The 57,671-nt window shown below is 44.4% G+C and carries 42 protein-coding genes and 3 pseudogenes (1 of these 45 cut by a window edge); 28 read left to right on the forward strand and 17 right to left on the reverse strand.

Annotated features, from left to right (window positions below):
• Together QUA07_RS02335 and QUA07_RS02340 are read right to left on the reverse strand one after the other, a co-directional pair.
• A partial coding sequence (locus tag QUA07_RS02335) for a leucine-rich repeat domain-containing protein (RefSeq protein ID WP_333322269.1) occupies positions 1–1,198 on the reverse strand: 1,198 nt, incomplete at its 3' end.
• 407 nt (positions 1,199–1,605) lie between these two features.
• Entirely contained in the window at positions 1,606–3,285 is a 1,680-nt protein-coding gene (locus QUA07_RS02340; RefSeq protein WP_333322272.1) for a M10 family metallopeptidase, read from the reverse strand.
• Positions 3,286–4,021: 736 nt separating this feature from the next.
• Here QUA07_RS02340 and QUA07_RS02345 point away from each other — a divergent pair.
• The 10 genes from QUA07_RS02345 (at position 4,022) to QUA07_RS02390 (ending at position 24,697) form a co-directional block, all read left to right on the forward strand.
• On the forward strand, positions 4,022–8,581 hold the full coding sequence (locus QUA07_RS02345; RefSeq protein ID WP_333322274.1) for a two-partner secretion domain-containing protein: 4,560 nt from the start codon (positions 4,022–4,024) through the stop codon (positions 8,579–8,581).
• Between the two features lie 15 nt (positions 8,582–8,596).
• Positions 8,597–10,330, forward strand: coding sequence for a ShlB/FhaC/HecB family hemolysin secretion/activation protein (locus QUA07_RS02350; protein WP_333322277.1), 1,734 nt, complete (start codon positions 8,597–8,599; stop codon positions 10,328–10,330).
• 439 nt (positions 10,331–10,769) lie between these two features.
• On the forward strand, positions 10,770–11,441 hold the full coding sequence (locus QUA07_RS02355; RefSeq protein ID WP_333322281.1) for a response regulator transcription factor: 672 nt from the start codon (positions 10,770–10,772) through the stop codon (positions 11,439–11,441).
• Between the two features lie 24 nt (positions 11,442–11,465).
• On the forward strand, positions 11,466–13,415 hold the full coding sequence (locus QUA07_RS02360) for a CHASE2 domain-containing protein (protein ID WP_333322284.1): 1,950 nt from the start codon (positions 11,466–11,468) through the stop codon (positions 13,413–13,415).
• Positions 13,416–13,927: 512 nt separating this feature from the next.
• Positions 13,928–14,710 carry a DUF928 domain-containing protein gene (locus QUA07_RS02365; protein WP_333322287.1) on the forward strand — a complete coding sequence of 261 codons (783 nt, stop codon included), beginning with the start codon at positions 13,928–13,930 and terminating at the stop codon, positions 14,708–14,710.
• 802 nt (positions 14,711–15,512) lie between these two features.
• Entirely contained in the window at positions 15,513–16,418 is a 906-nt protein-coding gene (locus QUA07_RS02370) for a glycoside hydrolase family protein (RefSeq protein ID WP_333322290.1), read from the forward strand.
• A gap of 41 nt (positions 16,419–16,459) precedes the next feature.
• Positions 16,460–17,362: a peptidoglycan-binding protein gene (locus tag QUA07_RS02375; protein WP_333322292.1), complete on the forward strand. Its 903-nt coding sequence runs from the start codon at positions 16,460–16,462 to the stop codon at positions 17,360–17,362.
• 1,064 nt (positions 17,363–18,426) lie between these two features.
• Positions 18,427–20,520, forward strand: a complete 2,094-nt coding sequence (locus QUA07_RS02380; RefSeq protein ID WP_333322294.1) for a caspase family protein — start codon at positions 18,427–18,429, stop codon at positions 20,518–20,520.
• 94 nt (positions 20,521–20,614) lie between these two features.
• Complete coding sequence (locus tag QUA07_RS02385; RefSeq protein ID WP_333322297.1) at positions 20,615–23,161, forward strand: NACHT domain-containing protein; 2,547 nt, start codon at positions 20,615–20,617, stop codon at positions 23,159–23,161.
• Positions 23,162–23,245: 84 nt separating this feature from the next.
• On the forward strand, positions 23,246–24,697 hold the full coding sequence (locus tag QUA07_RS02390) for a lipase/acyltransferase domain-containing protein (protein ID WP_333322299.1): 1,452 nt from the start codon (positions 23,246–23,248) through the stop codon (positions 24,695–24,697).
• Between the two features lie 39 nt (positions 24,698–24,736).
• Here QUA07_RS02390 and QUA07_RS02395 read toward each other — a convergent pair whose 3' ends face one another.
• The gene (locus QUA07_RS02395; protein WP_333322303.1) at positions 24,737–25,009 is read right to left on the reverse strand and encodes a hypothetical protein; all 273 of its coding nucleotides are present in this window, start codon (positions 25,007–25,009) and stop codon (positions 24,737–24,739) included.
• Positions 25,010–25,023: 14 nt separating this feature from the next.
• Here QUA07_RS02395 and QUA07_RS02400 point away from each other — a divergent pair, with 14 nt between their 5' ends.
• The 5 genes and pseudogenes from QUA07_RS02400 to QUA07_RS02420 all read left to right on the forward strand — a co-directional run bounded on the left by QUA07_RS02400 (position 25,024) and on the right by QUA07_RS02420 (position 31,146).
• Positions 25,024–26,238: a leucine-rich repeat domain-containing protein gene (locus tag QUA07_RS02400; RefSeq protein WP_333322306.1), complete on the forward strand. Its 1,215-nt coding sequence runs from the start codon at positions 25,024–25,026 to the stop codon at positions 26,236–26,238.
• Positions 26,239–27,420: 1,182 nt separating this feature from the next.
• Positions 27,421–27,528, forward strand: a pseudogene (locus QUA07_RS02405) (IS1 family transposase); the annotation flags it as partial.
• Between the two features lie 1,078 nt (positions 27,529–28,606).
• On the forward strand, positions 28,607–29,947 hold the full coding sequence (locus tag QUA07_RS02410) for a leucine-rich repeat domain-containing protein (RefSeq protein WP_333322311.1): 1,341 nt from the start codon (positions 28,607–28,609) through the stop codon (positions 29,945–29,947).
• 220 nt (positions 29,948–30,167) lie between these two features.
• On the forward strand, positions 30,168–30,914 hold the full coding sequence (locus QUA07_RS02415; RefSeq protein WP_190663999.1) for a leucine-rich repeat domain-containing protein: 747 nt from the start codon (positions 30,168–30,170) through the stop codon (positions 30,912–30,914).
• A 55-nt stretch (positions 30,915–30,969) separates the two neighbouring features.
• Positions 30,970–31,146 (forward strand): hypothetical protein, encoded by a 177-nt coding sequence (locus QUA07_RS02420; RefSeq protein WP_333322314.1) that lies wholly within the window; start codon positions 30,970–30,972, stop codon positions 31,144–31,146.
• Here the strand turns inward: QUA07_RS02420 and QUA07_RS02425 are convergent.
• Both QUA07_RS02425 and QUA07_RS02430 read right to left on the reverse strand, forming a co-directional pair.
• Complete coding sequence (locus tag QUA07_RS02425) at positions 31,129–31,845, reverse strand: hypothetical protein (protein WP_333322316.1); 717 nt, start codon at positions 31,843–31,845, stop codon at positions 31,129–31,131. The genes QUA07_RS02420 and QUA07_RS02425 overlap by 18 nt on opposite strands.
• Positions 31,846–32,165: 320 nt before the next feature.
• Positions 32,166–32,696 (reverse strand): annotated as a pseudogene (locus tag QUA07_RS02430) (IS701 family transposase); the annotation flags it as partial.
• A gap of 120 nt (positions 32,697–32,816) precedes the next feature.
• On the opposite strand from QUA07_RS02430, the gene QUA07_RS02435 reads away from it, so the two are divergent.
• From QUA07_RS02435 to QUA07_RS02445, 4 genes are all read left to right on the forward strand, one after another.
• Positions 32,817–33,170 (forward strand): IS630 transposase-related protein, encoded by a 354-nt coding sequence (locus QUA07_RS02435; protein ID WP_190664000.1) that lies wholly within the window; start codon positions 32,817–32,819, stop codon positions 33,168–33,170.
• 96 nt (positions 33,171–33,266) lie between these two features.
• Complete coding sequence (locus QUA07_RS02440; protein WP_190664001.1) at positions 33,267–33,497, forward strand: hypothetical protein; 231 nt, start codon at positions 33,267–33,269, stop codon at positions 33,495–33,497.
• A 61-nt stretch (positions 33,498–33,558) separates the two neighbouring features.
• Positions 33,559–33,765 (forward strand): transposase, encoded by a 207-nt coding sequence (locus QUA07_RS29945; protein ID WP_190664002.1) that lies wholly within the window; start codon positions 33,559–33,561, stop codon positions 33,763–33,765.
• A gap of 9 nt (positions 33,766–33,774) precedes the next feature.
• On the forward strand, positions 33,775–34,080 hold the full coding sequence (locus QUA07_RS02445; RefSeq protein WP_333322319.1) for an ISAs1 family transposase: 306 nt from the start codon (positions 33,775–33,777) through the stop codon (positions 34,078–34,080).
• Between the two features lie 154 nt (positions 34,081–34,234).
• Here the strand turns inward: QUA07_RS02445 and QUA07_RS02450 are convergent, their stop codons facing one another.
• Positions 34,235–35,908 carry an ATP-binding protein gene (locus QUA07_RS02450; RefSeq protein WP_333322322.1) on the reverse strand — a complete coding sequence of 558 codons (1,674 nt, stop codon included), beginning with the start codon at positions 35,906–35,908 and terminating at the stop codon, positions 34,235–34,237.
• Between the two features lie 141 nt (positions 35,909–36,049).
• Here QUA07_RS02450 and QUA07_RS02455 point away from each other — a divergent pair, with 141 nt between their 5' ends.
• The 3 genes from QUA07_RS02455 (at position 36,050) to QUA07_RS02465 (ending at position 38,150) form a co-directional block, all read left to right on the forward strand.
• The gene (locus tag QUA07_RS02455) at positions 36,050–36,802 is read left to right on the forward strand and encodes a hypothetical protein (RefSeq protein WP_333322324.1); all 753 of its coding nucleotides are present in this window, start codon (positions 36,050–36,052) and stop codon (positions 36,800–36,802) included.
• Positions 36,803–37,083: 281 nt separating this feature from the next.
• Positions 37,084–37,443 (forward strand): hypothetical protein, encoded by a 360-nt coding sequence (locus tag QUA07_RS02460; protein WP_194060967.1) that lies wholly within the window; start codon positions 37,084–37,086, stop codon positions 37,441–37,443.
• A gap of 185 nt (positions 37,444–37,628) precedes the next feature.
• Entirely contained in the window at positions 37,629–38,150 is a 522-nt protein-coding gene (locus QUA07_RS02465; protein WP_333322327.1) for a hypothetical protein, read from the forward strand.
• 247 nt (positions 38,151–38,397) lie between these two features.
• On the opposite strand, the gene QUA07_RS02470 is transcribed toward QUA07_RS02465, so the two are convergent.
• Together QUA07_RS02470 and QUA07_RS02475 are read right to left on the reverse strand one after the other, a co-directional pair.
• Positions 38,398–39,018, reverse strand: a complete 621-nt coding sequence (locus QUA07_RS02470; RefSeq protein ID WP_333322329.1) for a Uma2 family endonuclease — start codon at positions 39,016–39,018, stop codon at positions 38,398–38,400.
• A gap of 39 nt (positions 39,019–39,057) precedes the next feature.
• Positions 39,058–39,333 carry a hypothetical protein gene (locus QUA07_RS02475; protein WP_015179741.1) on the reverse strand — a complete coding sequence of 92 codons (276 nt, stop codon included), beginning with the start codon at positions 39,331–39,333 and terminating at the stop codon, positions 39,058–39,060.
• Positions 39,334–39,504: 171 nt separating this feature from the next.
• Between QUA07_RS02475 and QUA07_RS02480 the strand changes: the two genes are divergently transcribed.
• The gene (locus tag QUA07_RS02480; RefSeq protein WP_333322331.1) at positions 39,505–40,593 is read left to right on the forward strand and encodes a hypothetical protein; all 1,089 of its coding nucleotides are present in this window, start codon (positions 39,505–39,507) and stop codon (positions 40,591–40,593) included.
• On the opposite strand, the gene QUA07_RS02485 is transcribed toward QUA07_RS02480, so the two are convergent.
• The 6 genes from QUA07_RS02485 to QUA07_RS02510 all read right to left on the reverse strand — a co-directional run bounded on the left by QUA07_RS02485 (position 40,535) and on the right by QUA07_RS02510 (position 45,967).
• Positions 40,535–40,957 (reverse strand): hypothetical protein, encoded by a 423-nt coding sequence (locus tag QUA07_RS02485; protein WP_333322333.1) that lies wholly within the window; start codon positions 40,955–40,957, stop codon positions 40,535–40,537. The genes QUA07_RS02480 and QUA07_RS02485 overlap by 59 nt on opposite strands.
• 58 nt (positions 40,958–41,015) lie before the next feature.
• The gene (locus QUA07_RS02490; RefSeq protein WP_333322335.1) at positions 41,016–42,137 is read right to left on the reverse strand and encodes a DUF6753 family protein; all 1,122 of its coding nucleotides are present in this window, start codon (positions 42,135–42,137) and stop codon (positions 41,016–41,018) included.
• A gap of 108 nt (positions 42,138–42,245) precedes the next feature.
• Positions 42,246–43,040 carry a mobilization protein MobD-like protein gene (locus QUA07_RS02495; protein ID WP_333322337.1) on the reverse strand — a complete coding sequence of 265 codons (795 nt, stop codon included), beginning with the start codon at positions 43,038–43,040 and terminating at the stop codon, positions 42,246–42,248.
• Between the two features lie 49 nt (positions 43,041–43,089).
• Positions 43,090–43,602 (reverse strand): hypothetical protein, encoded by a 513-nt coding sequence (locus tag QUA07_RS02500; RefSeq protein ID WP_333322339.1) that lies wholly within the window; start codon positions 43,600–43,602, stop codon positions 43,090–43,092.
• Positions 43,595–45,259 (reverse strand): hypothetical protein, encoded by a 1,665-nt coding sequence (locus tag QUA07_RS02505; RefSeq protein WP_333322341.1) that lies wholly within the window; start codon positions 45,257–45,259, stop codon positions 43,595–43,597. The genes QUA07_RS02500 and QUA07_RS02505 overlap by 8 nt, the downstream gene beginning before the upstream one ends.
• Positions 45,260–45,604: 345 nt before the next feature.
• Positions 45,605–45,967, reverse strand: coding sequence for an HNH endonuclease (locus QUA07_RS02510; RefSeq protein ID WP_333322343.1), 363 nt, complete (start codon positions 45,965–45,967; stop codon positions 45,605–45,607).
• Between the two features lie 319 nt (positions 45,968–46,286).
• On the opposite strand from QUA07_RS02510, the pseudogene QUA07_RS29950 reads away from it, so the two are divergent.
• Together QUA07_RS29950 and QUA07_RS02520 are read left to right on the forward strand one after the other, a co-directional pair.
• Positions 46,287–46,460, forward strand: a pseudogene (locus tag QUA07_RS29950) (hypothetical protein); the annotation flags it as partial.
• Positions 46,461–46,643: 183 nt separating this feature from the next.
• Positions 46,644–49,601 (forward strand): NACHT domain-containing protein, encoded by a 2,958-nt coding sequence (locus QUA07_RS02520; RefSeq protein ID WP_333322347.1) that lies wholly within the window; start codon positions 46,644–46,646, stop codon positions 49,599–49,601.
• A 20-nt stretch (positions 49,602–49,621) separates the two neighbouring features.
• On the opposite strand, the gene QUA07_RS02525 is transcribed toward QUA07_RS02520, so the two are convergent.
• The 3 genes from QUA07_RS02525 to QUA07_RS02535 all read right to left on the reverse strand — a co-directional run bounded on the left by QUA07_RS02525 (position 49,622) and on the right by QUA07_RS02535 (position 52,318).
• On the reverse strand, positions 49,622–49,978 hold the full coding sequence (locus QUA07_RS02525) for an NACHT C-terminal helical domain 2-containing protein (protein WP_333322350.1): 357 nt from the start codon (positions 49,976–49,978) through the stop codon (positions 49,622–49,624).
• Entirely contained in the window at positions 49,908–50,138 is a 231-nt protein-coding gene (locus QUA07_RS02530; RefSeq protein ID WP_333322352.1) for a hypothetical protein, read from the reverse strand. Before QUA07_RS02530 ends, QUA07_RS02525 begins: the two co-directional genes overlap by 71 nt.
• A 101-nt stretch (positions 50,139–50,239) precedes the next feature.
• Positions 50,240–52,318 (reverse strand): NB-ARC domain-containing protein, encoded by a 2,079-nt coding sequence (locus QUA07_RS02535; protein WP_333322354.1) that lies wholly within the window; start codon positions 52,316–52,318, stop codon positions 50,240–50,242.
• A gap of 250 nt (positions 52,319–52,568) precedes the next feature.
• Between QUA07_RS02535 and QUA07_RS02540 the strand changes: the two genes are divergently transcribed.
• From QUA07_RS02540 to QUA07_RS02550, 3 genes are all read left to right on the forward strand, one after another.
• On the forward strand, positions 52,569–53,717 hold the full coding sequence (locus tag QUA07_RS02540; protein ID WP_333322356.1) for a hypothetical protein: 1,149 nt from the start codon (positions 52,569–52,571) through the stop codon (positions 53,715–53,717).
• 11 nt (positions 53,718–53,728) lie between these two features.
• Entirely contained in the window at positions 53,729–55,450 is a 1,722-nt protein-coding gene (locus QUA07_RS02545) for a CHAT domain-containing protein (protein ID WP_333322358.1), read from the forward strand.
• 70 nt (positions 55,451–55,520) lie between these two features.
• A protein-coding gene (locus QUA07_RS02550) for a GUN4 domain-containing protein (RefSeq protein ID WP_333322360.1) crosses the window boundary here: on the forward strand, positions 55,521–57,671 show its 5' portion. 24 nt of this gene lie beyond the right edge of the window; the window shows 2,151 of its 2,175 coding nt (coding positions 1–2,151); it begins with the start codon at positions 55,521–55,523; the stop codon falls past the right edge of the window.

Below are 57,671 nucleotides of genomic sequence, written 5' to 3' on the forward strand. Positions count from 1 at the left end.
TGATTTGATTTTTGTAGAGGTTGAGCGAAGCCAGTTTAGTCAAGGATGCGAGCGGTTTGATGTCGCTGATTTGATTTTTGTAGAGGTTGAGCGAAGCCAGTTTAGTCAAGGATGCGAGCGGTTTGATGTCGCTGATTTGATTTCCGCTGAGGTTGAGCGAAGCCAGTTTAGTCAAGAATGCTAGCGGTTTGATGTCGCTGATTTGATTTTCGTAGAGGTTGAGCGAAGCCAGTTTAGTCAAGGATGCTAGCGGTTTGATGTCACTGATTTTATTGTTGTTAAGGTTGAGCTTAGTCAGGTTAGTCAAATATGCGAGCGGTTTGATGTCGCTAATTTGATTTTCGCTGAGGTTGAGTGAAGCCAGTTTAGTCAAGGATGCTAGCGGTTTGATGTCACTGATTTTATTGTTGTTAAGGTTGAGCCAATCCAGGTTAGTCAAGGATTCTAGCGGTTTGATGTCACTGATTTTATTGTTGTCGAGGGTGAGCTCAGTCAGGTTAGTCAAGGATTCTAGCGGTTTAATGCCCCCGATCTGATTGCTGTTGAGGAAGAGGGAATTCAGTTTAGTCAAGGATGCTAGCGGTTTGATATCCCCGATCTGATTGCTGTCGAGGGAGAGGTAATTCAGTTTAGTTAAGGATGCTAGCGGTTTGATGTCGCTGATTTTATTTTTGCTAAGGAAGAGAAAAGTCAGGTTAGTCAAGGATGCTAGCGGTTTGATGTCCCCGATCTGATTGCTGTCGAGGGAGAGCGTAGTCAGGTTAGTCAAGGATGCTAGCGGTTTGATGTCCCCGATTTGATTGCTGTGGAGGTAGAGTGAACGTAAGTTAGTTAAGGATGCTAGCGGTTTAATGTCCCCAATCTGGTTGCTGTCGAGGGTGAGCGAACGTAAGTTAGTTAAGGATGCTAGCGGTTTGATGTCTCCAATCTGATTGCTGTCGAGGGTGAGTTCGAGTTCCGTAAGACTTGAAAGTTGTCGCTCGGCTGCCTTGCACTCAGTAGTTCCCGCTTTCTTCAACAACACCTCAACAGTATGTTTAGTTTCAGGACTCAAAGAAGCTTTTTCGCGACACCAATCAGCAAATGTCCGTCCACTATCGCCCCGTTGTTTCTGAACGACCCATGAGGAAGGTTCATTTCCACTATTTTGCGACTGACTCGATACCACTAACAGGAAAACCAATATTAATAAGATCATGGGGAATAACCTCTGTAGATTTTTATATATTTCCCCCATCTAGGGCTTGAAAGTGCAGAGGGCCTGTCAGGAAATTCTCATTTTCTGACCCCGAGCTTGGAACCGCCAAGGTCATCCAATAGTCTCAAGCGCGTGACACATGGTTTTTGATGTCCTCAGCCGGACGGGCAGGTGGCTATTTTTCCGACAGTCTTCTAAGTTTTTTCACTCTGGCAAACATTTAATAGCCCGTCGAAAAAATCCCGCTAGACGTTTAAGCGAGGATAACCCCACTTTTTCTATTTACTCCAAAACCTTGTTGTAGGCGGGGAAAGGAACATATTCTGACCTAGGGCTTGAATCACCACAGCTCACGTCGATCCATCCCAGCAAATGTCTTCAGGGAAAGTTAGCATGATTAACCACCTCTAAACAATTGAAACAGAGCCAAGCGTATAATTCTTGAGGAAAATGAGGGAGTCATTTGCAGAATTGAATCCAGCCACTGCGTCATTGAAAGCGATGAAGGTTCCAGCTAGATCGGAAACTGTAAATGCTTCAGCACTGTTGGCTGTAAACACACCACTGCTTAGTACAGTAGAGATAGCTGCTTCACTCAAACTAGCTGCATTACCAACAGGGGTAGTGAGTGTTGCTGCAACTATATAACTAGGAGCATCAATTTGGTCACCAATAGAGTAGTCAGTAATCACATCATAGTTGGTTAACAAGGATTGATTGAGATCCGTGTAGGTAAATCGATCGCTCCCACTCCCACCAGTTAAGATATCTTTGTCATTGCCACCCACGAGAGAGTCATTGCCCTTGCCACCGATTAAAGAGTCATTGCTAGCCCCACCATTAAGGGCGTCATTACCAGACTCGCCGATTAAAGAGTCATTGCCAGCCCCACCGTTGAGAATGTTATTGAACTCATTGCCAGTAATCAGATCGGCAAAAGCAGAACCATCGGCATTCTCAATTATTGCACCATTCGCAATAGTAAATCCGCCAAAAATGCCCTCGGCAGAAGAGATATAACCACCAGCACCTGCCCCATCTACAGGGTTGAGCGAGGCATCATTGAGATCGATCGAGACACCCGATAGTGCCCCCACACCACTAATAGTATCAATTCCGCCAGCATCCCAAATACAGGAATAATAGGTACCTGATTGGTTGGCAGTGGGCAGGAAATATGTGTCGTTACCAGTTTTGTAGCTGTTGTTTGCCCCATAAAGATACTGAATAGCAGCAATATCAAACGCCATAGGTGTGCCTTGATAGCCGTAGTCCCGTGTACCTGGAGCGCCACCACTGTAAACTAGCCCATCATTGTAGGACATGGTGGTGTAAACGCCCTGGTTCAAGCCATAGTCCCCTGTATCACCAAAGGCGGCGGTAACTCCTGGATAAATTGATGAACCGCCTTGATTGCTATGGGGGTGATCCAGCCCTAATCCATGTCCTAGTTCATGAATTAAAGTGGTGAAGTTAAAGTTACCTTGCACTATTCCATTAGTATTCCAACCCTCTCCTTCCCAGTTGAAATAGCCAATTCCCTGTCCATCTGTTCCAGGAGGACAGAACATTCCTAAGTTATCATCCGCATCGGCATTATCCACGTTATAGAAGCCAAGGGTAGCTGATTCATTATTGTCCCCAGCATTCACAAATTGAATATTGGCAACCGCTGACCAACTGTTTAAAGCGTTTACCATAGAAGCTTTTTCCCCTGAAAACCAGTCATAGGGGTTTTGGGCGATGTCGTCGTAGTAGGCGTCATCAAAACTGGCAGTTTGGGAATTCCAGAAAGAGTAATCAATCGTTGTTGTTGACGATGAACCTGATTTCCAATAATTCCCACCCCAGAGAATGCCATCAATGTAGACATTGCCTGTGAAATCCTTATTGCCAACAGGCAACTTAGCAATTTCTGAAATCTGGGATAGTGTGCCTCCACGAGCATCTGCAAAACCTTTGCTATTAAGGTCTGCCTGGAATGCAATATCAGTTGGGATGGTCGCGATGGGTTTGACCTCCAACTCATTTTCAATGTAGGGATTTGTAGAAGAAATTGTTTTTCCAAAAGTTATTTCAGAAGGCATAGTTGGTTGCTCCTAATAATTTCATCTGCGTGATTTATAGGATAGGAGGTTAAATAGAAAGAACGCATTAACCTTCTGTGCCAACTTAATGACATAACCCAACTAATAAAAATACAGACTTGTGCAGGCAAGTTTGCATAAGCGTGCAATGTTAGCGGGACATTATCGCGCTGATACTCTGAAGGAATCAACGACAGTAAGGTGTAGGCTCGCTTGCTGGGCATGGGCAAGAATTGTTTGCATTTTTCTTGCTTTTTTTACTGCATTTTTCGCCCTTTTATCTCATATTTTTGGTTGTCAATGGAATCGCAGAGAATTCGTATATGGAGTGCTGAGTCTCCCAGAATTGCCTTATTTATATGGCTAGGAAACTTCTGGTTTTAGACGATTTATTATTTATAATTAAAAATGGGTTATACCAATTTTATATAAGGCCCCGTAGAATCTGATCCCCCCTAACCCCCCTTAATAAGGGGGGGACAAGAGCTTGGTCAAAGTCCCCCTTATTAAGGGGGATTTAGGGGGATCTAAATATATGCAACTTCACATTAAATTGGTATTAGAGACCCCCACTTCTTAAGCAGCTTACGTTTAGGTGGGGTTTAAAAGCGAACTTAAGCTTTCAGCCCGAAATTTATTTGGAGGCTATTTATCGGGTATGTGCAAGATGTGAGTTAAGGCCGCTCAAAAAGAAACTCTAGTGATAGATTTATCAATATGTTTTAGAAACCAACCTATGATTGCTAAAAGCTGGTTCGATCGGTGTTGGCAGTGGCAGATTGGGGGTTCCCTCGCCATATTTGGGACACTCCTCGTAGGAGGGGGCGAGATCGCTAACGCTCAAATCGTGCCTGACAATACGCTAGGTGCTGAAAGTTCTGTCGTTACACCCAAGGTCAATATACGGGGTATTCCTAGTGATCGCATTGATGGTGGCGCAATACGAGGCGCTAATCTCTTCCACAGTTTTGAACAATTGAGTGTTTTACAAGGAAGAGGCGCTTATTTCACCAATCCAGCAGGAATTGAAAACATTCTCTCGCGCGTAACCGGGGCGAACCGTTCGGATATTTTGGGACGGTTGGGGGTTTTAGGCCCTGCCAATTTGTTTTTGATCAATCCAAACGGCATTGTGTTCGGGCCATCTGCCAGTTTGGACGTGCAGGGTTCATTTTTGGCAACGACAGCGAATGCCGTTAAGTTAGGGGATACCGGACTATTTAGCGCTTCACAACCGAGTTCGAGTAATTTACTTAGCGTCAGTCCCTCAGCTTTGTGGTTTAATGCCGTTGCTGCTCAACCCATTGTTAATAGATCGCAAGCACCAAGCTTAATCGATCAGCTTAACTCAGGAGATCTTCCCCCAGGGCTACAGGTGCAACCGGGCCGAACTTTAGCGTTAGTTGGTGGAGATGTACTCCTAGATTCCGGGAGACTGACAGCAGCCGGAGGACGCATTGAACTCGGCAGTGTGGCCCGAGTGGGAGAAGTAAGTTTGAGTTCTAGTGGGAACAACTTTGTCCTAGGGTATGACTCGATTAATAATTTTGGCAATATCACATTATCAAACGGGGCGTTTGTGAATGCCAGTGGGGAAGGGGGCGGTGATGTTCAGATTCGCGGTGGGCGGTTTTCGATGACACAAAGCTCGAATATTTGGGCTAACACCTTTGGGGCAGAAAATGGCAAAGAGGTACTGGTACGCGCAACAGAGGTTGAGCTGAGTGAGGATTCATACCTGAGGGCTAATGTGACTGACACAGGAACGGGAACTGGAGGAGACATAAGAATTGACACGGGGCGCTTGCTGGTGCGCGATGGGGCATACATATCAACCGATACTTTCGGTTCAGGCAACGGTGGCAGCTTGCAGATTTCGGCTGCTGATTCAGTTGAGGTGATTGGTACCTCAGCCCGTGGTCAGTTTATAGGTGGCTTGTTTGCTGGCAGTCAAGGGAGTGGGGATGCAGGGAATTTGAGCATTAACACGGGTCGCTTGCTGGTGCGCGGTGGGGCACAGGTATCAACCGGTCCTTTCGGTCCGGGCAAGGGTGGCAGCTTGCAGATTACGGCAACGGATTCGGTTGAGGCGATCGGGACCTCAGCCAATGGTCAGTCTCCCAGTGGCTTGTTTACTAACAGTCAAGGGAGTGGGGATGCAGGGAATTTGAGGATTAACACGGGTCGTTTGCTGGTGCGCGATGGGGCGGTGGTATCAGCCGCTACTTTCGGTTCAGGCAAGGGTGGCAGCTTGCAGATTTCGGCTGCTGATTCAGTTGAGGTGGTTAGGACCTCAGCCAGCGGTCAGTCTACCACTGGCTTGTTTACTTCTAGTGTAGGGAGTGGGGATGCAGGGGACTTGAGGATTGACACGGGTCGTTTGCTGGTGCGCGATGGGACACAGGTATCAACCACTACTTACGGTTCAGGCAAGGGTGGCAGCTTGCAGATTATGGCTGCTGATTCAGTTGAGGTGATTGGTACCTCGACCAATGGTCAGTTTGTCAGTGGCTTGTCTACGGAGAGTCAAGGGAGTGGGGATGCAGGGGACATAAGAATTGACGCGGGGCGCTTGCTGGTGCGCGATGGGGCACGGGTATCAGCCGGTACTTTCGGTTCGGGCAAGGGTGGCAGCTTGCAGATTAAAGCTTCTGATTCGGTTGAGGTGATTGGGACCTCAGCCAATGGTCAGTCTCCCAGTGGCTTGTCGGCTCAGAGTAACGATAACGGGAGTGGGGATGCAGGGGACTTGAGGATTGACACGCGGCGCTTGCTGGTGCGCGATGGGGCACAGGTATCAACCGGTACTTTCGCTCCGGGCAAGGGTGGCAGCTTGCAGATTACGGCAACGGATTCGGTTGAGGTGATTGGGACCTCAGCCAGTGATTCGGGGGGCAGTCGCTTGTCTACTTCTAGTGAAGGGAGTGCGGGTCCAGGGGATTTGAGCATTAACACGCGGCGCTTGCTGGTGAGCGATGGGGCGGTGGTATCAGCTAGTTCTTTCAGTTCGGGCAAGGGTGGCAGCTTGCAGATTACGGCAACGGATTCGGTTGAGGTGATTGGTAGGTCAGCCAGTGATTCGGGGGGCAGTCGCTTGTCTGCTTCTAGTTTTTTTGGGAGTGCGGGTCCAGGGGATTTGAGCATTAACACGCGGCGCTTGCTGGTGAGCGATGGGGGAGAGGTAGCAGTCGATACTTTCGCTCCGGGCAAGGGTGGCAGCTTGCAGATTACGGCAACAGATTCGGTTGAGGCGACCGGTAGGTCAGCCGATGGTCAGTTTCCCAGTGGCTTGTTTGCTCGGAATACTAATTCTGCGAGTGGGGATGGAGGGGATGTGAGGATTAACACGCGGCGCTTGCTGGTGAGCGATGGGGCAGAGTTATCAGTCGATGCTTTCGGTTCAGGCAGCGGCGGCAGCTTGCAGATTACGGCAACAGATTCGGTCGAAGTGATTCGAGGAGAATCAACAGCCAATGGTTTCAATAGCAGTGGCTTGTTTGCTCGGAATTCTAATTATTCTGGGAGTGGGGATGCAGGGATTTTGAGGATTGACACGGGGCGCTTGCTGGTGCGCGATGGGGGGCAGGTATCAGCCATTACTAGAGGTTCAGGCAAGGGCGGCAGCTTGCAGATTAACGCTTCTGAACGAGTCGAGGTGATTGGTACATCAGCCAATGGTCAGTCTCCCAGTGGCTTGTTGGCTCAGAGTTATGGGAGTGGGGATGCAGGGGATTTGAGCATTAACACACGGCGCTTGCTGGTGCGCGATGGGGCAGAGGTATCAGCCGCTACTAGAAGAGGTTCAGGCAAAGGCGGCAGCTTGCAGATTACAGCTTCTGATTGGGTTGCGCTGATTGGTAGATCGGTCGATGGTCAGTTGGCCAGTGGCTTGTTTACTGATAGCCAAGGGAGTGGGGATGCAGGGAATTTGAGCATTAACACGGGGCGCTTGCTGGTGCGCGATGGGGCACAGGTACAATCCGGTACTGTCAGTGAGGGCAACGGTGGCAGCTTGCAGATTGCGGCAACAGATTCGGTTGAGGTGAGTGGTAGATCAGCCGATGGTCGGTTTGGCAGTCGCTTGTTGGCTGATAGTCAAGGGAGTGGGAATGCAGGGGACTTGAGCATTAACACGGGGCGCTTGCTGGTGCGCGATGGGGCACGGGTATCAACCGCTACTTCTGGTCAAGGCAAGGGCGGCAGCTTGCAGATTAACGCTTCTGATTGGGTTGCGCTGATCGGTAGCTCAGCCAATGGTCGGGGTGTCAGTCGATTGTCTGCTTCTAGTGAAGGGAGTGGGGATGCAGGGGACTTGAGGATTGACACGGGGCGCTTGCTGGTGCGCGATGGGGCACAAGTATCAGCCGGTACTAGAAATTCAGGCAACGGCGGCAACTTGCAAATTACGGCTGCTGATTCGGTTGAGGTGAGTGGTAGATCAGCCGATGGTAGTCTTCCCAGTGGCTTGTTTACCCCTAGTGAAGGGAGTGGGGATGCAGGGGACTTGAGGATTGACACGGGGCGCTTGCTGGTGCGCGATGGGGCACAGGTATCCAGCTATAGTACGCGAGAAGGAACAGCAGGCAATATCAACATTACAGCCCGCGATACCCTACAAGCTAACAATGGCAGGATCTCAACCACCTCCGCTCGATCTTCCGGGGGGAGTATTGACATCAAAGCTTCTAATATTCGCCTATCGGGCAACAGTGACATCACCAGCAGCGTTAACTCTGGTGCAGGCGGTGGTGGCAACATAGACATAAAAGCTGACTCCATCCTCGCTTTCGACGACAGCGATATCCTCGCTTTTGCCCGTAATGGCAGAGGTGGAAATATCACCCTCGATACTCCTGTCTTCTTCGGCGAAAGCTACCATCCAGCACCTCGCAACACCAATCCTGCTACTCTCGATCGCAATAATCGAGTCGATATTAACGCCACTGGTAATCTTGCTTCGGGAAATATTGCCCTACCCAATACCACCTCGATCCAAAACAGTCTCACCGAGTTACCGGAAAATCGGATTGACACCGACAGACTTCTGGCCTCTAGCTGTATTGTCCGGCGTTCACGACCAACGAGGGGAAGTTTTACCGTCACAGGTACGGGTGGCTTACCGCAGCGCCCCGGAGATGTCCAAATGTCCGACTTTCCCACAGTAGATGTGGAAACTTTACCCAGCGACGCCACATCCTCAAATCGTTCTTGGCAAAAAGGCGACCCAATTGTAGAACCCCAAGGTGTGTATCGACTACCGAATGGGAAACTTGTTATGAGTCGAGAATGTTATTAATTCACTAACAAAAATATGTACCCAATCTTCAGGTGGGTTGCCATTTCAGGTTCAAGCATCGCGACATCAACTTGTTTTACCCTCAGTGCGATCGCCCAATCCGCACCGCCACCAGGTGTCACCATTCCCCCTAACGCACCAGACGCGATCGAGCAAACAATTCCCAATCCCTCTCAAACACCCCGCCCTCTCCCCGATGAAACGCCTTCACCACCACCGGAACCCGAACTGCAAACTCCCCCAATTCAAGAGTCACCTGAAGTTACTCCCCCGTCGGGCGATCGCTTTTTTATCCAAAAAGTAGAAGTGCTGGGAAACACTGTCTTACAGGACGAAATTGCCAAATTAATTCAGCCTTACGAGAACCGTTCAGTCACGTTTGAAGAGTTACTCGAACTGCGATCGGCGATTATTCAACTCTATATTAAAAACCGCTACATTACCTCTGGAGCCTTCCTACCCAACAATCAAGACCTCAGCAGCGGTACAGTCAAAATTCAAGTCGTAGAGGGCGAACTCGAACAGATTGAAATCGGTGGGTTAAATCGGTTGCGAGAAGGATACGTGCGATCGCGCCTAGAACTTGCCACCTCTACCCCCTTAAACCAGCAACGCTTAGAAGAAGCTTTGCAACTGTTGCAACTCGATCCGCTGATCGAGAGGGTAAATGCCGAGTTAACCGCAGGTAGCACTCCAGGCCGCAATATCTTGCGAATCAATCTCAAAGAAGCCCCTGCTTTTCACAGTGCGATTGGCGTAGACAACAACCAATCACCCAGCATTGGTTCCGTCCAAGGCAGCGTAGAAGTCAGCCATGATAATGTCTTGGGATTTGGCGATCGCGCTTCAGTCCAATACGGTCGTACTGAAGGACTCGATCTCTACGACCTCAATTATACTATCCCCGTGAATGCTCGTAACGGTGCCCTTAACTTCCGCTATAACACTGGCGATAGCCGAATTATTGAACGAGAGTTCCGGGATATCGGTATTAGAAGCGAGACTCAAACCTATTCGCTCAATTTCCGCCAGCCAATTACCAGAACACCAACCAGTGAATTTGCATTAAGCTTAGGTTTAGATCGCCGTCGCAGCCAAACGTATATCCTCGACGATCGACCCTTTTCCTTCACAGAAGGTCCTGAAAAAGGCGAGTCTAAAGTTACAGTAATTCGGTTTTCTCAAGATTGGGTCGATCGCGGCACGAGACGAGTCTTAGCCGCCCGCTCTCAATTCAGTCTAGGGGTAGATGCCTTTGATGCAACTGTCAACAATACGGGAACTGACGGGCGATTCTTTTCCTGGTTGGGGCAATTTCAATTGGTGCAGCAGTTATCATCCAGAAATGTGCTAGTAGCGCGAATTGATGCTCAGCTAACTCCTAATTCTTTGCTACCTTTAGAACGCTTCAGTATTGGTGGAGTCGATACAGTTCGCGGCTACCGACAAAACCAACTCGTTGCCGACAATGGCATTCTGGGTTCAGTTGAAGTTCGCATTCCCCTCACGTCAGATACCAGTACACTGCAGTTAGCGCCTTCTTTTGAAATCGGAACTGTCTGGAATAACCAAGATCTTGACCCCGACCCAGCTACAATTGCCAGTTTAGGACTGGGTTTGCGCTGGCAGATGGCCCCCGATTTATCGTTGCGCTTAGACTACGGTCTCCCCTTAATTTCAGTTGGCGATCGGGGAAACTCGCTGCAAGATAAGGGTATCTACTTTTCAGTACGCTATCAGCCGTTTTGAAGTAGGCTGTAGTAGTTTACCAGCTCAGTTGCAGGTTTGTGCGATCGAGTTTGCACAATTGTGCAATATATTTTCTAGCTGATTTTTATATTATATAGAAGGAAACCAATTTCATCAATTAAATCGACAATTTGTCTGACTCAGATGATGTCCAGCCAATCCCCTCCGCTTCGCTTAGCCCATTATATGTTCGTAGTAAGGACTTTAGTCCTTATCCTTAATCCTTGAAAGGACTGAAGTCTTTACTACAAACTGTTGTTATTACAGGCACTTGACCGAACATCATAATATCATTAAATGAACAAAAATCTTAAATTAACCAGAAAGGGGCTGTTTCTTAGTTATTGTGATAATAAGAACCTACTTGCCCCACTCCGATCGAACTAAATGCTTACTGGGTAAGAAATTACCAATTACCAATTACCAATTACCAATTATAATGAGCCAAGATTTACCAGAACCAGAGACACTCAAAATACTTGTAGTAGATGACCACGAACTAATCTTAAGCGGCACGATTGACTTGCTGAAACGCCAGTACCTACAAGCCGAAATCCTTACCGCTAAAACAACCCAGAATGCTCTCGAACAGGTCGAATCATTTATGCCAGACTTAGTTATTATGGATCTTTCCCTACCAGAAACCTTCGGCCACACTGCCGAAATCAATCGAGGCATAAAAAGCCTGGGAACTTTAATGAAAAACTATCCCACCCTAAATTTGGTTGTGCAAAGCAGTTATGTCAAAGCACTGGTGCGGATTAAACCAGATATCGACGCTCATGAAGGAGGGTTTACCGTAGCTGACAAAGGACTTTCCAGCGAGGAGATGTTGAAGCGGATTGACTTGGCACTCAAAGGAGTTACCCATACCAAAGATTTGAAAATGCCACCAGGGGAAGTCAAGCCAGAGTGGCTTGAGGTACTCAATCTCGCTTTTGAAGAAGAATTGGAAGATAAAGCGATCGCCGATCGCATGAACCTATCCCTCAGAACAGTACGCCACTACTGGACAAAAGTTCAAGACGTTTTAGGCGTTTACCCGGAAGATGGCAAAAGTCTCCGCATTCAAACGGAAAAACGAGCTAGAGAAGAGGGATTTATTGATTGATCTGTTTTGTTAAGGAAGAAATTGTTGTTACCCACTATTTTGAGCAAAATTAGAAAAGAACTTACCATCTGTTCTGTAGGAACACTGCCAGGAATTGTTGCTATAGTGCTGATTATACTCGTTCGTTTGAGTGGAGCGCTGCAATTGATAGAATGGGTAACTTTCGACTCGTTTCTGAGGCTGCGACCATCTGAATCTATCGACGAACGAATTGTGATTGTGGGAATTGATGAAGCCGATATCCAACGTATCAGAAATTACCCTATACCCGATCGCGAAATTGCCAAACTGTTAAGAAAGTTGCAGAAGTACCAGCCCAGAGTTATCGGTCTTGATATTGTTAAAGATCTACCCGTTGAACCCGGTAATGCCGAACTGGTTGCAACTTTTAAAGATATCAAAAATTTGATTGTAGTGGAAAAAATTCTACCCGATTTTATTAAGCCGCCCCCCGACTTACCCTCAGAAAAAATCGGTTTTATAGATTACCTTTCCGATGATGACGGCAAGGTCAGGCGTGCAATACTAGGAATAAAGAGACCTGAAAACGATAAAAAATACGCCTTTTCCCTGCCTTTGCGACTGGCAGAAACCTATCTCAAAGCTGAAGGCATTGAAGTGAGCAATGGCATTCGCGATCGCGAGGCGATGCGGTTTGGTTCGACCGAACTTCCTCGCTTTTTACCCTATTCTGGAGGCTACGCGGGCGCTGATGATTTTGGCGTTCAGCTACTCCTCAATTATCGCAACGGTCGGAAACGATTTCGCACGCTATCCCTTCAAAATATTAACGATATTGAAGCCGACAAAGGTAATCCTAATGGGCTGCGCGATACCTTTGGCGATCGCATTGTTCTAATTGGGATAACGGCTCCTAGTATTAAAGATTTTGTCAATACTTCTGCGATCTCTAATTTAGAACCGCCTGGGAAAATTTATGGCGTAGAATTTCATGCTCATGTTGCCAGCCAAATCGTCAGTGCAGTTCTCGATGGACGACCCGTTTTAAAAACCTGGTCGCAGGGTTGGGAATATCTTTGGATTGTCGCTTGGGGCGTTTTAGCTATTTATCTCGGTCGGCTGACTCAATCTCCATTAAAAAACCTCGTATATGTTGCCGCTGCCAGTCTTGGGTTAGTTGGAATTAGTTATGCTTTCATCGTCGGGGGATGGTGGATTCCCGCAGCACCAGCTTTATTAGTTTTGGTGATTAATGGTGCCATCTTGAACACTTTCTATCAATACGATCGATTTTTAAGGTTTCAGATTGAGCTCCGCCAACACACCATTGAACGGACATTTGTTATAATTCATAATGGCCCTTTGCAAACACTAGCCAATATTTTGAGGCACGTTCAAGACCAGGATTTAGAACCAAATCAATTGCTCGAAGAACTGAAAAATCTGAACTGGGAAATCAGAGAAGTCGGCGAATACCTGAAACTCGAAGCTCTCGATCGAAATGAAAGCCTCCGTCTCGGCAGCGGTCTAATCCTAGACTTAAAGCTACCGATTCGCGACCTTCTCTATGAAGTCTACAGCCATACGCTACAGCGAAATTTTCCTTCTTTTAAAACGCTCAAAGTTAAAGCTTATTCGTTCGAGCCAATTGAAGAGCAATACTTAAGCCTGGAACAAAAGCGAGAACTCTGCCAATTTCTGGAAGAAGCACTGTGCAATGTCGGAAAACACGCTAAAAATTTGACCCGTCTCAGTGCTATTGGCAAGCAAAACAAAGGCTGGTACAGCCTAAGTATTAAAGATAATGGATCTAGCATTTGCTCTTCCTATGAAGGTCGAGGAACAAAGCAGTGTCTAAATCTCGCAAAAAAATTAAAAGGAAAATTTAAGCGAACCTGTCTCGGAGAGAAAGGGACTTTGTGTGAGTTAACTTGGCCCATTACGGAGACAAACTGGAATTTTGCTAGTATAAAACGTAACTTCACAACCAAGATTTTGAAAGGCAGGAGCTAGACCCCTCGTTATTGTGAACCTCACTTAAACGAGAATTGCTATATCCAAAACAGCCTCACCGAGTTACCCGAAAATTAGATTAATACAGAGGGTCAATAAGATTGCCGAGTTGTGCAATTATAACTACCTTAAAAAGCGACAGGAAATACAAACTCAAGCAATTAACTTGGCACAAGCTACTCTAGTTGGATCTAATCTATTTATTTATTATAGGACTAATACTCACACAGACGCCCTAAAAAACAAGGAGAAAAACAAAAAGGGTTGACCAACTGGTTGGTTACTTTGGCAATGAGCACAATACCCCAATAGAGGATCTAAGGTATGAGAAAAAACGCACAAAATCAAACAAGCCATGAATATTGTGAGATTAGGTGACTATGATTTAGAAGTTGAACAACTTCCTAATCAATTAAGGCATCGGCAATTTGATGTTACCATAGTTAACAATCAGTTAGGACAAAAAACTAAATTAGCTATTAAATAATTAAAAAAGGAAAAAGGGCTAAGTTATGATGTCAATTCAATGGTTCTTTAACAAACGCCTCAACATCAAAATACTCACCAGTTGTGCCTTGAGTTTAACGCTGATTGTAACTCCGGCAGTTCTGGCTGGTTATGCACCTGGCAATCAAAAGCCTCCCCCTTCAGAAAGAAGCTCGGATGGAGGAACGACTAGAGGGTGTTCTGGAGGAGATATGCCACTAACCGTTCTCGCCCCTGTGAACTACATAGGACGAACGATTTCTCGATACCCTACGTTCGCTTGGTTTGTGCCTAATGATTCTGCCTCCAAGCCAATAAAACTCACGATTTACGAGTGGGTTCCAGGTGCTAAACCCCAACAACTTCGCGAGATATCCTTGCAGAGTTCACCGGGAATTATGAAATTATCTCCGTTCTCGAATAACGAACAAGGACTGCAACAGGAGAAACAATATCTTTGGCAAGTTGTTATCAATTGCGACCCAGATAACCCATCAGGCGATCTAGTAAGCGAGGCAACTATTGAGGTTGTAGCAATGCCTGCTGCCGTGCAAAGTAAACTCAACAAAGCAGTAAATAGCGTTGAGAAAGCTAATATCTATGCTGAGGCAGGTTTATGGTACAACGCGCTAGATGAAGCGCTCAAACTCGCCCAAGAGTCGAAACTGGGAGAAATAGGTTCAACTTTGTTAAAAGATTTGGCTGTGTCGGAAGCACCAAAAACCACTTCAGAATTGTCGCCAAAAGAACACTCCGCTCGCGCGAAACAAATTGAAACCTTGAAGCAGATTGCAGATAGCGCGCGCTAACTAACCTCTAAGCAGTAATGAAAAACAACACTTCACGTCGTGCAGTTTTACAAGGTTTGATGGCTAAGCTGTTGTGCATTTAAAATGCGTGTTTCAGAGGTTGAAACCCTTTATTGGCTTAGATAGCCTCGAAAATTTAAATGATGAACAGCTTAGTGCAATTGTTATCGGGTTTGATCTAGCCAATCGTTCTTGGGTGACATCTGCCAGTGCCATATCTTTGTTTGAAACTTTGCCACCTCTTTCTGGAGTTCTTTACTTCAGGGGGCGACAACGAGTCTAAAGAGGTTGCTCCATCAACTTTATAGCTCTTAATTCCCTCTGATAAAATGCTCGCCCCTTAGGAAATAAACTCATCATGGACTCTACCCACTCCTGACAGGAGTCCAAGACAATCAACCAATTTTCGCCATATAAACCAATCCAAAACTTACTATGTCTTCTTCTATTTCTCCCTGGCTCTTTGAGACGGCTGTACAGTGCCTAATTAAATAACAGCGAGACAACTTTGTGTCGCTGAGCAAAACCTTCCCTCTTACAGGATTACAGAGAAAGTTTGCGAGCGCGTTCTAGCATTTGACGATCAGCATTAGCAAGCTAGATTGAGCCAAAAAAGCAAGCCAGATTTAGCGAAAGCCTCTTTAACGGCACTCATATGTCTCCACGTCAAATAAAAAGTCACTGTACAGTTGATATCGTTTCCGGTTGGATGGGAATGATAAAGTCAAGGTCAATAATTCCTCCTTCCCCCGCTCCCCACTCCCCACTCCCCATCATTCCGGTGTAACCGGAAAGGAAAAAAATGCTAAGATCACTTGAAATTTTCAGCGATGGTCGCATCTACGAAATAAAAGACGACCTAGCCGTTAAAGTCACGGAGACAAATGGACAAGTAAAAGCATTAATTGATGCTTTAAAGTTTAGCGTGGCTAAAACATACAACATTCATCCTCCAGACGAACAACCGCCTGATGTGACAGAACGCCGAGGTTCAAAGCATATCAATGAAGAAGGCTTTAAGCTTCTGACTGCGTTTGAAGGATGTGAGCTGACTGCTTATGATGATGGCGGTGGAGTTTGGACAATTGGTTACGGACACACTGGTGAGGATGTTTATGAAGGACTGACGATTAGCCAAACACAGGCAGAAGAATTGCTGAAGATAGATTTAGAAAAATTTGAATCCTTTGTTGAAGACACCGTGGAAGCTCAGCTCAATGACAATCAGTTTTCTGCACTGGTTTGCTTCTGCTTCAACGTCGGCCCAGGAACAGACGGTTTTGGAGGTTCAACTCTTCTCGATCGTTTGAACCAGGGAAATTATCAAGGAGCAGCTAATCAGTTTCCTGTGTGGAATAAGGTAAATGGTCAACCCTGGCTAGGGCTGACACGCCGACGATTGGCTGAACGAGCACTGTTTTTGGGAAAACCCTGGCCGTCATTCTTAACCTATGAAGGAACAGGCGAAGAAGTAACAGGGGAAACAATCGCAGAAGCACCTCGCACTTTGAAACTCACCGAACCCATGCTCCAAGGTGAGGATGTTCGTCAAGTACAAAAAGCTTTGAAAGCCGCAGGAATCAATCTTGAACCTGATGGATTCTTTGGCAACGGTACTGACAAGGCAGTGAGGCAGTTTCAGCAGCAGAAAGGGCTAGCGGCGGATGGTGTTGTAGGTGCCGAAACTCGAAAAGAATTGGGACTCTAACATACATTGTGTAACCAAATTCAAACAGATTGGAGAAAACCATGACAGACTCAAGCGATCTTTTATTTGATCAACCTGTAATTGTCGAAGCCTGTGAAGAATTTGTCCAACGGGATCGATTGGAAGTTAGAGGCAGTTTCCCCGGATTGCTCAAAGATGCACCGATGTCTTCGACTGTGGTGGTCAATGGCTTATCCCAGCAGTTGATATCTCAACTGCAATTGATTGTGCCAGATACCTTTGTCAGTTTTGATGACCTCAATGTAGACTTGCTGGATGCAGCCTTTCCCTATGTACAATGCCCAGCAAAACAAGCACTCCAGAAAGCGATTCAAGATCGAGGTCAAACGATGCAGGTCAATTCAGCCTACCGCACTATTGCTCAGCAAATGCTGCTGTATAACGATCGCTTCAACAACTCTAATCCTGTAGCTGCGCCGGGAGCCAGCAACCACCAAACTGGATTAGCGATCGACATTGAAGATGCAACAGGCTGGGAAGTTTATTTGATGCGGTATGGTTGGAATCCATTACCAGGCGATCCACCTCACTTTGACTACCAAGGCGACGGCACGATCGATCTTCGCAGTCAATCAATACTCGCATTTCAGCAACTTTGGAATCAAAACAATCCTCATGCCAAGATTAGCGAAGATGGCGACTTTGGCACTCAAACCGAGGATGCACTTAATCGATCTCCTGCTCCAGGGTTTTCTAAAGCACCGTGGGATGACAAACCCAGAACGTTGCGATTGGCCGTGCCCAGAATGGAAGGCTCGGATGTACTCCTGCTCCAGGAAAGTTTGAAAAAAGCTGGCATTGTAGTTGGAGCTGATGGTGAATTTGGACCGGGGACAGACAAAGCTGTCAAGGAATTTCAGCAAAAAAAAGGGTTGAAACCAGATGGAATAGTCGGTCTCAAAACCCGTGAACAAATGGCTTAAGGTGTTCGCAATATAGTCAACAGAATTTTGAACTGAAAGATACGTCACTGAAAGGGTAGAGTTTTGTTAAAAGTTGGAACTAGCCGCTCCAAAACTCTGCTTAGGCAATAATATTCTTGTACAGTGCCTAATTAAATGACATCGAGACAATTTTGGGTCGCTGAGCAAAACCTTCCCTCTTACAGGATTACAGAGAAAGTTTCCTCAGCGTTCTAGCATTTGGCGATCAGCATTGGCAAGCTAGATTGAGCCAAAAAAGCAAGCCAGATTTAGCTTTGCATCTTTAACGGCACTCATATGTCTCCACGTCAAATAAAAAGTCACTGTACAACGATCCTAACAATTTGCTAACTCCTGGTCAGGGTATTTTTTAGCGACTGATTGGCGTTCTCACTTTGGTATTCCAGATGAAGATAATTTTTGGACTTGACTGAGCTTGACAAATTACTTGGTTTTTGGTTTTAACCGAACCATATTGACCCCACCCTACAGCCAGTTACCGATGAGGATAAAGGGTACTCGTTTTTGCAAATATATTCACCAGCTTAGCTCGGTTATTAATGTCAAAATAGTCGCTTGATTCAATCTATTTCAGCGTTGTTAGTTTACACAACATCAATTCACTTCTTAGAGTAAGAGTAGTTTCAAATTACCCCTTGCACAATTGTGCAATGATAACTACATTAAAAAGCAACACCAAATACAGACTTAAGCACTAAACTTGGCACAAATTACTCTAGTTTTATCCAATATACTTATTTATCGTATTACTACTACCAACCACACGCTCACCAGAAAAACCAAGGAGAAAAACAAAAATGGCTTACAAACTGGTTACTTTGGCAACTGTACACAATATTGTCACTAAAAGAACGGGAGGCTCGCGCAAAACAAATTGAAACCTTGAAGCAGATTGCAGATAGCGCAAGCTAGTTAACCAAATCTTGAATTTAAAGATGCGTTACTGAACTGGCAGAGCTTTCTCAAAGGCTGGAACTTGTGGCTTTAGAATACTACTGCGGCAGCAACACTTTTAAAAAGAGACACTAAGCAAGGGAAGTAAAATGGCTGACCAACCTAAGCAAAGACCTAACATTCATGCTCTCCTAATTGGGATTAACTACTACAAACCCAACCGCTTGTATCCAAACCTTAAAGGGTGCGTGCGTGACATTAACTTAGTAGATGACTACCTCAGACGAACGTTACAGATTCCAGCAGAACGAATTTGCAAGCTTACTTCTCCAGATCGAGAAGACTCAACTCTTTCAGAAGTTAGAGCTGGAAACGAACCAGATGTTTTGCCAACCTACGAAAACATCGTCAATGCGTTTAAACAAATTACTGAGAAAGCTCAACCGCAAGAAATAGTTTATATTCACTACTCCGGTCATGGTGGGCGTGCAACCACCATTTACTCAGAGGTGAAGGGGGATAGACAGCATGACGAGGGAATTGTCCCAATGGATATTGGCGAACAACATGGGAGATACCTGCGGGATATCGAGCTAGCTACATTGCTAAAACGCATGACGGATAAAGGATTGCGTGTCACTGTTGTTCTGGATAGCTGCCACTCCGGTGGTGCAACTCGCGGTGATTGCGCTATTCGCGGCTCGCAGGAGAAAGATACAGCAACTCGTCCCCAAGATAGTCTGGTAGCTTCTCGTCAAGAATTGATCGACAACTGGCGATCGCTAGTTGAAGGATCGAACTGCCCTACCTTGGTTCCAGAGTCCGAAAAGTACGTAGTGCTGGCAGCTTGTCGTCCAACCGAATATGCGTTTGAGTATGCGGTGAATGGAAAAGAGCGGCATGGTGCTTTAACCTACTGGATGATTGACACCTTGACTACCATTCCTGGCACGCTGACCTATAAAACCCTGCACGATCGCGTTAGTGCCAAAATTCAGAGCGAGTTTCGCGACCAGCTCCCAATGTTGTTGGGAGAAGGCGATCTTTCAGTGTTTGGTAGTAATCTGATTGCTAATCAATACACTGTTGTCGTCATTGAGGTTGATGCGAGTCAAAAGCAAGTGAAGCTGAACGCAGGATTGGCAAACGGCTTAAGCAACGGGACACGATTTGCCATCTATTCACTGAACACCTCATCCTCTGAGCTGACTGATAAACAGAAACAAGTTGCGATCGTTGAGGTTACGAAGGTTGAAGCATCTAGCGCGGTTGCTAGGGTTTTGGAGGAAGCGGATGGTGGTATTGGAGTTAAGGGGCAGATCGAGCAAGGTGTGCCTGCCGTTATGTTATCTGCACCAGTGGATCTAGTTCGTCGAGTTCGCCTGTTCGAGCGAAAAAAACTTGGGGATGCAGAAGAAGAGTTGCCGACTCAGGAGCTGGTGGATCGACAAAAAGATGCTCTAGATAAGATTCGGCAAGCTTTAGCAGACAATGGTTGGGTGGTTGAAGTCCAGGGAGAGGAAGAAGCCCATTATCAGGTGGCGATCGGTCGGCAGGGTGAATATGAAATTTGCCGTGGGATGCCGATTAAAAACTTAAATCCCGCTCTCTCGATTGGCGATTCTGAAGCACCGAAAGAGCTTGTAAAGCGGCTGGTGCATTTGGCTAAGTATCAGGCAGTTCAAGGATTAGACAACCCAGGCTCTGAGTTGAACGATTATCTTGAACTCGTGTTACTAGACCAAGACAAAAAACCTTTACCTAATCAGAGCAATATTACATTGAAGCCGGGTACGACGGTGTTTCTGCGAGTCAAAAATAACTTTACCCAAGCGCTTAACATAGCTGTGCTTGACCTTGAACCAACCTGGCAAATCTCACAAGTTCCCATCCAAGGAAACGCTGCTTCCTTATATCAATTAGAACCTGGTAAACCAATAGACACTAGATTAGGCTTCCAAGGGGCTCCGAGCAAAGGGTATGAGCGAGCTAAGGAAACCCTCAAACTATTTGCCACTCGTGGACCTGCTGACTTCCGTTGGTTAAGACTACCGTCCTTAGATCGGGAGATCGAAGTACATCACGAAGCGCATCGTGGCAGTCAGAGTGCATTTGGCAAACTACTGGAGGCAATTGGTGAAGATCCCAATGTTTCACCATCCTTAACTCGTGCTTTTGTGTATGAACCCGATCCCAATGGTGAATGGGTAACCAAACAAATTCAAGTTACTGTCGAACCGTAACACTTTAAATCATGGCGTGCGAAACCTCCTGCCATTTTTTAATTCATCAATTTCACGTTAATAAGATTGACCAGCTAATTAGAGGGTAGTAAAAATGAGCAAAATTTTGATTTTAGCCTCCAATCCTAGGAAAGATCTCGACCTTAATCGCGAAATCTATTTCTTACGGAGTATTATCGAGAGTTCTAGATATGATTCTCAATTTGATGTTGTCATTGGAGATGCTGTGCGTCCAGGACAGTTGCAGCAACTTTTTCTGGAGCATCGTCCGAGGATTGTCCACTTCAGTGGACATGGTGAAGGTGCAAAAGGATTGGTTATGGAAGATGAGGTAGGTGAGCCATGCGTTGTTAGTACTCAGGCTCTATCAAATCTATTCAAAAATTTCGCAGGCACGATTGAGTGTGTCTTACTCAATGCGTGTTACAGCGAAGTTCAGGCAAATGCGATTACTGAACATATCAATTATGTGATTGGTATGAATCAGGCGATTCAGGATAAAGCCGCGATTGACTTTACCAGAGGGTTTTATCAAGCGATGGGGAACGGAGAGTCTATTGAGCAGTCTTATAAGTTAGGTTGCAATGAGATTGAACTGCAAAATAACAATGCATCGACTGCTCGCTCAGAGACTGCTACACCAGAGCGTAAATTTATCCCCCTAGATGTAAGTAAAGCGGTGTTTTGGCAAGAACACCAGAAACCAGTTCTTAAGAAGAAACCTAACCTGACTGCTGTCCCTGTGCAGCAGACAGTATCTCAAAATGAACGTGCTGAACAGCGATACCAAGCGGATGTACAAAACGATTTCAACTTGGGACAAGCTAGCCCTAGAAGGCCATCTCTGACTCAACAGGAATATCGTCAGCGACAGAGCTTGCTGAGCCACGTCAAGAGTTCTTGGATCGAAGGTGTTTTAGAGACATCTCTCCATAATAGAAAACTACTAAAGCTTGACCTGGAAAGAAGAGCTGATGCAGTACAGCGTTCCTTTCATAGTGCAGATGAATTGCCAATTGCCCGCGATCGAGCTCTTGAATGGCTAAGGGCAACCGATATCTTTGAACAGATGGGAACGGGTAGGACGCTATTGATTTTGGGAGAGCCAGGAGCGGGCAAAACGATCGAGCTATTAAATTTGGCAAAGCGCTTAATCGAACGCACAGAAAACGATCTGAGCCGTCCCATTCCAGTGGTGTTTAACCTATCATCTTGGACATTGAAGCGGCAAAGCATTGCGGACTGGTTAGTTGAGGACCTCAAAGACCAATATCGTGCTTCTAAATCTTTAGGTAAAAAGTGGGTTGAACAAGAAGAGCTTCTCTTGTTGCTTGATGGCTTAGATGAAGTTCGGGCAGAGCATCGCAATGATTGTGTACGTGCATTGAATCAATTTCTAGAAGACCATAGCACCACTGAAATGGTCGTGTGTAGCCGTTTGAAAGACTATGAAAAGCTCTCTGAGCGTTTAAAGTTACGAAGTGCAATTTATATTCGCCCGATTACCCCAGAATATATTGATTGGTACTTAGAGGATGTTGGTAAGCCCCTTGCTGGTCTAAAAACGGTACTTAAGCAAGATAAAGAACTGGAGGAATTTGCCCAAACTCCTCTGATTTTAAACGTGATGAGTTGGGCATATCATGGATATTCTGCAACGGAGGTATTGAACCAATTAGGCTCTGCTGACCAACGTCGTCAACGCTTATTTGATACCTATATCAAACGAATGTTTGACCGCAAAGAACTGCCACAGATATATTCTTCTAAGCAAACCGAACGATGGTTGACTTTGTTAGCACAGCGGATGAATCAAACTTCTCAAACAATCTTTTTGATTGAAAAATTGCAGCCTAGCTGGTTGCAGACGGCAATTGAGAAAAGAGCTTATCAGATTGAGGTTAACTTTTTCATTCCATTGTTAATATTTATTTTTCTACTGCTCAGCGGAGTGGAGACTGCTTTCAGCAGAACGCCTTTATACCTTGCATTTCCTTTCTGGTTTTCGCGATTTATATTTACAGCAGGAATAGAAAGAAACAACAAAATTCCGGGAGCCATTGAGACAGTTGAAACTATTAAATGGTCTTGGAAAGAAGCCATGAATGTCTATTATTCTGTAATAAAAACCACATGGTGGACTCTTAGAACAATGAATCCGAATATAATATTATTTATACCTCTCATTCTTTGCTTTTTTGTGGGGTTTAGTCCATATATGGTAATAGCTTTTGGGTTTAGAGGTCCAACAATTCCAGAAAAGATAGGAACTCCAAATTTAGGGATTCGCAAATCAGCTCTAAATGCTGGAATTTTTGGACTAATTTTCGTGGGAATCGCTATCTTGTTTATTTTATATAGGCACTTTAGCGGTGATAGTCTAGATAGGGAAACTGCGCTTTATTATATAGAATTTTGCCTATTCTTTGGTGTCATAGCAGGTGGTGGTGATGCTGTAATAAAGCACTTAAGCTTACGCTTCATACTTTATTGCAAGGGTTATAGTCCTTGGAACTACACTCGCTTTCTCAGCTATGCGACAGATCGCATTTTTCTGAAGCAGGTAGGTAGAGGCTATATCTTCATCCATCGAATGTTGCAAGAGCATTTTGCAAATATGTCAATTTCCAATAAACAGTGATTCTTCAATTGGACAAAGAAAGGTGACAAATTACTCTCTCTCGGACGATCGCTAGGCCTGAACTTGAAATATTGAGGAAAAGAAATGACGAACAAACCGCCCCTGAAAGATCTAGTTGTGATTCTTCCCGGCATCCTGGGAAGCGTTTTACAGAAGGATGGCAAAGACCTCTGGGCAGTCTCAGGTCAGGCAGTCTGGCAGGTATTCACCAACTCAGAACAGACCTTCCAGAATTTGAAATTAGGTCAGGACGATCCGGAAGCAGAAAGTTTGGGAGATGGCATTCGCGCAACAGCATTGATGCAAGACAGCCATTTGATTCCAGGATTCTGGAAGATCGATGGCTATACCAAAACAGCACGGCTGATTACCGACAACTTTGACGTGACTCCTGGCGATATATACAACGATCCAGACGATAAAGCGGCAAACTTTTACCAGTTTCCCTACGATTGGCGGCGGGATAACCGGGCAAATGCTCGAATCTTGAAAAAGTTAATAGATAAGCGGCTCAAATGCTGGCGAGAACAAAGCGGAGCCTCTGATGCCAAAGTTATTTTAATGGCACACAGCATGGGTGGGTTAGTGTCTCGCTACTATCTAGAAGTTTTGGAAGGTTGGCAGGATAGCCGAGCTTTGTTCACATTCGGCACGCCCTATCGCGGTTCGCTTAAAGCGATCGACTTTCTGGCAAATGGTTACAAGCAGATGTTTCTAGACTTGACAGAGGTGATGCGATCGCTGACCTCTATCTACCAACTACTTCCGATTTACCAAGCAATTAACATCAATGGTGAATATCACCGCATTGCAGAAATAGATAATCTTCCCAATGTTAATAAGCTGAAGGCGCAAGATGCTTTAGCGTTCCATCGGGAAATTGAAGCCGCAGTCGAACAACATCTCAAAGATGAACGTTACCTCAACTCCTTTGTCACAGTGCCCATTTCTGGCGTACAACAGCCAACCTTACAATCGGCGGCACTAATTGATGGAAAACTAATAGCCAGCGAGGATTTACCAGAGGTATTGAGAAATAGATCCGATTTGGGTGATGGAGATGGAACTGTCCCAAAAGTTTCTGCGATTCCAATTGAGCGATCGGAAAACCTCGATAATTTCTTTATTGCCGAACAGCATGGGGGTTTGCAGAATCAGGCTCAAGTCTTAGAAAACATACTCAATACTCTACGGTTTAGCCAATTTAATTTGGGAGCTGTCAGGGGAAGTGAACCTCAAACAGGCATCAGTCTTAGCTTGGATGATTTGTATCTAGCAGATGAAGCTATTACCTTGCGTGCCAAACTTATTGGATTACCAGATTCAACAACAAAGCTAAAAGCTAATATTCAAGCAGTTTCTCACGAGCAATCTACTCTTACCCTTGATTTTGTCGAGCAGGAAAAAGAATGGATGCTCGCGATCGCTGACTTGCAACCGGGACTTTATCGAGTCACTGTGCAAACTGAGAATACCACCGAGCAGTCTCCCACTCCAGTTCATGATTTGTTTGAAGTTGTTCGGACTGGAGTTTAGACTAACCGCGCCTTAAACGGGTAAAGCCGGGATACGATACTATTGGCGAAACATTTCTGGCGTTGCTGATTCTGGCGTATGAATAAACTTTTCACTTGATGTTACAAAACTCACTCTACTTGACTTATAGCCATTCCGAAAACTTGAATTCATACTTGTATTCAGCAACGCCTCATTTTGGCGTTGCTTAACCAGGGTATGAAAAAAATAAGTTGAAAATCCCCAAGCTTTGTCGATACTGGTTTCTATGACGGGTCTATTTAGCTTTTCATACTGTAAATCAGCAACGTCGGGAAATATATAAAGATCCACAGAGGTTATTCCCTATGATTTCATTAACCCTTGTTTTCATGTTGGTGGTATCGAGTCAGTCGCAAAATAGTGGAAGTGCACCTTCCTCATGGGTCGTGCAGAAACAACGGGGCGATAATGGACGGACATTTGCTGATTGGTGTCGCGAAAAGGCTTCTTTGAGTCTTGAAACTAAACACACTGTTGAGGTCTTGTTGGAGAAAGCGGGAACTACTGAGTGCGAGGCAGCCGATCGACAACTTTCGAGTCTCACGCGACTTACCCTCGACAACAATCAAATCAAGGACATCGAACCGCTAACATCCTTGACTCACCTGGATTGGCTCTCCCTCGACAGCAATCAGATTGGGAACATCAAACCACTAGCATCCTTGACTAACCTGACTTTCCTCTCCCTCGACAGCAATCAGATCGGGGACATCAAACCGCTAGCATCCTTGACTAACCTGACTTTCCTCTCCCTCGGCAGCAATCAAATCAGCGACATCGAACCGCTAGTATCCTTGACTAAACTGGCTTCGCTCTCCCTCGACAAAAATCCAATCAAGGACATCAAACCGCTAGCATCCTTAACTAAACTGGATCGGCTCGCCCTCGATGGCAATCAAATCAAGGACATCAAACCGCTAGCATCCTTGACTAACCTGACCGAGCTCTACCTCGAAAACAATCTAATCAGCGACATCAAACCGCTCGCATCCTTGACTAACCTGGCTTTGCTCTCCCTCTACAACAATCAAATTAGCGACATCAAACCGCTCGCATCCTTGACTAACCTGACTGTGCTCTCCCTCTACAACAATCAAATTAGCGACATCAAACCGCTCGCATCCTTGACTAACCTAATTGCGCTCGACCTCGACAAGAATCAAATTAGCGACATCAAACCGCCAGCCCCGACATCACCTATCACACAAACCCGCCTCGCTTCTCGCCATGACCTAGATCACATCGCGGAGAAACTGGCTGTTCCTTCGCGATCGCATCCACTTGCTGGTTTCTGGAAATATGGCGATTGCTCCGATGACTTTGGGTTAGCAATTGCTCCCGCAGGGAAAGGTCTCTACTCAATTTCGTTTTGTGGCCCTGGTGGGTGCTTTGTGCCAGGTACTTACCGGTCCAATAGTCCCATAGTCGGCGACCCAAGTTATCGTGTAGTTAACAACAATACAATTGAGGTTGATGGGCGTGACGGCTTCACTCGTTCCATCCGCTGTCCATCACGCTAAGAGCCGTCAACAACGGGCTAACAAGTCGCTGCACACCGACAACCTACAGTCTTTGGTCGCAAGCTCCCTGCGCTTCCGGTTGCGGGTGAGCTCTGGCTTTAGGTTGCCAAATGCCGATCGTGTACTGGGGTCGATCACAGCTAGCTACAGAAAACCGAAAACTAATATCAGGGTGACAGTATCCAAAATTAGGGTTTGAGATAGAGAATTTTTCATTTTGTAAATCGTTGAGGCTGGCGAATAAGAATTTTCAGCGCTCTAAATTTATATACCCACTTCAACAATAAGTTGATTTTTTAATCAAAAATACAGTAATGGGTTCAAATTGTGGTTGGGAATTTGTATTTCCCCGCCTAGGACATGGAAGCGGCGCTGCTTCCATGTCCTAGGCTGGGAAATTAGAGTTTCCCCGCCTACTTCCTAGACAAGTGCTAGACAGTAACATACTAGGTAACATACCTTTAGCGGGATTTTTGTCAGGGGCCGCAAGATTTGGCTTAAAAGCCCAGGGCTTATTTTCGGGCCCTGCAAAAATAGCCGCAATCCCGCCCGGAAGGGCATCCCATTTATAGAAATGGTTGCGGGGGTAAATGAGCAGTCGTACAGAAACTTACGCTAAGGCTGAAACTTTTACTGGATAAGCATTCTGGGAACTACTCTTTTTATCTCTCAAAAACTTAAAGGGTTAAAAATTAAACTGTACCAATTAGAGCATAAATTTTTTGATACAGCTTTTTTGTACGGCACAGTAAGGATTTGAGACTTTTAAGTTTCAGACAGATCGATTGGTACAGATTTATAAGAGGCGAACGCAATATTCAAAACGACTAATCAATTCCTTAGCGTAAGTTTCTGTACGACTGCTCATTTCACCCCGATGTCAAAGTTAAACCAACCATTTTCATAAAAGGCTGTCAAATTTTGAGTGGTGTAATTTGGAGTGGAGAAAATGGGTATACTGAGCTCATGTTAGAACAGCTTACACCATAAGCTATTTAGGATAAAAGCCCTGAACCAAATAATCTCTCTCAAATCTTGAGTGGTGTAATTTGGAGTGGAAAAAATGGGGGCGTTGCATAATGTTCGTATGAATTGAAATCAATTGAGGATGCAATGCCTAGAATGCGGTTGCACCCATATCCGTAAAAATGGGAAGAAACAAGGTAAACACTGATCACATTTCTGTATTGCAAGATACTGCGCTATTCCCAATTAGAAGAACTACTGAGACACTCAATTAGATTGTTACTACATTATCTGAAATTCTGGGATGTTCCGGTTCCTCAATAATTCATACCGCTATTGAGCAACGCCAAGTTTGGAGTCCTATAAGCCCAGTAGGATGAGTTTTGTAACTTTCCCAAAAAGTTGACTCATACCGTGAATCAGCAACGCCCAATTTTGATATTACCATTGCACAGTTGTGCAAAAATAACTACCTTCACGAGCAACAGGAAATACAAACTCAAGCAATAAAATTGGCACAAACTACTCTAGTTTCATCCCATTTGTTTATTTACGATATTAATTAAGCAAACAGAGTTGGGATTTGAAACAAATTATCCAAACTCAACATTTAGGAACCAATCCATAATAAAAAAGGAGAGCGACCTGGCTACATTTTTTGATGCAAACTCCGATGGTGGCTATCAGTTTACATTTATAAATCACTCAAACAGACCAATACGATACGATCTCCGTAATTATGACTGGTTTAATCGTTTTTCGGCGTTACTGATTCACGGTATGAATCAACTTTTCGCTTGATGTTACAAAACTCACCCTACTTGGCTTATAGCCATTCCTAAATCTTGAATTCTTACCTGTATTCAGCAACACCAAAATGGGTATACTGAGCTCATTTTAGAACAGCTTATACCATAAGTTATTTAGGATAAAAGCCCTGAATCAAACAATCTCTCTCAAATCTTGAGTGGTGTAATTTGGAGTGAAAAAGATGGGTATACTGAGTTCATGTTGGAACAGCTTACACCATAAGCTATTTAGGATAAAAGCCCTGAATCAAACAATCTCTCTCAAATCTTGAGTGGTGTAATTTGGAGTGGAGAAAATGGGTATACTGAGCTCATGTTGGAACAGCTTACACCATAAGTTATTTAGGATAAAAGCCCTGAACCAAACAATCTCTTTCAAATCTTAAGTGGTGTAATCTGGAGTAAAGAAAATGGGTATACTGAGCTCATGTTGGAACAGCTTACACCATAAACTATTTAAGATAAAAGCCCTGAACCAAACACTCTCTGTCAATGCCAAGGGTTTGTAACACGGTTTCAAGAACGTCGGGCTATCAGCTAAAGTGTTGGCGATATCTTTACTTTTGACATCTACCATATTTTAGGAGATGCTAATGAATCAGCTCCAATTGATGAGATTGACTTTGATAGGATTGGTCAGCATTCTGTTACTGGGAATATTGCGTCAGTTGCAAATTAGTGGAAATGAACCTTTCTCATGGCTCGTGCAGAAACAACGGGGCGATAGTGAACGGACATTTGCTAATTGGTGTTATAAAAAGGCTTCTTTGAGTCCTGAAACTAAACATACTGTTGAGGTGTTGTTGAAGAAAGCGGGAACTACTGAGTGCGAGGCGGCTGCTCGACAACTTTCGAGTCTCACGAAACTAAAGCTCGACAAAAATCAAATCCGTGACATTAAACCGCTAGCATCTTTGACTCACCTGGATTGGCTCTCCCTCGACAACAATCAAATCAGCGACATCAAACCGCTAGCATCCTTGACTAAACTGAATTACCTCGCCCTCACCCACAATCAAATCAAGGACATTAAACCGCTAGCATCCTTGACTAAACTGAATTACCTCGCCCTCACTCACAATCAAATCAAGGACATCAAACCGCTAGCATCCTTGACTAAACTGAATTACTTCTGGCTCGACAAAAATCAAATTCGTGACATCAAACCGCTAGCATCCTTGACTAAACTGAATTACCTCTGGCTCGACAGTAATCAAATCCGTGACATCAAACCGCTAGCATCCTTGACTAAACTGAATTACCTCTCCCTCGACAGCAATCAGATCGGGGATATCGAACCGCTAGCATCCTTGACTAAACTGAATTACCTCTCCCTCGACAGCAATCAGATCGGGGATATCGAACCGCTAGCATCCTTGACTAAACTGAATTACCTCTTCCTCAACAGCAATCAGATCGGGGATATCAAACCGCTAGAACCCTTGACTAACCTGACTTCGCTCTCCCTCGACAACAATAAAATCAGTGACATCAAACCGCTAGCATCCTTGACTAACCTGACTAGGCTCAACCTTAACAACAATAAAATCAGTGACATCAAACCGCTAGCATCCTTGACTAATCTGACTGGGCTCAACCTTAACAACAATAAAATCAAGGACATCAAACCGCTAGCATCTTTAGGCTTCTCCCATAATTCTTGTGGGGTAAGCATCCTGGCTGACATTAACAGGCTTTTTGGGAGATGTCTCTTGACTAACCTGACTGTACTCGATCTCCACAACAATCAAATCAGCGACATCAAACCGCTAGCATCCTTAACTAACCTGACCGATCTCAACCTCAACAACAATCAAATCAAGGACATCAAACCGCTAGCATCCTTGACTAAACTGACCGCTCTTTACCTCAGCGGAAATTCAAGCGCACCCAAGACTTGTCCTCTCAAGCCAGAGTCTATCTGTAATTGGTAACAAGAACCTAGCTCTTAAAACTTGAGAGTTCAGAAAATTAAACTAACCTGATGTAGCCTTCGGGTGTGGCGTGTTAAGTATTTATAAACGCTGTTATGCAGAGTAAACCTTACCCTGCTACCTCGTCGCATCAGTTTCAAGCCCTAGGTTGGCAAATATCGCTTTCTAACAAGCTAAGTTCTGGTCACAATGAAACAAATGTTATTGAGAGGTAAACCACATGAGCCCAGAGGAAGCAGTGCGACTAATTGAGCAGGTTGCTGATGAAAGTTTGACTATATTAAATTTATCGGGTTTGCAGTTGCAAGAAGTACCACCGGAAATTGGCAAGTGTACGCATCTGACACGGCTTAATCTCAGCAATACTCAGATTACTTCCATCCCAGAAGCGTTAGGTCAACTGTCCGGTCTAAGATGGCTTAGCCTCCGTCAGAATCAGATAACCTCCATTCCCGAAGTGATCGGGCAACTGTCCAATCTGATATTGCTTGACCTCAGTGAAAATCAGATTATAGCCATCCCAGAGGCGATCGGGCAACTGTCGAATCTGACAGAGCTTAACCTTGGTGGCAATCAGATTACAGCTATCCCAGAAGCCATCGGCAAACTGTCAAATCTGACATCGCTTTCCCTCGAGAGCAATCAGATTACAGCCATCCCAGAAGCCATCGGCAAACTCTCTAATTTGACATACCTTAACTTAAGTAACAATCAGATTACAGCCATCCCAGACGGGATCGGGCAACTGTCGAATCTGACAGAGCTTGACCTTAATGACAATCAGATTACAGCTATCCCAGAGACGTTCGGACAACTGTCCAATCTAGCAAAGCTTGACCTCGGTGGTAATCAGATTACCTCCATCCCAGATGTACTTAAACATTGGGCAAACTGCAAATATGGATATCCTGATGTAGCAACAATGGTTATAAAGCGTAGGCAGGGATATAGGTTTAACCTGACCTAGCCGTCGGGTGTTGGGTGTTAGGTATTTCTAACTCAACTTTGAAATATCAAAAACCATGAAAGCAGAAGTGTCGATCGCCCGCCTGGAATCTTCCCTCAATGCCAAAATTGAAAGATATTTCGATACTCTAGATACCAATCCTGACGTGCTCAAACAATTACTCGCAGACAAGCGCCCCGAGAATACTCGCCGCGCTTACCGCTCTTCCATCACTCTAAGCAGAAGAAAATAAGAAATATTCCGATTCAGTGCTCTCTGGGATAGCACCTCGCATTCGATTCATCAAGGAAATTAGTGTTAAAAAGCCAACTGATAAATGCGTAATTGGAAAAACCCTAAGCCAAGGCTTAAGTAAATTAAAAAATTGGTAAGGTTGCATAACTAAGCGTAAATTATTGAGCAGATTTTTCCAACCTTGACCAAAGTCCCACCACTGATGCTCGCGAAATTTGGAGACAACTGCATCCGTTGATTCATTGATGCCTTTACCCTCCGTATTGTGCAAATTTTGAGAGTGCAGACTCACTAAGAGATAAGCACTCATCACGATTTCCCACCATTTCTGAATTTGAGCATAGTCAGTTAGGCGAAAATCAGCCCAACCCAATTCATTCTTACTTTGCTTAAGTCCGTATTCAATCCAGTTTCTCAATCCATAGATATTACCAACTTCTTTAAATTTTACCCCTGGTATTTTAGTCATTACATACCAAGTTGAATTTTCTGGTAATTTCTCTGGGTCGGTGGTAATCAGCCAGTATTGAACTGCTCTTTTTTTACCAAATATTATTTCTCGAATATATCGGACTTGCTGACTGCCATCTGCAAATATTCTGTCAAATTTCCGCCATCTATTCTCTCTCACCCTCTGGTCTTTAGGCAACCACACCCCATGATTACTCCGAATTGCTACCGCATAATTTAGTTGCAATTCATTCAGGGCATTGATGAAGGTACTGTGGCTTTCACGCCAACAGACTATCAGCTAATACTAATTTAAACTTCAAACCAATTGCTTGTAAATATCGTAATTGCTCAACCCCCCCCTACGGACAAAAATAAAATCTCTGAAACCCTTTGTAGGCAAGTATTGCAAAGTTTGAACACAATTATTTCATTTTTCCGTTTTGATCGCTGAAACCCTCATTCTCTCGTTGATTTTATTGAAGAAGAAGCTTTTTGCTTAAAATTCACAATCTGAAACTGTCTCTAGGAGGCAGTTTCAGGGGAGGGGGGTAGTTGAGCAATTACTAAATATCTAATCATTTCCACAGCGATATGAGGCTTGCTTAAATATAGCTCTCCTTCCCGTAACCTCTCTTTTGGTTTATAGACTTCAAATATCAACGGAAAAGTCATTCCCTCCAGTAACCCATAGGCTGTGACTGCTACTATCCCATTCTCTATTTTTCCTAAATTTCCAATGTATTGCCGTTTCACATAGTCTGTGGTTTCTCCTTTTTTTCGCTCGCCTGTCTCATCAATAATTAGTGTAATTTCTCGACCTGCCAATACTTGTAGTATTAGCTTTAATCTTGTTTGCCTTAGTTGCTCTAGTTTCCAAGGCGATTCGGTTAGAAAATGTAATAAGCCTTGCTCGTTACTCAATCCGACTACACGCGCTATTGCTGGTAACGTTTTACGTTTAATATCGGAAATCATCCCGACATGGAGGTATTTAAACGCCTCAAAACTTCTTACTTCTGGAAATAGTGTTCTGTACCATTGACAGTAATCGTCCACGAATTTTATGGTCGATGCAGGTTTTCTTTCCGCAAACATAAGCCAGTTAACGGTTTGTGACACTTTTCTCTATTATTCTATCATAAGAGTGATGGAAGAGCGTTACAGCACTTCCGGGTGTTATAAGGTACAATAAGAATAGATTAAAAAAATACACCAATGAAAGCATATTCAGTTGATTTGCGAACAAAAATAGTAGCAGCTCATCAAGAGCAGAAGCTGTCGATCAGAAAAACAGCAGCGCTATTTTCCGTCAGTAAAAGCTTAGTTCAAAAACTGGTCAAGCAACAAAAAATCGAGGGGAATTTACAGCCGAAACCCAGGGGGAAACCGAGATACAGTCATTTGAATAATTCCACAGCTTCTTTGAGAGAAATAGTGGCAGCCCATCCCGATGCCACCTTACTAGAATTGTGTGAGTTATTTGCCCATAAGACGGGAAACTGGGTGGGTAGAACAGCCATGTGTAACGCTTTACAAAAGTTGGGATTAAATCGTAAAAAAAAACAGTGAGAAGTAGCCAAGCTGGCACTGAAAGAGTCATGAAATTAAGGTTAGAGTATTGGGAAAAAGTCAAGCATATCGACCCAAAAAATCTAGTCTTTTTAGATGAGACTGGAGTATTACGCTTGTTTAACCAGAACTCATGCACGTTCTCAACTCGGAACGAGAGCCTATGCGGTCAAACCTTTTTATCGAGGCAAGAAAATCACAGTAATTGGTGCAATTAGTTTCCAGCGAGTAGTGGCATTAATGACCATAGACAACTCGATGGATAGCCAAGCATTTGAGGTGTTTATCGATCAATGTTTAGTGCCACAATTGTGTCGGGAGCAGTAGACGTGAATTGATAACTTACCAGCGCATAAAGTAGATTCAATTAAGCCCGTAGATTGAAGCGGTGGGTGCTTCTATCTTGTGTTTGTCCCCATACTCTCCTGATTTTAATCCAATTGAATTATGGTGGTCGCAACTTAAATCTTTATTGCGAAAGTTTTCGCCAACGACCACTAAAATGGTAGACACCATAATTGCTGTGGCTCTTGACTTAATTAATCCGAAACATCTCAAAAACTGGTTTACTAATTGCTGCTACTGTACCTCATAACATCCGGAAGTGCTGTATCGGCATTTGCTCAAAGGACAGCATCTGATCATTAAGAAAAAGCAGACCCGCTATTACATCAGTTCCTTGAACGAAACCGTCGAACAATTTGCTCAACGCATTCGCAATTACTGGCACGTTGAAAATAAGGTTCATTATGTGCGGGATGTTACACAAGGCGAGGATGCTTCCCGGATTCGTGTCCAGCCACTGCCTAACCTGTTTGCCCTCGCCCGTAATTTGGCCCTCAATCTCTATCGCGAGCAGGGGGAAACTAATATGGCTCAAGCTCAACCTGGTGGCAGGATTTGGCCTTGAATTCCTCAAAACCCTATTCAGAATGAAATAGCCCTGTGCACTGGTTATTATTTGCGAGGGAAAGCGTTATAAAACTTTTGCGCTAACTCTATCTACCGTCAAAGCTTTTTGGATCACCAACAAACCCATGCTATTGCTGTGTATAATAATACACTCAACTTTTATCGTAAGCAGGTGGCCGATACTCGAATAATTCTTGCTCTGCCCCCGCAAATTTAGACCCATCCCTTCCAGAAGCAGGCCGAGCAAAGGACGCTTTGTTGCGAATCCCCTGGATATCTTCAGAAGAACGCTCAGACGACAGCACAAACTGAGTTCTCTGATAACGCAGATCGGCCAATTCAATTTTACCAGGTCGTCCTTCACAATAAGCTCGCTGGGCACAGCGTTTAACTGCGATCGCAATTTCCGCACTCGTTGCTCCGGCATAATCAGATAGTAGCGAATACCACTGTCTGTCGCTCCAAAGATTCTCTTTTCCTTCCCCAAACTGCTCTGGGAAATACTTAGCTAAGTGCAAATTGAAAATCTCATAGCGAGCGCCGCTGTGTGGCAAATCCACAAACCAGATTCCGCCGTCGTCAAATCTGCGGATAAGTTCAGCCGGCAGCATTTCTAAGCGGTTAACAGTAGCTAACATTAACACGGGGCTTTCATGTTCCTGCATCCAGGTGAGCAATTTCTGCGACAGCCGCCTAGCTACACCGCCGTCCGCATTTGATTCCCAGCCCGAAAAACCCTTGTCAAAATCGTCAAAGAACAGCACGCAGCCGCCCAAATTATCGGCTGTATCCAGCATTTTGTTGAGAGCGCGATCTGGATTAGAGGAACCTAGAATATTGCCCCAACTTGCTGCTAAAAGCGCATAACCTAGCTTCTTAGCAGCTAGCTTTGCACTCAAACTTTTGCCAGTCCCCGGCGGCCCCCACAGCAGCATTCCTTTGGGAGGTCTGAGGTGATATTTCTTGGCATCAGCTTCTGACAGCTTTACGACTTCGCTCAAATAAGCGTCTAATAAATCTAAACCGCCAGCATGAGGCACGTCGGGAGAAGCAATGAACTCCAACCCCTGGTCTCGAAGTTGCGATATTTTATGATCCAATACCAACTGTGCGATTTGGACAACTGAAGCAGTCATAGAGAGCGATCGATCTAACACTAATTCAATTTCAGCAGTTGGCAGCCCTAGACTAGAAACAGCCAGCCGTTTTTTAGCAGCTACCGCATCTGAACCAAAATCAAGGGAACAATTGCGATCGCAAAAATTATCTACAAGAACTTCGACTTCAAAACGATCGGGTAACGGACATTTGAGTAGAGGAATTAATGGACTTAGCTTTGATGGCAGTTGGATGTACTCACCCAGCAGTACCCAATATTGGTTGGCCCAACGCCCTTTCAGCTCAAAGAATGCGTTAGCCAATTGAGAATAACGGCGGACAAGAGGCTGTTCGGTACTGTCTGATTCCAAAATATCCTCTAACAAAAAGATACCGGGACAGTCATTTTCCAGCAGAAATTGCAGCACATCACTCCCGACAGATAGCTCAGTTTTACATAAGACGCATTCACTATTATACATCGGGGAAATATCTGAAACGCTTGTCCTATCTGAATGACAACCTAAAATTGGGAGATTTTTATCCAAACACCGCACCTGTTGAAGAGTTGCATAGCCAGGATTCCAATAATAAACAGGTAAACAACACTCACTGGCGTACTGATGAAATGATGACAATATTTTTTGGCGATCTGCACTGTAATATTCTAGGGCAAATATTGGAGTTTGAGGGACTCTTAAATTAGACGAAATCGTGAAATATTTCATGAATTTATATATCTAAATAGAGGATGTTTAACATAAAACTTTAGCTAACATAATTAAAATTTAGCGTCCTGCTAATGAGCGAAGTTTTCCCCCTCAATTGGAGGGGGTAATTGTGCCTAACGGCACTAATAAATTGATGTTATGCAAGTTAAATTGTCAATCATGGTCACAAGTAAAAAGCAAACCGCAGCCACTCCCATTCGCTCTCAGTCACCAGTGCCTGCTAAATCTAAGCCACCTGAAAAACAGAACAGTCAAACTGTTGGCAGTAACAATGGAGCCAAATCAAAACCTCAACCTAACCTCAGCTCCGAGCAACTTGCTGGCGAGCTAGTCAAACAGATTCGCAATACAATTCATAAAAAGTACGGCGTGACAATTCAGCGTCGCGATAGCCGTATTTCGACAAAAGTTGGTCACGCAATTCGCGAAAAACTGGGATTGGATATTCAAGCTCAGTTGAACAAGCGCAACGGCAATGGCAATGGTAAAAAGTTCGACTGGCAAGAGTGGAACAATACTGTGTTTCCCAAGCTAGTTGGCCGGCCCGAAGAACTCAAGTATGGTGTCGAAGTTGTTGCCTTAGCGATGAGCCAACTTTACGATACAATTGCTGACAACCCGCAAGCTGCCATTGCCGATTTAATGGAGTTCAATGCTCAAAGCTTAAAGCGTCGCAACGAGTTAGCTAAATCCTCTGAAGAAGATACTGAAGAACTCGATGACGACGACGAACTCGATGATGAAGATGATGAAATTGATGACATACTCGATGAAATTGATGAGGATGACGAAGACGAGGAAGGCGATGAGGATGAGGATGAGGATGATGACGATGAGGAGGATGATTTTAGTTTAGACGAAGACGAAGAATTTGAGGAAGACGACGAATAATTGCTAAAGTTTGATTAGAAAGCTCTGCTGAAAAAGCAGAGCATTTTTTTGCCTCTATCGAGGCCTTTTCCACGAATCGCGCTTCTGGGTAATGATTGTCGCCACCGTCCGAATCAGGACGCTCTGGGAAGCAGACCCAACAAATTCACAATCAAGAAATTTTGACCTTGATTGTGAATTTAATTTTACCCACTCACCCACCACTATTTTTTTTGAATTAATTGTAATTAGCAGACTGCCGTCGCTTTAGTTGTGAAAAAAAACACGCTTGAGGGTTAATCATGGCTAATCGCAAATCCGCTCCAACTCCGATGCAAAAGCAATTTGCAGAAACTCTTGAAGAACAGCGCTTCGAGATGTTTTTGCACGTTGCCCGCGAGTTAACGGGACGTGCCAAACAACGACAGTTGCAGAAAGGTAAAGCTCTTGACTGGGAAGCGTTCAATACTTGGTTTAACAAGCAATATGAAGGCTACTCGGCTGACGAAATGCTTGAAGAAATCTTGAGCAACGTTTACTGGCTTTCATCTGAGCAAGCAGTGATTGACTTGCACTTCCGTTATATCGAATCGGCAGTCAAAGCTTCTCATAAGAAAAAGGCAACTGACGATAATGAAGAGATTGATGATTTTATCAAGTAATCAATGACGACCCCCGATAAAGGGGATAAAATCCTGCTCCAAGCAGGATTTGTTTTGCCCGCCCACCCACCGCACCAGTTCCGTTTGCGATACTTGCGCTCGCATTCTCAGAAGGCTTTAGTAAGGTTTTGATATTAAACGCGAGCGCGTTTGAGAGATGTTCCACTTGCAAATAAATTATAATCATGTACGAACATATTCAGCATTTTCTCACCCTCACAATTGAAACTGTGGTAATTTTTGGTTACGGTGGCTTAATTGTTCACTATATCGCTACGCTGTTAGCATCGAAGCGGATGAATCCTTCTGAAAAACTCTCAGCAGAACTTGCCCCAGATTTTGTGCCTCTTCTCAATAAAATTGCTTCCTTTCCTACTGTTGCCGAAGGTGCAGCAACTCCAGAACCCACAGAAGAACAGCGCCTCACCTCTTCGCTACAACTTAAAGCCGAATTTGCTTCTAATATTCAACTCGATACCGACACATTAAATCTACCCTTCATTCAAGTCGATAGCCTGAGTCTCCGACAATGCCGCACCGTTATTCGAGCGCTCAATTCCACTCTCCCACGAAGTGAGCATATTCGCCTTAAACTCAACAAAAAAGATGTGCCAGCCGATTCGTTAAAATTTCAAATTAAGAAGCACTTTGAGCATCGACCGCAGCAAGTTGTCTCCCTAATTGAGCAAATTTTGAAAGCTAGTTAAAATGCTCGGAGAATCAACGACTAAATTAGTGTTCTTTTTCAAAAAAACTTCTGGTAACGAGTTGATAAAAAGTTTTTTTGAATGAACCCTCCTTTTCCTGACCAAGCTATTAGTTACTTTCTTCAGCGCCAAGGGGAATCAGACCCTTGCCAATCTGTTCGCTCAACTCGTTGAGACTCAATCCCAGTTCAATGGCGATCGCACCGCACGAATTCTCTCCATCCCACCGACGTTACCTGGATATAAGCTAGATAGCAGCATATCTGCCTGCCGCGAAGATTTGTTGCGCTGTTAATTGCAAGTCGGGAAAGATTGAGGAAATAAGCCGATCGTCATTTTGAAACAACTGTTTTTGATACTCGTCTTCTCGCAGCGTACAAATTGTAACTGTCGGCTGTTTGGGTTTGCCAATATATTCTCTGCCACCAATGCCCAAATAGTCAACAATCCAATACTCAGGCACTCCAAGCAGGGCGTAATCTTCAACTTTGCGAGCGTAATCGTTCTGCCAGTTGGTGCTAACGACTTCAGCAATCAGTTTAATTGAGGAACCTGATGTAATTACAGGTTCTTGTTGCCACAAAGGTTCATTAATTAGTCGAGTTTGGTCTAATACAAGCACATCGGGGTGAAAGGCTGTTGCTGTTCCTAATAGTTTGATGAGACAGCGAGGGGGGATAAGGTAGGGTAGATCCAGGCGGTCAATTTCTACATTCAGTTTTCGTCCCAGAAAACCGGATACTTGTTCGTGGGGCCCTGTTGGTTCCATTTCGGTTAATTCACCATCAATCAGTTCGTAGCAATCGCTGTCGCCGTAGTTTGTAATAAATTCATCAACAGTTATAAGTTTTGGAGGTGATTGAACCATTGTGTTTATTCCTCATCCGACGGCAATGTACGTCTTTATTCAAAGCCTCGCCATACCTGAAAGATTGGCTGTAGGTTGTTTGCGACTTTGTTCCTCGGCGTCAGTCAAAGTAATCTTGCGCCTGCCAATCTGTTCGATCAACTCGCTCAAACTCAATCCGCGCTCTCTAGCAATAGCGCGAAAACCTTCCCACCCCGCAGATGTTACCTGAATGTTCCTTTGCTTTTTTGGCTCCTCATATCGAGGTTCGCCTCCGCCTAACTTTAAATTAGCTAGAGAGTTGGGGTGGAGCTGCGTTCCTTTGCTTGGGGGCATTTTGCAACATTATCCTTTCGACTTTTTTCTTTATTATCCCACATTACGAGCCGTTTTCCGTGGTACTATAGGTAATATGGAATCAACCTATACGAGTCAACTTCTTCAATCTGGTGTCTGGCTTTGGGGCTGGCAAGTCAGGGGTTGACTTATCTCAGGAGGCACTAGGAAATGCACCCAACTCAGGAGACACCGGGCAGCGAGCAGCGTCAACCTTTAGTAGTTTTGCGAGGCTCAACCCGAAAGCACCACCACACTGTTGCAGACTCCCTGCGGATTGACCCAGATTTCCAAACGCTCATCCCTCCTTTGAGTGCGAGCGAGTTTGCTACCTTAGAAGCCAGCATTCAAGAGAAAGGGTGTCGGGACCCTTTGGTGGTTTGGGCTGAGGAAAAAATTCTCATCGACGGTCACAACCGCTATGCTATTTGTAAGGCGCACGGCATCCCCTACCAAACTGTAGAGATGTCTTTCGACAGCCCTAACACCGTCAAAATTTGGATGCTCCTCAATCAACTGGGCCGCCGCAATCTCACGTCTGAGTCAGTCAGCTATTTGCGCGGCACTTGGTACGAACTCACCAAACAGTCCCGCGGCGGAGACAGAAAATCAAGTGGTCATTTTGACCACTTGAAAACAGAGACAAAGTTGGGGGCACAGTTCAAGGCATCCCCAAAAACAATTCGCAGAGACGCTCAGTTTGCTAAAGCAGTAGACACCCTGAGTTCTATTGGAGGAGAGGATATGAAGTGGAAAATACTGACTCGTTCTGCGGGACTGACCAAGAAGGAAGTCCTTGCTTTGGCTTCGGATGCTCGCAGTCGTTCGGCTCAAGTTGCCAAAACTTTACAGGGGCGCGACCAAAAAGTAAAGCTTGAAGGTGAACTTACCATCGCTCATCACCTGACGCTCAAAATTGGTTCCTTAGTAGAAGTATACGCGCCCGATCGCGAAGATGTTAACGGCAGGTTAGGCCGCATTCAGTCAGTGGGCGAGAAAACCGCCACTGTGTGGATGCGACACATCCCCACCGTTACTATGCAGTCATACACCTTCAAGCACTCGGCTCTCACTGCTGTACCGCTAGACAATCAACCCGGACTTCAAGAAATTTGCGATCGCACTGACCGACTTCACCAATTAGGAAATCTAGATCCGTTTGAAGTCGAAATTCTGAACTTGTTAGAAAGAACAACGGCTCTTACTCCCACCGAATTGCAGTATTTAGAACAGATTGAGAACAAACACAAGCTTGATTGAGTGCCTCACAACTATTCTTCGTTTTGAGAACAGCAATAACTTCGGAAAGTTTATTTGATTCACTTGACAGTTCAAACACTGAGTCAATCAATTTTTGTTGAGCTGCTAATTGTCGCAGTGAATAACAAGCTATTGCTCGCACTCGCTCTGGAGACTTGCTAGCATTTTTTGCAGCAAACGGTCCCCAGAAAGCACTCAGTACAATCTTAATCTGTTCCGATATTGGGTATGTTTGACTCAAACAGTAATCCCAAACCATCTTATCGAATGGGTCGTTTAGTGCAACTAAAACACCCGATATTTGCGACTGCACTTGCTTCTGATTTTGGTCAGGTAACGGCTGATTGTTCAAATTGGCAATCATAAATTTCTCCTGTTAAGCTAACTTATTTACATCCCATTCTCGATTTTAGTATTTGCCATCAAGGAACAAACTTTCGTTCTTGAGGCGAGCGAATCCACAAAGTACAAAATCCTTTTTGTGCAGGTTTACCCTCTACTGTCAGCGTCACCCCCAATCGATTTATCTCAGTTTCACACAATTTTTTGTCACCTTTCTCGCTCAACAAAGCTTGATTCCAGCTCATAAGTTGGCGAGCATATTTCCCTTCATTGCTTGTTGCCCACTGAATTGTATCCGCGTTCTTGCGAGCAAACTGACCCTCTTTGCTCAGCCCCCATTCGAGCGCTACGGCTTGTTCTAAAGTGAGCTGACGCGGCCCTTTTGGGTCGAGTTCTGGCGGTGGAATAAACCGGGGCACCGCTAACCCGATAAACGCGCCGATCGCCATTGCCCCTAACACTACCCCGCTCCCAAAAATCACCGACCAAATATCGTGAGCAACTTTCTCTAAAGCTGCTTGTCGCACTAGGGTGTAAACTGAGTTGGAAATGTGGCGATGTTGCACCTTAACAGCCGCTTTTCCCTGCCGTTCTAAAAACTCCCTGCTTTCTTTTTCCCAATTTTCAGTAAGCTGGCGAACTTGTTCCAGTTCTTGAGAAATAACAGCTTGAGAATCTTTCAAATCACCTTGCCATTGAGATTGCCAATTCTTGAAAAACTGGTCAATCTCTTGTGGTTTTTTTTCTAACAGCAGTTCGAGTTGACCTGTAGCCAGCAATACGATAAAAAGTGGGTCATTTTTATTGAGACCGTATCGGTAAGCTGTCTGAATGACATGAGAGCGAAATTTGGAGTCTTTGCCCTTGAGTACCTGGCTGATTAGTGACTCAGTATCTCTCTCGTACATGGGAGGGGCAGATAAAGGATCTCTGTTCAGAGCTTCTCTTTCCCTCGAATCATCGTCTATGAGTTCCCAAAACTCCTCTTCATTTAGCTTACTCCCATTTGATTTCAACTTTTCTTCTACTGCATCTTCTGGGACTGTATCTGGAGAATCGGGCAAATTTTGCGAATTTTCAGCGGATTGTATGGAATTATTTTTGGTATTATTAAGTCTGCCCTGTTCCCTTGGCGTTTCCAATATCTCGCCAAACTCTTCACAGTCAACTTCGGAAATTTCTTCTAAAAGTCGATCCGACATTCAGCCTCCTACCTAATCAAAATCCCAATCTTTATGCTGTCCAAACTCGCGTAGTCTCTAGTCTGAAATCACACATTTTCTCCGTCTAATAAAGTTGACAACCTGTTCCTAAATTTGTGGTTTATTCTCTGGTGGCATTTCCTCATCTTTTTTTCGTTCATAGGGAGCGATGACTTCTTTTTTATTGCGATTGGGTGCGTTGTTAAACAAACCTACATCTTCTATCAGACGGAAACAGTCTTCCAAAAAAGTATGCAATCGCTGCTGACTAATCAAGAAGAATTCAGAGTGTTTCATTGCTTGAGAAAATGACAACCGCTTCGTATCAATAAACTTGCGCTCTCTTGCACTCAGAGCCGGCAAATCTACCACAGGAATTCGGTAATTATTAATGAGCTTGTTCATTTCCTTATGGCTTTGTACGTGCGACCAATCTTTGCAAACTCCAAAATTGCGGACAAAAATGTGATTGAGCTGACCTTCAAAGTAGTTGAAAGAGTCAATAAACATTTCAATGCTGTCCGTCGTGCCCCCGCAAATAAACCACTTGCATACATCAACTCCTGACTGCTCTTTAAAATCAGGAGAGGTTAAATTAGCTTCGTCAATCCATTTGTTGATAATGCTGTAAACCCGAGCTGGTAAATTGACAATTACAGGAGTTTCTACTGCTGTTTCAAAAATAATATCGATATCGAAAAACTTCTCTTCATCTTCAACTAAAGCTACAATTTTTGCATTGTGTTCAGGATAGCGCTGCTGCACGTCAGGATTTTGAAAATCGCCATCAATTAACGTGTAAAGCAGTTCATACTTCTGATTGAATTCAACCAGAATCCGAGTTAGCATGGACTTGCCAACGCCACCTTTCTCGCCGTCAACCAAGTGAATCATGTTAGTCATTTCATTCCTCCTTGCTGGATGTCGGTGTCTATTCAAGACTTAATAATTTTTAACTAAAGCTAGGTCCGACCATTGCCGGATCGAAACCAGCTAAGTTAAACGCGCTGTTTTCAGACTCAACTTCTCCCGAAAATTCCTCCGCTTCTTTTTCTTCGGGCAAACTTGCTGGATTTGAACTCTCAGGGGCAGTTAATTCTGCAGCAATAGATGCACCTGGATTCGATAAGTGAGGGAAAGTAGCTAAAGGAATTAAACCCGAAGAAATACCAGGGGCAATTGCTCCTAAATCGGTACAGTTAAATCCCGCATCTCGGCAAACTTCATCTATCTGCCTGAGCAAAAAATTAATGCTTTCTCGCCTCAAATACTCTAACTCTGTACTAGAATGACTACCGCTATTGCGTAATGATGCTAACAGCCACCGCGCTTTGATTAGAGGTAAAATCGTTTCCTGGAAACTAAAAAAAGGATGATTTTGCAGGTAAGATAGCAAGATAGCGTCTTCGGAATCTGGCAAAACTTGACAGCGCCAGCAAAATTCCTTGTAGCGTTTTCTAGGCATAATTCCTCACCTTTTTTCCAGCACCTCGGTAGGGCCCTCCCAATAAGAGAGCTGCATCTAAGTTTGCTTCTGATTCCTCTAATGAAGGTTCTGTATTCGACGACGACTCATCACTCAATTTATTAGAATCATCTAAGCAGCTATCTTTGATACTTGAATTAGCCTGTTGTTGAGCGCAAATTTCAGTGTTTTGTTGAGTAATATCTTCAGTGTTTTGTTCAGTGGGTTCCTCAATTTTTGGTTCAGCGGGTTCTTCAATTTTTGGTTCAGTAATATCTTCAGTCTTTTGTTCAGTAGATTCCTCAATTTTTTGTTCAGTAGATTGCTCGGATTTAGCGTGAGTAAACTGCTCAAGTTTTAATAGAGTAGGTGGCTCGGATTTTGGGTGAGTAGGTTGTTCAGATTTTGGCTTGGTAGATTGTTCAGATTTTGGCTTGGTAGATTGTTCAGCACATTCTTTTACACTCTGTATATCAGTTGTAGGCAGTGGAGCATCTCCTGAAGTGGAAGTTGTATCTTCGGCCCTCTGAGAAGTTGCCGCAACAGACCTTTGCCTCAGTACCTCAAACTGAGATTTGAAGTAAGAAAATAGTCCGTAAACATCAGCTATGCGGCAACCTAAGCCATCAGGGTCGAGCGTTTTTGGCACTGTTATACCTGCGTGCCAAGACAGCGAATAATGAGAAAACTGATTTCGCAGTTCTGGCTTCATATATTCAGAAGTACCCCCGCAAAATACAATTTCATCTAAATCGGGCGGCAGCACTTCATTAATCCAATGAGATAGCATTCGAGCGTAGTCGAAGCGAGACAGCTTGACTGCTTCAATCAATTGGTCAACTTCTCGATCTTTCGCTGTTTCCTCTCGATTCCGAGCAATTCGGTAAAAGTAAGGGCGGTTGTAGCTTACGCCCGCTTGAGCGATTGATAAAGCCAAACGGGAAGCATCGTAGTTAGAGGTTCGCTCTTGAACTAGATCCACCAACCTTACCATTCCTAAGTCTGAAGTTTTGCCCTTACCGACAGCACCGCGTGCCGAAACTATTACCGAAGCATTGCGAAATCCTACCATAACAAAGGCAGTTACCCGCTGCTTGAAGGCTGAACCTAAATTACTGTTGTGGATCAAAGCAATGCCGCCGCCTTCTTGCAAAGCTTGGGTTTTGTCCAGGGTAACGGAGAGCTTGCCGGTGGGTGTTTCAAATGAAGCAGAGTATTGACTTAATAGCTCAAAAAATTGCTTGGAGTCATTAAATTCGCCTGGGGGCAAGAAAACGGAGAGCGCAGCGCTGAATTGATTGCCTAAATCTAACTTCCGCGACACTACCCACAAAGCTGCTAGAGCTTTGTACAAAGCGCTACTGTACTTCAGTCCTGCCAAACCGATGTGAGCATTGAATTGCGCTGCTGCCAAGTAGCCAACGGCTCGGCATTCATTACCAATTGCCACCCAAGCAATATTTTCGGGAGATGCTGATGCGAGGTTTGGTTTGGTGAAACAATTGGCTATGTCTTGGCTCACTGGCCCCACCTGCGATTCCATTACAAAGGAGTTCGCTTTACTGCCTGCTTGCGAGCTTTGGCAGAAAACTCTAGTAGATAAGCCGCCAAAATCTATAGCCAGAATCGCATCTGGTATTGAGGATTTTTTCTTCATAAACGCTCGCTTTTATTACCTTACAAAATGATAGTATTGGCTTCAGTTTAAGTCTGACCTCACCAAATTCGGTGGTTTTAGATAGTTAAAATAGCCCCCTCCAAATGGCGGGGTACAGACTGCCTTTCAATGAAAATCTCTCAGTTTCTGTCAGTTGCTCTCCACTTCCTACAAATAGCAACTATGTCACTTTTGGACTAAGAGGAAAGGCGAAAGATTAATTTTAATAACTATTCTGTCTTCGTTTAACTCAAGCTGAGCGGGAAATTCTGGAGCTTCAAATAAATTTAGTTACCAAAGTTTTTATTTTCAGGTCGCAAGCGGTGAAAAAGTTCTGCTAATTCTTTAATATTCTTCGATATTTTCAATTTCCAAGTCTTTGGAATCATCTATAATATCCCAGTCAATGTCATCATCGGGGAACAGGGATAACTGCCCTGGCGATACGTTGGACTGACCGCGATTGTGGTAGGACAGGTGACACGCAGTACACAGAGCGATTAAGTTTTCAGGGCGGTTGTCCTCCGGTATCCGGTTGCGATGATGTACCGCCAAAGTTAAAGCACACCGTTCAGATTGGGTTAAGCCGCTTTGTTTGCCGGGTCGGAGGCATTGTTGATGGCACTTAGCACAACGCCAAAGAGCGCTTTCTTTCACCGAGAGCGCAATCTCTCGCCAATTGTTGGGGTATCTTTTGGGTTTTGCCATAATCGTAAAAGCTTATTACTGTCAATCCACCGTCGCAGTAAAGGTAAGCGAGGTTAGTTTTTCCCGCACAACTCCATCAATGATCGCCGGGAAGCCGCCGGGAGCAACACCAAATTTTAGCCACATTGAGGTTTTTCTACACCTTTTGTCAATTTGGTGAGGGCATCAAAGTTTGCTGAACAATTATCTTCAGCTTTTTCCAGACTACCTCACCTTTAAAGCAGTTTCACCAGACTCTATTCTAATCTGGGTTGCTATTCCTCCTGTTTAGGAGGTTGAACGGGCATACTGGAATGAAACCCCCTAAGTTAACCTGCAAATGCCTAACTCTGATGAGTTGATAGCGATTGTCGAACGCATTCTCAATGGCAGCCGAGATGAGTCAGAAGTTGCCCAACTGCGGCAGTGGCTCAAAGTCAGTGGTACTACGCTGCAATTCGTATCTCAGGATGGCAAGTTCAATACGAATATTGGGCAGGTGCAGGGGGGCGAGATTCACATTGGCGATCGCCATTACCAATTTGACGTTGAAGCACTCCGGGAACTCCTCCAACCTACGACTCCTTTGCCCAACATTGACTGGCAGGCTGTCAGTCAAGCGATGCTGGAGGAGCAACTGCGGCTCACCACCAACCTGCTAACCAGTGGCGAGGGGATTAGCTATCGAACTGAGCAGGTGTATGTACCGCTGGGATTGGTGGAGCGCAAGCGGCAGACTCGGCGAGGGGATGATGTGTCTCCAGAGCAGGGTTCGTTGCTGTATGAAGAAACAGAGATTACCCAGCGCTTTGAACATGAGCAATTTCTCGAACAGGTATTGCGGCAGGGGGAAAGTCCCAAGAGTGGGGGGAAGCGCATTGCCATCATTGGCGAACCAGGAGCGGGAAAGACGACGCTGTTGCAGCAGATTGCCCAATGGGTGAGTGAGCAGATAGAGGGTGCGATCGCCATTTGGGTGTCGCTGGCAGATTTGCGGGGGCAAGAACTAGAAGCGTATCTGTTGGAACGATGGCTGCAAGCGGTTGCCCGGAAGCTGGGACAAGCGGAAGCCTCTCGACAAGTTAAGGATGCCTTTGTTGCCCAATTTCAGCAGGGGCGAGTGTGGCTGTTGCTGGATGGGGTGGATGAAATGCAGGTGCCCTCCGGCAATCCCTTGGCAGAGATTGAGCGGCAGGTGCGGATGGGAGGATTGCTCTCGCAGGCGCGAATTGTGCTGAGCTGTCGGTTGAATCTCTGGGATGGCGATCGCAATGCACTGGATACGTTTGATACCTATCGTACGCTGGAGTTTTCCTATCCGCAGCAGGTGGAGCAGTTTATTGGGCAGTGGTTTAGGGCGTTGCCAGAGGGGCAGGGGGAGCAGGCGGAACGGTTGTGTGCGGCACTGAAGGCACCGGGGAAGGAACGGATTCGGGATTTGGTGAAGAATCCGCTGCGGCTGACGCTGTTGTGTTTCAACAGGTATCTGGGGGAGGGAACACTGCCGGAGACGAAGGCGGGGCTGTATGAGCAGTTTGTGGCGGATTTTTATGAGTGGAAGCGAGAGCATTTTTCGACGACGGTGAAGCAGCAGAGGCAGTTGAATGCAGCGTTAGGGGAATTGGCGCGGGAGGCGATTGATAGGGAAGCAACACGATTTCGGCTGCGGCATGAGTTTGTGTGTGAGTTTTTGGGTGAACCGGATGAACCTGATTCGTTGTTTGGGTTGGCGTTGCGGTTGGGATGGTTGAATAAGGTGGGGGTCGAGGCAGAGAATCCCAGGAAGGGGGTGTATGCGTTTTTTCATCCGACTTTTCAGGAGTATTTTGCGGCGTTAGGCATTGATAATTGGCATTTTCTTCTTAATCATATCCCTGACAATACTGACCATGTAAGTACAAGCTACCGAGTCTTTGATCCGCAGTGGAAAGAAGTATTTTTATTATGGCTGGGGCGAAATACCCTATCTACAGATTCAAAAAGAGATTTGATTCAGGCTTTAGTAAAGTTCGAGGATCGTCGCAGATCTTTCTATTGGGAGAAAGCAATATTACTGGTAGCTGAGGGCATTGCTGAATTCGAGCATCCTACCTATACTAAAAAGACTGTTGAGCAACTGGTTATATGGTCATTTGGGTATTTTGACTTTGATAGAAATGAGTGGAAAAATTTCCTACACCCACTAGCAGAAGAAGCAAAGCAAGCTTTAATAAAGACTAATCGATGCTTAGCTATTCTTGAAGTAATTGATTTTATACAATATTGTCCTGAAGAGCTTTACAAACGTTATCGAGCTATTCAGCTTTTAGGAGAACTTGGCTCTGGAAATTCAAGAGTCATAGAATTTCTTGAAAATCTGCTAGAAAATAGTCAAGATAAATGGACAGCTCTACAAGCTGCCGAAAGTCTGCTAAAAATAAATTCCAGTCATGAAAAAGCAGTTAATATATTGTTCCTTGCCTTTGAAAGGGAAGATATTCGTTTGGCTGAGGCAGCAGCAAAAATCATAAAAGGCATTGAAATTAAAAGTTTGACATTTGTTCCAAGACTGGTTGATCTAGTTTTAAATTATAAAACTAAAATCGAGAAAAATGACTGCTCCAGCAATCGAGAAGTAGTTAGAGTCGCACCTATTGCTTTCGCGGAAATTATAGATGATGAGAATATCTGTGGTCTGGCTATTCAATGTTTGGGAAGTCTCGGTGCAGGTGATAATGTGATTGCTAATGCGCTATTGGATTTTCTGAAGCAGTTTGATAGTAGACATATACGTTGTAAGATCGTTGAGAGTTTAGGTAAAATTGGTACTGATAGCTCATCTGTAGTGACTACGTTAATAGAACTACTGGAAACATCTCAGGAATGGCAATTGTCTGGAGAAATAGTAAAAAGCCTGGGCACGATTACTACCAAATCTTCTGCGGTAATTAATGCTCTAATTAATTCATTATACAATTATACTCACTGGGCTAACTTTAGAACAGCTACCGAAAGCCTAAGTAAAATTCTTGTTGCGAACCCAGAAAGAAATGAAGAAATAATCGATATATTCTCCGAGATTCTTCTTAAAGAGAAACACCCGTATATTACTGTTCCTATATTTAATTGTTTAGGTGTCATTGCATCTGGAAATCAGAAAGCTGTACACATAATAGCTGAAGAATTGTCTATCGCTCAATCTGAAAATACCCGTTATTTTATTGCTAAAAACCTTGCAAAAATTGATCCTAAAAATGAAAATGCAATTAGTGCTTTAGAGGATTTACTAAATAAATCTGGAGAACTCAATTGGCAAGGATGTATTGCATCTGTAGAGCTTGGAGAAATTCTACCTAGCCATCAAAACGCCCTAGATTATTTACTTGATGCGATATTGCATCAGAAAATGCCTCTTCAACCTAGATATATAAATGAAAACTTCTTGCGGATTGGCATTATTGCTCAGCCCGATGAGGTCACTTCGTTAACTAGCTTTTTAGATTCGAGTCAAGGAACCCAAGCAATGGTAAGAGTAGTTTATGAACTGAAGAAGGTTTTCAAAAATCAAGAAAGAGAAAACGATCCTGAATACTTAGAGATATATTATAGAGTTTTGTGGTACTGCACTCAACATTTACCATATCAACATTTTTATAAGGCTTGGATGGCAATGTAGCTGCCTAATCAAAATATTCCCTAATGCTTATCTTTTTCACGGTTACGTTTTTCTATTTTGGCGATCGGTAACAATAAGGTTTGCTCAATTTCGCACTTCACATTGCTACTCACCGCACTGTTTTGATTAAGGCAATGTAAAATTAGCTTACTAGCATCATAATACTGACCAAGCAGCTCTTTGTGTGCATCTGTGAAATGTCTATCATGCCCAATATTCAAATTATTTATAATTATATCTTTGGCTTTTGATGCATCTTGAATATTCTGTCTCAATCTTTCAGATAAATAACTTAAAATGTTATATTCACCAATACTCGTAATAAACTGACAAATCCCGATAAATCTCATTCCAAGTAACGTAAGTGCGATCGCCAATGTGAATATCCTGTCCTTGACCAATACAGACGTTATATTTGCCCCGTAAATCTTGGTTGCGATCGGTCATGGCAACTCGAAGCGAGTCAACATCAATCGCCGTCTGCGTTCCCGATGCAATCCGCTCAATGATGGTGTTTAACTGCTCAGAACTCATCATTACTTAATGTTTGGCAATGGCAATCGCACTCTTTCGATTGCTCCAATATACTTTCGCAAAAAATGATTTAGAAGCGCTATACTTTGTAGATTGAAGCATCCCTACGTATTGCGCTCATTTATTATATGTTGCCACTCCTGTTGAATACGCTTCAGTTCTCTTACTGCACCGAGACTTTGAAGGATATTGCAGGCACAAGCATAGTAAATTTGCGCTAAGTCCATGTTGTGAAGGAATTGTTCAAGTCGGGCTAGATGATAGTTCGTTAGCGCTATGTGTTTCATCATGTGGCAATTATTAACGATTTCGAGAGCTTCTTGTAAAGTTTCCCTTGCAATTTCTAGATTGCCAGCATTAATTTCAGCCTCTCCCAACTTGACTAATATCTCACTAATTATTGGAAGAAAAGTAGTATTAGCCAGTTCAGACTCTCCATGTTCAGTTATAAAATCACGATACATTTGCCGTTGAAATTCCAATAGTTTGCGCTGTATATTAGCACTCAAAGCTGCGCTCTGTCGCTTGTTATCCGCTAGAAACTCTGGAAAGTCAAATCCTGTTAACTCTGATGGATTTGGGTAGAGACGTTTGTACTCTGCTTTTGAGTTGAAACTCATCTCATCCAAAATGTCCCCTTCTCGAAAATTACTAATAAGCTCTAATTGGAGATTGCAAAGCTTAACATTAGTTTCATCACTTTGTGTTTGGGCAATTGGGATGGCATTTTTAAAATGCTGTTCAGCTTCTTCTAAATCACCGAATTCAATGCTTATCTCCCCAATGAGGATTAAGCAGGATGCTTTTTCCCCCTCTTCAATAAATGGCAAAAGCTTCTCGCACATGACTTTTAACAACGTCCAGTGTCCTCCCCGTTTGAGATGATCCCTTAATTTCCAAAATCGGTGAAAGGCTTCATCGTAATCAACTATCTGATAAGCAAATGATTTTGTTTGAAAAAAGTCGCGAATTAGAGGATGCAGGCGATAGGTTCCGGGGTTTGTTCGTTGCAGCAGGTGCAGATTGAGCAACTCACTGTCGCGGGTTTCTTCCAGAGTCTCCGAGTCTTGGTCAGCCAAGCACTTCTCTACCAGCCACCAGGGAATCGGGGCAGCGGCAAACAGACTTAGCAAATACCCTAGCGGTTTCGCACTTTCCGACAAAATTTCCCAACTCAACTCAAACGCTGCCGCCACTCCTAATCGCGCCGTCATATCATCATCCGTCTGACACAGTGCCCGTGCCACTAATCCCTTCTCTTGCAACCGTTGTAGCATTACTGCCAAAGACAAATCGGGTTTGCGAGCGAGATACCGCCCCACCAATTCCAGTCCCAACGGCAGGTAGCCCAACTGAGCGCAAAGCTGCTGAGCGCAGTCTCGCTCAGGCTGAATCCGATCGCCTCCTACCAATGACTCCAACAGCGCCAGTGCCGCTGCTTCATCCAAGACCTCCAGTTCCAACTGGTTGACTGAGGTACCCAACCGCAGACGAGTAGTAATCAGCACTTTGAAGCGAAGGGCAGTTGAGGGCGGTAAGTAGGGTGTGATGGCGGCGTAGTCGGTGACATCATCAAACACCAGCAGCACTTCCCCGGATTGCCAGTGTCGCCAGCAAAACGTTATCTGCTCCAATAATTCAAAGTCATCGGGTGGATTGAGGTTGAGGAGCGATCGCCCAAACTGGACAATCTGAGTCCCGACATTTACGCCTCTTGCCGAGAGCCAGCAAATCCCCGCTGGATAAGCCGGCTGGTATTTCAGCGCATATTGCAACGCCAGTTCCGTTTTGCCGACACCGCCCATCCCCGCGATCGCAGAAACGGCAACGCGATGACTCTGTTGCAACATCTGGTGGAGTTGCGACATAACCTCATCCCGACCAACAAACTCCACCACGCCACTGTAGGGAAGGTTTGCAGGAATTCCAACTGGTTTTGGGTGTTGCTTTTGAACAACCTCGATTAGGGCTTGAATGGCTTCATCATTCCAAGTGACGTAAGTGCGATCGCCAATGTGAATATCCTGTCCCTGCCCAATATTAACGTTGTACTTACCCAACTGCACCGCATCCAAACAATTATACTTCCGGAATAACTCCCGTAGAGCTTGAAGATATCCCTCAGTTTCCTTGCCGTTGGCAATGCGATTGAAGATAGCGCTTAAGTCATCCTGAAAACTCATCTGGCTCTACGCCTGTCCTTTATTTAGCCAATTAGAATCCACCTATGCAGAAACTCTTAAGAGTATACACAGTATTATTTTGTATTAAGTATGGCACACAACACATTTTTGAGTGTAGACTAAATAATATCATATGCTGAGCGAACGCCCAATCAAAGAAATAGGCGATCGCCATTGATGCCACAAAACTTTGCTTAGTTTTGTTGACAACTTGCAAATTCATAACTTATCAATTAGTCATCTTTAGCTAATGAATATACAAGATTCTTCTCCCGAAATTGCCCAGGATTATGCTGAGAAAGTGCGCTTGCTGTTTGCTCGATCTGGGGAACCTACGGGCGAACGCGGAGGACGAGGACCGACTTCTCCTCAAGATTTAGCCCAACAAGCAGAAAGTCTATCTCCGGTATCGGCATCCTTAACCCAAGCTTTGGCGGTTCAGCAAACCGAGGCTGACCCAACCATGCGCTTTCAAGTATCGGTGAAGCTGTTGGCGAAAGCTCTAACTGATTTAGAAATCAGTGCTTATCTATACCAAGCAGCACGAGACGAAGAATACGGAACTATTTTGTCTAACAATCAAAGCGGAGAACGAAGCGCTGCTGACTTAGGGAGTATTGAAGAAAACCTTCAAGTGATACTGGGTAAAAAGGAAGTCAGTTCTCAAATTGTAGAGCGAGGTGAGACAGAAATAACCGATCTTCCCACAGCTCGCATAGAGTTATTAAATACTGTGGTCGATACCCTTGATTTGATTTTAGAACGAGCTAGCAAAACAGGGCAATCGGCGTTAACCAGAGTTATGAGTTTGAGCGTAGCCGAACTAGCTCAAGCTGTTGGTTTTGTAGGCATGGATATTGCTGGAGTATTAGGGCAAACCGAAAATGTAACTCGTCTGTACAATATGTGTCGCGATTTCTTTAAAGGAGCTTATGAATCTATCATCGAACTTTTAGGACGACCATTAGCACAAACAGCAGCCCAGCAGGTACTTGAATGGATACAAGAAATCCAAGACGGAGCTAAATTAAACGAAATTTTAGAAAGATTTTACCAAACAGAGCAGACCTCCCAACATCTTCAACAGTTAGTAGATAACAGTCAAGCAAATTTAGAGCAATTTATTACCGCCATCCAAAGTGTTAGCAAGCTCGATGTAGCTTACCGACAACAGATAAATTGGGCTGAAAAGGTACTGCAAGGTTTGAAGCGGTTTGGAACATTAGCAGCAGCAGCGTTGCCTCAAGGTGAACTGCTGATAGCAGCTTTGTCCATTACCTTGGGCGGATATGTAATATTAGTCGGTGCTGACTATGTAGATTCACCGAAACTAACGCTTCTGAATTGCGTGCCTGGGGTACGTCATATTGTAGAAATTCATCTGGCAACTCACAAGTAAAAAAACAGCAAATGATAATTAATAACTACTACGATTTTGTACTGGTCTTCGATACCGTCCAGCGGGATAATTCAGGCAGTCAGCAATTTTCAGTTAGAGTTTTAGAATCTCCCGCTGGTGAAAGCAAAGCCCCTGAATTTATATCGTCAATTCCTCCAAGCTTGCAGCGTAAAATTCGGCAGCTTGAAGGTCGCCAATTAGAGGAAAAAGATATCGTTAATCTGGGAGAGCAGCTTGCTGATTTTTTACTTCCCGATCCAGTTCGTCAGCTATTTTTATATAGTCTCAGTCGATTACAACCCTATGAAGGATTACGCCTGCGTTTATTTTTAGCTCCGAGTTTAGTTAGTATTCCTTGGGAATATCTCTACATTCACGAACTCACTGAAGCAAAAAATAGTATGGGGTTCTGTGGTTTAAATCCAAAAATTTCTATTGTACGCCACGAACTACTTCCTGTTGGAGTCAAGCTAGATATGACTCCCAAAAAACGTCGCTTGCTTGTTGCTTTGGCTAGTCCTCAAGATGAAGAACTGCTGCGTTTAGATAAAGAGCGCGAGAATATCAATACTGCTTTGAAAGAGATTCCTGGAATTGAGCCTGTATACGTGCAAGATGCAACCGCAAAAAAGTTACTGGATGAGTTGATTGCGGGCGCAGATATTTTTCATTTTGCGGGTCATGGTAAGTTTAAACGATCGATATCGGAGGACAGCGGTGGATACATTTTGCTGCTGGGTGAAGATGGAAAATCTGCTCCTATGCCAGCCGAAAGCTTGGCAGTTAATTTGCAATCTCGCGGCGTACAGTTAGTCTTTTTAGGTGCTTGCGAAACGGGACGGCGCGACGAACAAAATGCTTGGAGTGGAGTAGTCACCAATTTAATGGCAGCCGGAATTCCTGCGGCGATCGCTATGCAGTATAAAATTTGGGATGAAAGTGCGATCGCATTTAGTGGAACTTTCTACAAAGCACTGGCAGCGGGATTACCCTTAGAGCAAGCAGTATCATTAGGTCGGATAGCTGTTTTCAACCAATGTGATGCTCTCAAAGACAAGGAACAACGTCAAAAATATTGGCGAGATTGGGGAGTTCCGGTACTGTACTGCCGAGTCAGAGGCAATTTTGTCCTGCCAACTATTATGACTGAAAGTCACAGAAAAACTTTACTCGACGAGCTTCAAGGCGCAAGTGAGGTGGTTCAGAATCAGAGTGGTGGTGTGAATAATAGTGGAACAATGAATCATAGCCCTGTTATTCAGGGAAATGAAAATGTATTACAGTCTGGGGGAAAATACAATACTTACATCAGAACAGCCAATGGGCCAGTAGCGACTGGCGATAACCCACACATAGTTAATCCCACATTTGGCAATGTCACTAACAGCCCAATTGGTGTGGCAGGTGGTGATGTAACATTGGGGGATGTAATATATGGTGCAGAAAAAACATCAGAAAATGATGTGCGATCGCTTTTTAACTCGATTTTAGATCGCGTTCGTCGCCTTCCGGCAGACCCAGATGTGGGCAATGATGAAATTCTTCAGGATGTTGAACGTATTCGCAAGGAAGTATTGCGAGGGCGAGAAGCTAATCTCAAGAAAATAGAACGCTGGTTAAAGTCTTTAGAGGTAGCCCCAGAGATTCAAGAAGCTGTTGTCATAACTTTGGAAGGCCATCACCCGGACATTACGGAACCGATACGTCAGCTTGCTACTAGCGTTCGCAGGTAGGAGTAAATGATAATTAGGCAGATGTTATCCTACTTTCTTTAAATAACTCAGTGAGGCAATAAGCTAAAGAATGAACGATCGCGCAAAGGAAGTAAATTCCACTTTCTGGGGTTACGTGCAAAACAGTACGGTTGTTACGGCTAGTGGCAATGTGCAAATCAAGCTGACAAACGGGACTGTCCTTTCAGTTAGACAAGAAGACTGGGCTGATTTTTCTGACTTAATTGCTAGGGTAACTCAACGATTAGTTGGTCGAGGCTTTATTTTTGAAAAGGTCGCCGATTTTATTCAAAATAACTCCTGTGGATACTTTCGTCTGATTGCCGATGCTGGTTTGGGTAAAACCGCGATCGCCGCAGAATTAACCAAGCGCTATCGAGCGCCAGCTTGTTTTGTTAGTGCTAACGAAAACCGTACCCAGCCCGAAAGAATACTCAACATTCTTAGCACTCAGCTTATTGCCCGCTACACCCTCCCTCATATGTTTTTACCTATGGGGGCAGGCAAAACATCTGACTGGTTTTATGGAAGGTTAAAAGAAGCAGCCAGTAACCCTGAAGGCTTACCTGTTGTAGTAGTTATAGATGCAATTGATGAAGCTGATGTACCACCCCCTGCTTGCAACTGGCTTTACTTGCCAAAGAATTTGCCAAAGGGCGTGTATGTAATTCTCACTCACCGTCCTGGAGATTATCTGCTCACAACAGATCCTGGTGTGCGGGTAGAGGAACAAATAATTACATGGGACGATCCGCTACAGCAGAGAGACATCGAATTGTATCTACCCCTCCAAGTAAAGCGTCCTGAGATTCGTGAGGTATTGGAAAATGCTACACCAACTGTCACACAGAATCAGTTTATTGCTAAATTGCAAGAAGCCAGCCAAGGCAATTTTATGTACCTAGAATATGTTATGGATAGCATCACCAGTGGCGAGGCTGGCTTCACTCCTTTAAATTTGAACAAGCTTCCCCAAGGGCTGACAAGTTATTATGCTCAGTTTTGGGCAGGGATGGAAGCAGTTCGCTGTAAGGAAGGCTGGGATGAGTGGAGTCGTTTGTACCGTCCTGTTATTGAATTATTGGGTGTCGCACTCGAACCTGTCAGCGTGGAATGGTTTGCGGATCATGTAGATCGCCAGCCTGATGAAATTCGAGATCGAGCATTACAAGTTTGGCGAAGATTCTTAAATAAAGAACAGCACAATAATAGGGAAACTTGGCGGCTTATCCACCAATCTTTCGCTAACTTTCTTCAAGAAAAAGTTGAGAGTAAAGCAACTCATCGTCGCTTAGTTGAATACTACTTAGCTTTTAGGGAAGAAGATAGTTATAAAAAACATCAGGGCTATGCTGCAAGGCATTTAAGTATTCACTTAACAGAAGCTGGTCTATGGAAGGAAAAAGCAACCCAGATAGCGAATCATAAATGGCTTGCCAAAGAACTAATCGATAGGTCAATAGATGATGCGGATCGGAAGATAGTACAGTTAGGTAAATATAATGTTAATATTGGTGAGGGTCCGAGTATTCAGATAGGAGATCGTATTTACCAAGATCCTGATGTTGGAGTAATTCGGGAAATTGTACTAAACGCTCTACTTCGAGAAGAGTGCACACGCTTAAAAAACTTACTAGCAGCAGGAAGATGGCGAGAGGCAAATGATACGACTAGAATTATTGTACTGAAGGCAGCCAATGCAGAAAAAGAAGGCTGGCTTAGCGATGAACAAATCCAAAACTTCCCTTGCCCAGTTCTGCAAATCATCGATAATTTATGGTTGCAGTACAGCGATCGACGTTTTGGGTTCAGCGTTCAAAAGCGGATCTTCAACGAATGTGAAAAAAATCCTCAAGTATTTGGCGATCGCGTAGGGTGGTGCATCCAAAACACTTGGATTTCTGCTAGCCAAGTTATTCATACTCCTGCCAATGCACCAGACGGTCATCTTCCTTGGGGTATCGTGCAGGTTGTCACACTGGATAATGCAGCTTTAGATGCTTTTGTAGTTGGTTTACGAACTGGCGCTAAAATGATAGTACAACAGGATTGGCAAAAGCAGCTTCTTGCAGATTTTATGGCATTTACTGGCTCTTTTATTGGTGACAGGGTTGATAAGGAAGAGTTTAAAAGAGATTTGGAGTATGAATTATCTCACGATCAGGCTTGGTGGAAAGGAAAAAGACTAGAAGAGTTGAAGGTTGCTAAGCTCTTTTCGTTA

This window comes from Microcoleus sp. T3_A4 (assembly GCF_036700465.1).
Lineage (GTDB): Bacteria > Cyanobacteriota > Cyanobacteriia > Cyanobacteriales > Microcoleaceae > Microcoleus.

What these genes read in the sequence shown, in the direction of transcription:
- QUA07_RS02415 (WP_190663999.1), top strand. Translation starts at nt 30,168, where the DNA reads ATGAGCCCAGAGGAAGCAGTGCGACTAATTGAGCAGGTTGCTGATGAA.
- QUA07_RS02540 (WP_333322356.1), top strand. Translation starts at nt 52,569, where the DNA reads ATGAATATACAAGATTCTTCTCCCGAAATTGCCCAGGATTATGCTGAG.
- QUA07_RS02475 (WP_015179741.1), bottom strand. Translation starts at nt 39,333, where the DNA reads ATGCCCCCAAGCAAAGGAACGCAGCTCCACCCCAACTCTCTAGCTAAT.
- QUA07_RS02455 (WP_333322324.1), top strand. Translation starts at nt 36,050, where the DNA reads ATGCAAGTTAAATTGTCAATCATGGTCACAAGTAAAAAGCAAACCGCA.
- QUA07_RS02465 (WP_333322327.1), top strand. Translation starts at nt 37,629, where the DNA reads ATGTACGAACATATTCAGCATTTTCTCACCCTCACAATTGAAACTGTG.
- QUA07_RS02385 (WP_333322297.1), top strand. Translation starts at nt 20,615, where the DNA reads ATGAGCAAAATTTTGATTTTAGCCTCCAATCCTAGGAAAGATCTCGAC.
- QUA07_RS02510 (WP_333322343.1), bottom strand. Translation starts at nt 45,967, where the DNA reads ATGGCAAAACCCAAAAGATACCCCAACAATTGGCGAGAGATTGCGCTC.
- QUA07_RS02490 (WP_333322335.1), bottom strand. Translation starts at nt 42,137, where the DNA reads ATGTCGGATCGACTTTTAGAAGAAATTTCCGAAGTTGACTGTGAAGAG.
- QUA07_RS02440 (WP_190664001.1), top strand. Translation starts at nt 33,267, where the DNA reads ATGAGACTGGAGTATTACGCTTGTTTAACCAGAACTCATGCACGTTCT.
- QUA07_RS02470 (WP_333322329.1), bottom strand. Translation starts at nt 39,018, where the DNA reads ATGGTTCAATCACCTCCAAAACTTATAACTGTTGATGAATTTATTACA.
- QUA07_RS02355 (WP_333322281.1), top strand. Translation starts at nt 10,770, where the DNA reads ATGAGCCAAGATTTACCAGAACCAGAGACACTCAAAATACTTGTAGTA.
- QUA07_RS02345 (WP_333322274.1), top strand. Translation starts at nt 4,022, where the DNA reads ATGATTGCTAAAAGCTGGTTCGATCGGTGTTGGCAGTGGCAGATTGGG.
- QUA07_RS02495 (WP_333322337.1), bottom strand. Translation starts at nt 43,040, where the DNA reads ATGACTAACATGATTCACTTGGTTGACGGCGAGAAAGGTGGCGTTGGC.
- QUA07_RS02535 (WP_333322354.1), bottom strand. Translation starts at nt 52,318, where the DNA reads ATGAGTTTTCAGGATGACTTAAGCGCTATCTTCAATCGCATTGCCAAC.
- QUA07_RS02365 (WP_333322287.1), top strand. Translation starts at nt 13,928, where the DNA reads ATGATGTCAATTCAATGGTTCTTTAACAAACGCCTCAACATCAAAATA.
- QUA07_RS02370 (WP_333322290.1), top strand. Translation starts at nt 15,513, where the DNA reads ATGCTAAGATCACTTGAAATTTTCAGCGATGGTCGCATCTACGAAATA.
- QUA07_RS02390 (WP_333322299.1), top strand. Translation starts at nt 23,246, where the DNA reads ATGACGAACAAACCGCCCCTGAAAGATCTAGTTGTGATTCTTCCCGGC.
- QUA07_RS02420 (WP_333322314.1), top strand. Translation starts at nt 30,970, where the DNA reads ATGAAAGCAGAAGTGTCGATCGCCCGCCTGGAATCTTCCCTCAATGCC.
- QUA07_RS02500 (WP_333322339.1), bottom strand. Translation starts at nt 43,602, where the DNA reads ATGCCTAGAAAACGCTACAAGGAATTTTGCTGGCGCTGTCAAGTTTTG.
- QUA07_RS02480 (WP_333322331.1), top strand. Translation starts at nt 39,505, where the DNA reads ATGCACCCAACTCAGGAGACACCGGGCAGCGAGCAGCGTCAACCTTTA.
- QUA07_RS02350 (WP_333322277.1), top strand. Translation starts at nt 8,597, where the DNA reads ATGTACCCAATCTTCAGGTGGGTTGCCATTTCAGGTTCAAGCATCGCG.
- QUA07_RS02450 (WP_333322322.1), bottom strand. Translation starts at nt 35,908, where the DNA reads ATGAAATATTTCACGATTTCGTCTAATTTAAGAGTCCCTCAAACTCCA.
- QUA07_RS02545 (WP_333322358.1), top strand. Translation starts at nt 53,729, where the DNA reads ATGATAATTAATAACTACTACGATTTTGTACTGGTCTTCGATACCGTC.
- QUA07_RS02340 (WP_333322272.1), bottom strand. Translation starts at nt 3,285, where the DNA reads ATGCCTTCTGAAATAACTTTTGGAAAAACAATTTCTTCTACAAATCCC.
- QUA07_RS02530 (WP_333322352.1), bottom strand. Translation starts at nt 50,138, where the DNA reads ATGATGAGTTCTGAGCAGTTAAACACCATCATTGAGCGGATTGCATCG.
- QUA07_RS02460 (WP_194060967.1), top strand. Translation starts at nt 37,084, where the DNA reads ATGGCTAATCGCAAATCCGCTCCAACTCCGATGCAAAAGCAATTTGCA.
- QUA07_RS02505 (WP_333322341.1), bottom strand. Translation starts at nt 45,259, where the DNA reads ATGAAGAAAAAATCCTCAATACCAGATGCGATTCTGGCTATAGATTTT.
- QUA07_RS02410 (WP_333322311.1), top strand. Translation starts at nt 28,607, where the DNA reads ATGAATCAGCTCCAATTGATGAGATTGACTTTGATAGGATTGGTCAGC.
- QUA07_RS02435 (WP_190664000.1), top strand. Translation starts at nt 32,817, where the DNA reads ATGAAAGCATATTCAGTTGATTTGCGAACAAAAATAGTAGCAGCTCAT.
- QUA07_RS02380 (WP_333322294.1), top strand. Translation starts at nt 18,427, where the DNA reads ATGGCTGACCAACCTAAGCAAAGACCTAACATTCATGCTCTCCTAATT.
- QUA07_RS02400 (WP_333322306.1), top strand. Translation starts at nt 25,024, where the DNA reads ATGATTTCATTAACCCTTGTTTTCATGTTGGTGGTATCGAGTCAGTCG.
- QUA07_RS02485 (WP_333322333.1), bottom strand. Translation starts at nt 40,957, where the DNA reads ATGATTGCCAATTTGAACAATCAGCCGTTACCTGACCAAAATCAGAAG.
- QUA07_RS02375 (WP_333322292.1), top strand. Translation starts at nt 16,460, where the DNA reads ATGACAGACTCAAGCGATCTTTTATTTGATCAACCTGTAATTGTCGAA.